The sequence below is a fragment of the Stenotrophomonas sp. K-6 genome (assembly GCF_056861555.1).
In genome coordinates, this window is sequence record NZ_JBSPUC010000001.1 from 854,026 (window position 1) to 911,696 (window position 57,671).

The following is a 57,671-nucleotide window of genomic DNA, read 5'->3' on the forward strand; positions in this document are numbered from 1 at the left end:
TGCTGCAACTGAACCCGACCGCATTGAAAATCCTGCAGGCGCTGATGGAAGCCTCGCCGGCCGTCGTTACCCGCCAGGAACTGGAAACCCGCGTCTGGGGCGAAGAGCTGCCGGACTCGGATTCCCTGCGCGTGCATATCCACGGTCTGCGCGCCGTGGTCGACAAGCCTTTCGAGGTCCCGATGATCCAGACCCGCCATGGCATCGGATACCGCATCGCCGCGCCGGAAGCCTGATCCGGTGACGGGGAAGGGGGAGCGCCGCCGCGCGCCATACCGGCGCCGGCTGCGCAGCCGCATCATCGTCTCGTTCGTGCTGTTGGGTTTCTGCCTGACCACGTTGTTTGCGTTCGCCACCAACTGGACCCGCGCCCGCGTGGAAAACCAGCTGGTCGAAGATGTGATGAATCGCAACATCGACGAGTACGCCAAGCGCTTCGCGGCGGACCCCTCGCGAAGCCCCGACCTGCCCGTGCAGCAGATGTACGCCCGGTTGGTCAGGCCGGACAAGTTTGAAGCCCTGCGCCAGGAACAGCCGGACTGGTACAAGCTGAACGACGGCATCCACGGCGTGAGTGGTGTGGATGAGGGCGGCAAGCCGTTTTCCTACAAGCTCGCGGTGCGCAAAACGCCAGACGTGTGGTTCTTCCTCGCCTACGACATGACCGAGAGCATCCGCGGCGAGAGCCAGCTCAACCGCGCGCTGTTCTTCTCGGTGCTGGTGTTCAGCGTGTTGTCGCTGGTGCTGGGCTGGTGGTCGGCCTCCAAGGTCATGAAGCCGGTGTCCGATCTGGCCGCGCGCCTGCGCGCCTACCGCGGGGGCACCAGTGAGCCGGAGCCGCTGGCGCCGCGCTTCCCGGACGATGAGGTGGGCCAGCTGGCCCAGGCGCTGGATGACTATTCGGCGCGGCTCACCGAAGTAGTGCAGCGCGACCGCGAGTTCAACGCGGATGTCAGCCACGAGCTGCGCACGCCGCTGGCGGTGATCCGCGGCGCCACCGAACTGCTGCTGACCCGCCCGGATCTCGATCCCAAGGTGCTGCAGCGCCTGCAGCGCATCCAGCGGGCCGAGCAGCAATGCACCGATCTGATCGGCGCGCTGCTGCTGCTCTCGCGCAACGAGCGCGGGCAGGGCAGCAGCAATGTCGCCCGGGTCTCGGAGCAGCTGCTGGACTCGCATCGCGCCCAGCTGGGCGGCAAGCCGCTGGAGCTGATCCTGGAAGGCAATCACGACCTGGTGATCGATGCGCCGGAATCGGCGCTGTCGGTCGCGTTGGGCAACCTGATCGGCAACGCGGTGAAATACTCCAAGGAAGGTGCGGTTCGCGTGCGAGTGGGCAACAACGCGGTCGAGGTGATCGACAGTGGCCCCGGCCTGAGCGAGGAAGATGCGGCCAAGCTGTTCCAGCGGGGTTACCGCGGCACGCATGCCGGCCACTCGCAGGGCGGCGGCATCGGCCTGTCCATCGTCAGCCGCCTGTGCGACCTCTACGGCTGGCAGGTCAACGTGCGCCCCGGCGCAGAGCGCGGCGTCATCGCCACGCTGACCTTCTCCCCAGCGTAAGCCGGTAGCGCCGACCGTTGGTCGGCGCCTCCAGATCTACCGCGCCGCCAAATCCCGATACGCCCGATCCAGCCGCTCCACATGCGCCTGCAGATGATCCGGGTGCCCATCATTGACCACCACGTCGTCGGCCAGTGCCAAGCGCGCCTCGCGGCTGGCCTGGGCAGCGATCATGCGATCGGCCAAGGCGGTATCGATGCCATCGCGCTGCATCAGCCGCGCGTGCTGCACGGGCACCGGCACGTCCACCACCAGGATCCGGTCCAGCCACGGGTACTGCTGGCGGCCACCGGCTTCGGTGAGCAGGGGGATCGCGGCGATCGCATACGGCCCGTCGGCCTGTTCGCAGGTCTGGCGCAGCCGCTGGCGGATCGCCGGATGGGTGATCGCCTCCAGCGCGTGGCGATCCTGCACCGAATCGAAGATGCGCGCGCGCAGCGCGGCACGGTCGAGCTGGCCGTCAGCCATCAGGACGTCATGCCCGAAATGCGCGGCAATCCGCGCCAGCCCTTCGCTGCCCGGTGCGACCACCGTGCGGGCAGCCAGATCGGCGTCGGCCACGGTGATGCCCAGCGCTTCGAAGCGACGGCTGACCTCGCTCTTGCCGGCGGCAATGCCGCCGGTCAGCCCGATGACGAAGCGACTCATCGCATCGGCCTCAACGCAGGCCGGCGTAGCTCAGGTAGCCGTTGATCAACGGCTCGCCCCACATGAACACGATCCAGCCGGCGATGGCCAGGTAGGGACCGAACGGGATCGGCGTGGCCCGGTCGCGGCCGCGCGAGTACAGCCAGATCGAGCCGACGATGGCGCCTACGATGGACGACAGCAGGATGATCGGCAGGATGCCCTTGAGCCCGCACCAGGCACCCAGCGCGGCCAGCAGCTTGAAATCGCCGTGGCCCATGCCTTCCTTGCCGGTGAGCTGCTTGAACAGCCACCACACCGACCACAGGGACAGATAACCCGCCAGCGCACCCAGCAAGGCCGGTTTGGCGGGCATGTACAGGTTGTCGCTGGCCGCGATCAGGCCGAGCCACATCAAGGGCAGGGTCAATTGATCCGGTAACAGCTGGGTACGCAGGTCGATCCCGGACAGCGCCACCAGGAAACAGCTCAGCACGATCGCGCCGAAACCCTGCCAGCCGAACCCGAACTGCCACACGCTGGCGAGCACCAGCACGGCGGTCAGCAGCTCCACCAGCGGGTATTGGATCGAGATCGGGGCGTGGCAATGGCGACACTTGCCGCGCAGCGCCAGCCAGCTGAACAGCGGGATGTTCTCGAACCAGGACAGCTTGTGCTTGCAGTGCGGACAGTGCGAGGGCTCCACCACGATCCCGGGCGGTGGCGGCTCGTAGATGTCCGGCTCTTCCAGCACCTCGCGCGCATCGCGCTTCCACTCCCACTCCAGCCGCTTGGGCAGGCGCAGGATGACGACGTTGAGGAAGCTGCCAAGGAGCAGCCCCAGTCCGGCCGCGGCGGGGTAGCCGAGGATGGGGTGCTGGTCGAGAAATGCCATTGATTAGTTATCCAACTACCGCGCCGAGTTTGAAGATGGGCAGGTACATGCCGATCACCATGCCGCCGACGATGGTACCAATGAACACCATGATCATCGGTTCCAGCAGGCTGCTCAGGGCGTCCACGGCATTGTTGACCTCCTGCTCATAGTACTCGGCCACCTTGAACAGCATGGTATCCAGCGCGCCGGCTTCTTCGCCGATGGCGGTCATCTGGACGACCATGTGCGGGAAGATGTTGACCTGCTTCATGGCCATGTTGACCGGGTAGCCGACCGACACGTCGTCGCGCATGCGCAGCACCGCTTCCTCGTAGACCTTGTTACCGGTGGCCCCCGCGACGATACCCAGGGCTTCCACCAGCGGCACGCCGGCCTTGAAGGTCACGGCCGTGGTACGCGCGAAGCGGGCGATGGAGCTGTTGTGCATGATCTGGCCAATCACCGGCACCTTCAGGATCAGCCGATCCATGGTGTGCTGCATCTTCGGGGATCGCTTGTAGGCGTACAGAAAGGCGACAATCGAGCCGAGCACGATCGCGCCCATCAGCCACCAGTACGACAGCATAAACCTAGATGCTGCGACGATGATCTGAGTGAACGCGGGAAGCTCGGCACCAAATCCGTTGAAGACCTCTTCGAATTGAGGAACAACGAACATCAGGAGGATGGCGCTAACAATAATGGCAACAGCAACAACCATTGCTGGATAAAAGAGGGCCTTCTTGATCTTCCCCTTCAGTGCTTCAATGTTCTCCTTATAGGTGGCCACCGTGTCCAGCACCGTTTCCAGCACGCCGGCGCCTTCGCCAGCTCTTACAAGGTTGCGGTAAAGCTCGTCGAATTGAACGGGGTGCCGGCTGATCGCTTCATGAAGCGAAGAGCCCCCCTCAATGTCGGTGCGGACGGTATCGACCAGCTTCTTCATCCGCGGATTCTTGTGCCCGCTGCCGATGATTTCCAGAGCGCTAACGATGGGGACGCCAGACTTCATCATCGTCGCCATCTGGCGACTGAAGAAGGAGATGTCCTTGGCGCCAACGGCCTTGCCGGCAGCCCCAAAAAGCGGCTTCGGCTTCGGCTTTACCACACTGGGCATGATGCCCTGACGCCGCAGCTCAGCACGCAGCAGGTTGGCATTCTTGGCGGGTTGCTCACCCTTCATCTTTACGCCCCGCTTGTCGGTCCCCTCCCAGACAAACGGCTTCATTTCCATGGTGCTACGCGCCACGGGCTCTTTCTTGATCGAACTACGGCTGACAGACATACAGGGCTCCCCAGCCACACCATCCCCAGGCGGGCTATCTCGCCGCATGGTAGCCGGTTCCGGAGTGCGTTGGCAGTCCTGTTGGACGTCCTGCTGAGACACCCTTCCCGGACGAGGCAGGGCAAAAGGTGACGCAGCAGGTCACATTGCAGGATGCGTCGCAAATTGTTGTGAGGGGGGTTCCAATCCTGAAGATTGGTGCCATCATTGCGCCGGGGAATGCTGGGGAGCATTGCTGGCACTGTTGGCACGCAACCTGCTTCGATCCACCCGCACGGGGCGCCCGCCTCGCTCACCCGGTTCGCCGGTCAGGCAATGGCCCAGTGCCCTTTCTATATTTCTACCTCTAGGGGATGTACTCATGAAGAAGCAGCAGGGCTTTACCCTGATCGAATTGATGATTGTTGTGGCGATCATCGCCATCCTGGCTGCCATCGCGCTGCCGGCATATCAGGACTACACCGTTCGCGCTCGGGTGTCTGAGGCCTCGGTCATTGCAGCTGGGGCGAAGGTCACGGTTGCTGAGAACATCGCTAACAATGGTGGGACCGTGCCGGATGATGCCTGCGTTGGAGTTGACACGGCCATTCCTGCCAACAATCCGAACGTGGAATCGATGACCTGCACCGCCGCCACTGGCGCGATCGCTGTGACCATGACCACGGACAAGGGCAAGGGTACCGTTCTGACCTATACGCCCACCGCTCAGTCCGGTGCCGTCGGTACCACTTGGAAGTGTGTCGGTAGCGCCAGTGAGCAGAAGTATTACCCGGCGGAATGCCGTAGCTAATCAGTCCTCATAGGGGACTAAGGTATCTGCCGACGTGAGTTGACAGGTGCTGGAATATCAAAGGGTCCTGCTTTGCAGGGCCCTTTTTCCATGGAGGGACGTATATGTGGATGGGATGGCGGCAGTTTTTAGTTGCTTTTTTCGTCGGAGTTGCAGTTTTCTGTTTCCAGTTGTCAGAGATGTTGCATGCTTTCGGCCAGGGGGGGGCGAATGCCAAGGCAGATGTAATGCAGCAACAGTTGGCTCAAGAACTACTATCCGGTCGCGGCGCGTTACCGGCGGTTCTTGGGTATCTAGCGCTGGGAGTTGTAACGCATCTGGTGCTGACGGTCGGTGCCGTTTTCATCTTTCGGCAATCGGCGTACGTTCTTTGGCCCAAATACAAGGAATCCCTTTGGGGCTGCCTGTGCTTTGTATTTGGCGTGGTTCTCCTGGCTTTCTTTGCAAACCAATACTTTTTCCCTTTATCTAATGCATTTCGTGAATCAGAAGTGTTGATGGTGCAATCGCTATCGCCAGTACTTATCTTTGCGCTACTGGGTTGCGTGCTTGTGGCGACAGTGTGTGCCCTGTATACCATTATCAGGCGATTTCGTAAGATTGCGGGATTCGCGGCTATTTCGGCGCTTCTCATGTTTGCTGTGTGGGGTTCTTTCGACCTCTTTGCTGGAAATGATGCGTCTTTCACTGAAGGGCAGGCGCCAAACGTAATAATTATTGGGGTTGACTCACTGCGGCCGGATTTCCTTCCGGCGTATGGGGTGAGGGTTCAGGGTGTTACGACAAATTTAGATCGGATGATGAGCGATTTCGTAATCGTCTCCGATGCCAAGACTCCCTTGGCAAGGACTTTTGTTTCTTACATGAGTCTTTTTAGTGGAAAGAACCCGATAAAGCATGGCGCAAGATTCAACTTGTACCCACGTGCCGTTTTTGATCGCACGGATACGTTGGCCTGGACGCTTAAGGGGAGTGGATACAGCACAATGCTGGCAATGGACGAATCACGTTTCGCGAATTTTGATTCGTCCTTCGGTTTTGATGAAGTGGTGACGCCGACACCGGGTGCACTGGACTTTGTCGTCGGTGGGACTTTGGACACAGTAGGCACGAATCTGCTAACTTTGGTAATGCCGTCTACCGAGTGGCTGAGCCCAATACAGGGTAACCGCGCTGCTTATCGAAGCTATAGGGCTGCTGATCACACGCAACGTTTGGTTCGATCCATTCGAAATGCGCCGACAGACAAGCCTCTTTTCCTGGTAAGTCACTTCTGCCTCCCGCATTGGCCTTACATGCCTTCTGGGCTCTTCGAGAAGAGCGATTTCTCTGCCATAAAGACTGTTCCTGGCTATGAAGATGCGCCTTCTCAATACCTGCGCGCGCTGCAACATGTAGATCGTCAGGTTGGATCTTTGATTGATGAGCTAAGGAGCCAGGGGCGTCTTCAAAATGCAATCGTCCTGATTATGTCGGATCATGGTGAGGATTTCGCTATGCGGCGTGATGCTGTTGTTTATCGCGATGGGTCGGGGCGCAGTAGTTTGCTTGGTTTTCATGGGCATGGGAGCTTTGCACTCTCTAGTGCGCAAAACAGCATTGTAATGGCCATTCAGCGCTATCGAAACGGTGAGCCTGATTTCCTTCCGAGGACGATGCTTGGCGCCGCATCCATTATTGATGTCGCTCCCACTATCAGTGAGGAGCTTGGGCTTCCTGTTGGTGGCTATGAAGGTATTTCATGGTCGCCGGCTTTGGGTAGTGGCTTAGACATCTCTTCGCAAAGAGTAAGATTCTTTGAGAATGGACTTCGTTCTGCGGGAGTCGAAAGGGCGGATATTGATGAAAGGGCAGTCGCAATGGAGATGTCCTATCTTTATGGCGTTACTTCTGATCTTAGGTTCGAGGTCAAGCCCGAGCTGCTTCCGCTGAAAATCTCGCAGAAGCAGCGCGGGGCTTCCGTTGGTCGCCTAGGCGTCATGACCGACCCTGTCCTAGAAGGAGGCTCAGGTGGCACGGGCTGCTGGAAGGTGATCGACTACGAGTCCAAGGTCTTGAGCTGCACTGAGTACCCGTCAAGTGCTCCAGGGATCGCCGTTCTGCAAGAGGCTGTCTGCGAATACTACGGCGCGGATGGTACATTTAGCCAGCATTGGTGTCGGAGGCAGGAAGCAGGCCGATCAGTAGCCCCGGAAACCCATCAGGTACGACAATGAATACCCAGGTTTTGAATTTAGTCGGCATTACCGGCATCGCTAGGCGCCTGGTACAGGATGGCGCGATTGAAGAGGGGGCAGCGCGCGAGGCAATGATGCAAGCAACAGCAGCGCGGCTGCCGTTGCCGCAGTGGTTTGCGCAGAAAAAACTGGTTACCAGTGCTCAGCTAGCTGCCGCTAATGCACTGGAGTTCGGTATGCCGCTACTGGACGTGTCTGTCTTCGATAACAATCAGAATGCAATGGGTCTCGTCAGCGAAGAACTGCTGCGCAAGCACCACTTGCTGCCGCTCTTCAAGCGTGGCGGCAGACTGTTCGTAGGTACAAGCGACCCTACTCATTCACTGGACGAGATCAAATTCCACACAAATTTGGTAGTGGAGCCCATCTTGGTCGACGAGGACCAGATCCGCCGCACGCTGGAGCAGTGGCAGTCCAAGCAGGACACCTTGGGGTCGGCGCTCGGTGGCGAAGATGACGACATGGGTGACCTCGATGTTTCGGCAGCTGATGAAGAAGGCGGAGTCAGCGATTCCGGCGTCGACGCCAAAGGCGACGACACTCCCGTCGTAAAGTTCGTCAACAAAGTCCTCGTAGACGCCATCCGCAAAGGCGCCTCCGACATCCACTTCGAACCCTACGAAGACGACTATCGTGTGCGCCTGCGCATCGATGGTCTGCTCAAGAACGTGGCCAAAGCCCCGGTCAAGCTCAATCAGCGCATCGCCGCGCGCCTGAAGGTGATGGCGCAACTGGACATCGCCGAGAAGCGCGTGCCGCAGGATGGGCGCATCAAGCTCAACCTCTCCAAGACCAAGCAGATCGATTTCCGCGTCAGCACCCTGCCCACGCTGTTCGGCGAAAAAGTCGTGCTGCGTATCCTGGATGGCAGCGCGGCCAAGCTGGGTATCGACAAGCTCGGTTACGAGCCGGCCCAGCAGAAGCTGTTCCTGGATGCGATCCACAAGCCCTACGGCATGGTGCTGGTCACCGGCCCGACCGGCTCGGGTAAGACGGTTTCGCTGTATACCGCGCTGGGCATCCTCAATGATGAGACGCGCAACATCTCCACCGCCGAAGACCCGGTGGAAATCCGCCTGCCCGGCGTCAACCAGGTACAGCAGAACGTCAAGCGCGGCATGACCTTTGCCGCGGCGCTGCGCTCGTTCCTGCGTCAGGATCCGGACATCATCATGGTCGGCGAAATCCGCGACCTGGAAACGGCCGAGATCGCGATCAAGGCGGCGCAGACCGGTCACATGGTGCTGTCCACGCTGCATACCAACGATGCGCCGCAGACCATCGCACGCCTGATGAACATGGGCATCGCGCCGTACAACATCACCAGCTCGGTGACGTTGGTGATCGCCCAGCGCCTGGCGCGTCGGCTGTGCAACAACTGCAAGCGCCCGGTTGAGCTGCCGGCCAATGCGCTGCTGGCCGAGGGGTTTACCCAAGCCCAGCTGGATGCCGGCATCAAGCTGTTCGAGCCGGTCGGCTGCGATGAGTGCACCGAGGGCTACAAGGGCCGTACCGGCCTGTACCAGGTGATGCCGATGACCGATGAGATTTCAACCATCGTGCTGGCTGGGGGCAATGCGCTGCAGATTGCCGAGGCTGCGCAGCAGGCGGGCGTCAACGACCTGCGCCAGTCGGCGCTGATCAAGGCGGCGGCGGGTGTGACCGGACTTGCCGAGATCAACCGTGTGACCAAGGATTGATCGGCGTCGTATGAGCTTGCGAAAAGGCCCGCGGATGCGGGCCTTTTCATTGCTGGGACGGTGATCCCGGGCAGCCACCCATGGGGTGGCGCTACTCCATGCCCAGCTTTTTCAGCTTGTAGCGCAACGCGCGGAAGGTAATGCCCAGCTGCGCGGCGGTGCGGGTCTTGTTCCAGCGGTTTTCTTCCAGTGCCTTCTGGATCGCGGTGCGCTCCATCTGTTCGATGTAGGAGGGCAGGGCGCCGCTGCCGGTGGGCAGGTCGATCACAGCCTCCTGCTGCGTGGTGGCCGCAGTGCTGGCACCGAAGCGCGGCGCGAGCTGCGGCAGACGCAGGTCGCTGGCACCGATACGGTCTTCCTCGGCCAAGGCCAACGCGCGCTCCAGGATGTTCTCCAGTTCGCGCACGTTGCCGGGGAAGTGGTACTGGGCCAGGGCGTCCAGCGCCGAGGGCGCCAGCAGCGGGGTCGGGCGGCCGTGGGTGCGGGCCAGCCGGGCCAGGATCGAGGCGGCCAGCGCGGGCAGGTCGCTGCGGCGCTCGCGCAGCGGCGGCACGCGCAGTTCGATCACGTTGATGCGGTAGTACAGGTCGTGGCGGAAGCGGCCATCTTCGACCAGCTCGCCCAGGTCCTTGTGGGTGGCCGAAAGGATGCGCACGTCCACCGGTACCTCGGTGGCAGCGCCAACCGGGCGGATGGATTTTTCCTGGATCGCGCGCAGCAGCTTGACCTGCATCTGCAGGGGCAGCTCGGCCACTTCATCCAGGAACAGGGTGCCGCCATGCGCCGCCTGGAACAGGCCGGGCTTGTCGGCGTGGGCACCACTGAAGCTGCCCTTCTTGTGGCCGAAGAACTCGCTCTCCATCAACTCCGACGGGATCGCGCCGCAGTTGACCGGCACGAAGGCGCCGGGCGCGCGGGCGCTCTGGGCGTGGATGGTGCGCGCGACCAGCTCCTTGCCGACGCCGGATTCGCCCAGGATGTAGACCGGGGCCTGGCTGCGCGCGACCTTGGCAATGGTGGCGCGCAGCACGTCCATCGAGGGCGAATCGCCCAGCAGGCGCGCGGCCTGCTCCGGGGCCAGCGGCGCCGGGGCGGCACGCTCGCTGTTGTTGAGTTCCAGCGCGTGTTTGACCAGGCCGCGCAGCACCGAGATGTCGACCGGCTTGCTGACGAAATCGAACGCGCCGGCCTTCAGGGCTTCCACCGCCAGGTCCATGCTGCCGAACGCAGTGATCATCGCCACCGGGGTGCGCGGGTAGTGCTGCGCGATCTCGGTGACCAGTTCGATGCCGTTGCCGTCGGGCAACCGCATGTCGGTGATGCACAGGTCGTAGGGGTTGCTGGCGAGCAGCTCACGGGCTTCGGCGAGATTGGCCGCGGTGCTGATGCGCAGGCCCATCCGGCCCAGGGTCAGTACCAGCAGTTCGCGGATGTCGCGTTCGTCGTCGACGACGAGGGCGCTGCGGGTGTCATTCATAAGGAAGGAAGATAGCCGAGGGCGGTCGTTGGCGACAAATGTTTGACGGTGGCAGGCGGGTGTGTGCGTGGCTCATCCGGACATCATCGTGTGCGGGCCGGCCAGGATCAGCCGGAAGCAGGCGCCGCCGGCCGGCACGGAGACGTACTCCAGCCGGGCCTGGTTGGCGCGGCACAGCTCACGGGCGATATACAGCCCCAGCCCGGTCCCGTGCTCGGAGGTGGTGAAGAAGGGGCGGAACAACTGGCTGGCCACGGTCTCGGGAATGCCCGGGCCACGGTCCATCACATCGATGATGGCGATGCGGTCCTGGCGCGACACGCGCAGCCGCACGCGCGCGGGCTCTTCGGCCACGCGGCCGTACTTGAGCGCGTTGTGGACCAGCACGGTCAGGATCTGGTGCAGGTGGCGCGGGTCCACCAGCGCATGCACGGAGGTCTCGCTGATGATCGGCTCCACGCTGTCGGTTTCCAGCGACAGGCCCTGCTTGTACTCCAGCACGAAGCGGCGCACGAAGGCGGCCAGGTCCACGTTCTCCGGGTTGGCGCGCTCGCGCCGCGCCAGGCCGAGCACGCTTTCCACGATGCCATTGGTGCGCTGGCACTGCTGGCCGATGATCTGCAGCAGGCGGCGGTCGGTGTCGCCGATGTCGGCCGATTCTTCCAGCAGCTGGGCCGCGTAGTTGATCGCCGCCAGCGGGTTGCGGATCTCATGGGCAAGGCTGGCCGAGAAGCGGCCCATCGCCGAGAGGGTGAGCGATTCGGCGCGGCGCGAGACCACCGTGGAATCATCCAGGAACACCAGGGTCAGGTCGCTGCCGGCCAGCAGGCGGGCAAAGCGCGGCTGCACCTCGGGCTGGTCCGGCGAGAGCTGCAGGGGCAGTTCTTCGTTGGTCCAGCCGTTGCGCCAGCGTTGCAGGCGGCGGCTGAGCTCCGGTGAGGCGCTGCCCAGCTCCAGGCGGCCGCTGCCACTGTTGCCGTCGGCATCGCCGAGCAGGGTGGAGGCCGCTTCGTTGGCCAGCGTGATGCGGTTGGCGCCATCGACCACGATCACCCCGGTGCGCATGCGCCGGATGATCAGTTCGTTGATCTGGAAGAGGTTGGCCACTTCATCGCCGCGCTGGTTGGCCAACTGCTGGTTCATGCGGGCGCGGTTGCCGACCTGGTAACTGATGAAGGCGATGGCCAGGTAGCTGGTGACGAACATCGCCAGCTCGGCCAGGGTGCGGGTGGGATCACCGCCTTCGACCAGCTTCCACAGGTATTCGCCGGCCGTGGCGAGGCTGGCCGCGACCGCCAGGCCCAGCCCCATGCTCAGCGGCAGCAGGGTCGCGGCGGCGGCGATGTTGAACAGCAGCGACATCGAGATGCCCGCGCTGGCACCGGGCAGGGCATGCGCCAGCAGGGTCGCGGCGATGATGTCGGCGGCCACGCTCCACACCACGATGGTGCGCAGCCAACGCTCGTTGCGGCCGAACAGCAGCACCAGCAGGGCGACGACCAGGTAGGCAATGACCACGATGGTGGCCAGGCGCGGATGCTCGGCCGAGCCCACCAGGCTGCTGAGCGGGCTGAACAGCAAGGCGGCGATGACCGAGGCCATCAGCAGGCGATACAGCGCGAAGAAATACAGCTCGCGCCGCGGAATCGATTCGATGCGGTCGATCAATGAAGCACTGGGTGACACGCCGGAACTCCCCTTCTGGCACGCGGGCAGTGTAGGGCGTCCGGCCCGCTTTGGGGGCGCAGGCCCGCCGTGGTGGTGTGAAGGCCGGGCCGTGCGCCGGGGCGGGAAGGCTGCGCGGCCCCGCCATGGGCGGCCGGGGGAGTGGTTTGCGGCACCGCCCGCAACTGCCTGAAATTGCGCCGGAAACGGCCCCGGGCGGGTGTCTTGGGACTGACTTCTTTGCGCGCGCGCGCCGGGTCGTCCACAATAGTGGGCCCGCCGCGGTCCTTACCGGCGCCCCCGTGAGGGAGCCTTGGAGATGCGTGCGGTCGTTCCTATTCCCACGGTGACGCATGAATTTCCACGAATACCAGTCAAAACAGCTGCTTGCCGAGTACGGCATTCCCGTTCCGGCCGGCAAGGTCGCGGCGACCCCGGACGAAGCAGTTGACGCTGCCAACGCTCTGGGCCAGGGCCCCTGGATGGTCAAGGCGCAGATCCACGCTGGCGGCCGCGGCAAGGCTGGCGGCGTCAAGTTCTGCAAGACCACCGACGACGTGAAGGCCGCTGCGGCCAAGATGCTCGGCACCAAGATGGCCACCTACCAGACCGCTGGCGTTGAACTGCCGGTCAACCTGGTGCTGGTGACCACCGCCGGTGAGATCGTCAAGGAACTGTACCTGTCGGTGCTGGTTGACCGTGGCACCAAGACCATCACCTACATCGCCTCTTCGGAAGGCGGCGTGGAGATCGAGCAGGTCGCCGCTGAAACCCCGGAGCTGATCCACTCGCTCAACGTTGATTTCGTTGAAGGCGTGCAGGGTTACCACGGCCGTGATTTCGGCTTCAAGCTGGGCCTGACCGCCAAGCAGGCCGGCCAGTTCGCCAGCATCATGGTGAACCTGTACCGCCTGTTCAACGAAAAGGACCTGGCCCTGGTTGAAATCAACCCGCTGGCCATCCTGGACGACGGCAACCTGTACGCGCTGGACGGCAAGTTCGACAGCGACGACAACGCCGCGTTCCGTCAGAAGGCGCTGGTTGCCATGCGCGACAAGACCCAGGAAGACGAAACCGAAGTGACCGCTTCGGAGCTGGACATCAACTACGTCACCATGGACGGCAACATCGGCTGCATGGTCAACGGCGCCGGTCTGGCCATGGCCACCATGGACGTCATCAAGCTCAACGGCGGCGAGCCGGCGAACTTCCTGGACGTGGGCGGCGGTGCGAACAAGCAGCGCGTCATCGAAGCGTTCAAGCTGATCCTGTCCTCGGACAAGGTCGAAGGCATCTTCGTCAACATTTTCGGCGGCATCGTCCGCTGCGACATGATTGCCGAAGGCATCATCGCCGCGGTCAAGGAAGTGGGCGTCAAGGTTCCGGTCGTGGTGCGCCTGGAAGGCACCAACGTGGAAGAAGGCAAGCAGCTGCTGCGTGACAGCGGCATGGCCATCATCCCGGCCGACAACATCAACGACGGTGCCAAGAAGGTCGTCGAAGCTGTCAAGAACGCTGCCTGATCCGACACCGAAGGAAATCCAATGTCCGTTTTGATTAACAAGAACACCAAGGTGATCGTGCAGGGCTTCACCGGCCAGCAGGGCACCTTCCACGCCACTCAGATGATCGAGTACGGCACCCAGGTTGTTGGCGGCGTGACCCCCGGCAAGGGCGGCACCACCCACATCGATCTGCCGGTCTTCAACACCGTTGCCGACGCCGTGCAGAGCACCGGCGCCAACGCGTCGGTCATCTACGTGCCGCCGCCGTACGCGGCTGATGCGATCCTGGAAGCGGCTGCGGCCGGCATCCAGGTCATCGTGTGCATCACCGAAGGCATTCCGGTGCTGGACATGCTGCGCGTCAAGAACGTGCTGACCCGCTCGCATCCGGACACCGTGCTGATCGGGCCGAACTGCCCCGGCGTGATCACCCCGGGCGAGTGCAAGATCGGCATCATGCCCGGCCACATCCACAAGCCGGGCAAGATCGGCATCGTGTCGCGCTCGGGCACCCTGACCTATGAAGCGGTCAAGCAGACCACGGAAGTCGGCCTGGGCCAGTCCACCTGCATCGGCATCGGTGGTGACCCGATCAACGGCCTGAACTTCGTCGACTGCCTGAAGCTGTTCAACGAAGATCCGCAGACCGAAGGCATCATCATGGTCGGCGAAATCGGCGGCGACGCTGAAGAAGCCGGCGCTGAGTACATCAAGAACCACGTGAAGAAGCCGGTCGTCGGCTTCATCGCGGGCGCCTCGGCTCCGGCCGGCAAGCGCATGGGCCACGCCGGTGCGATCGCATCGGGCGGCAAGGGCACCGCCGAAGGCAAGTTCGCCGCCATGGAAGCTGCCGGTGTTGTCACCGTCCGCTCGCCGGGCGACCTGGGCGCTGCCATCGCCAAGCTGGTCAAGTAATCGACCTGCTCGCGTGATGTAAAGAAGGCCGCCTCCGGGCGGCCTTCTGCTTTTCAGGCACTACAATGAGCGTATTGCAACCACAGGCTGGACCCCCATGACGTCGCTCCGCATTGCCCTGGCGCAGTTTGATTTTCCGGTTGGCGCGGTGGCGCAGAACACCGACAACATCATCGCGATGATCGCCGAGGCGCGCGATGAATACGGTGCCGAGCTGGTGGTGTTTCCGGAGCTGGCGATCAGCGGCTATCCGCCGGAGGATCTGCTGCTGCGCCCGGGCTTCCTGTACGACTGCCAGCAGGCGCTGGAGCGCATCGCAGCGGCCACCACCGGCATCGCCGCCGTGGTCGGTTGGCCACAGGCCGCCGGTGCGGTGGTCTACAACGCGGCCAGCGTGCTGCGCGATGGCAAGGTCGAACACACCTACCGCAAGCGCGAGCTGCCCAATTACGCGGTGTTCGATGAGCGCCGTTACTTCGATGTCGATCCGGACGGTGGCAGCTGCGTGTTCGAGATGAAGGGCGTGCCGGTCGGCGTGCTGGTCTGCGAGGACCTGTGGTTCGCCGAGCCGCTGGCCGATACCGTGCGTGCCGGCGCGCAGCTGGTGATCGTGCCCAATGCCTCCCCGTACGAGCGTGGCAAGCATGCCCAGCGCGATGCGCTGTTGGCCGAGCGTACCCGTGAGAGCGGGGCGGCGATCGCCTACCTCAATGTGGTGGGCGGCCAGGACGCATTGGTGTTCGATGGCGCCTCGGTCGTCGCTGACGGCGACGGTACGGTGCATCCGGCCGCGGCGGCCTTCACCGACCAGTGGCTGGTGGTGGATTACGACGCCGATGCGCGCCGCTTCCTGCCGCGCGAGTGGATGGACGACGGCGATGAGAGCATGGATGCGCTGGCCTGGCGCGCGGTGACCCGCGGGATTCAGGATTACTGCCGCAAGAACGGTTTCAAGAAGGTCTGGCTCGGCCTGTCCGGCGGCATCGATTCGGCCCTGGTGCTGGCGATGGCGGTGGATGCGCTGGGCGCAGCCAACGTCACCGCGGTACGGCTGCCGTCGCGCTACACGGCGGACATGTCCAACGATCTGGCGGCCGAGCAGTGCCGCGCGCTGGGCGTGAAGCTGGAGGCGGTCTCGATCGAGCCGGTGTTCGAGGGCCTGATGGCCGCGCTGGGCCCGATGTTCGAGGGGCAGGCGGCCGATGTGACCGAAGAGAACCTGCAGTCGCGCAGCCGGGGCGTGATCCTGATGGCGCTGTCCAACAAGTTCGGCGGGCTGCTGCTGACCACCGGCAACAAGAGCGAGTACGCGGTGGGCTACGCCACCATCTACGGCGACATGTGCGGCGGCTACGCCCCGCTCAAGGACCTGTACAAGACGGAGGTGTTCGGCCTTTCCAAGTGGCGCAATACCGTGGGCGGCGCCCCGGTGATCCCGCCAGCGGTGATTTCCCGCCCGCCCTCGGCCGAACTGCGCGCCAACCAGACCGACCAGGACTCGCTGCCGGCCTACGACGTGCTGGACGGCATCCTGTACCGCTATGTGGACCAGGAGCAGTCGCGCGAGGAGATCGTGGCCGCCGGGTACGCCCCCGAGGTGGTGGACCGTGTGCTGCGCCTGGTGCGCACCAGCGAGTGGAAGCGCCATCAGGCTGCCCCGGGCCCGAAGGTCTCGCGCCGGGCGTTCGGGCGGGAGCGGCGGTACCCGATCAGCAATGGGTACAAGGGGTAGGCGTCGGGCGCTACCGTAATAAAAAAGGCCCCTTTCGGGGCCTTTTTTATTACTTGCGGTTCATCGTGGCGTTGCGTTCACCGGTACTGGCGGACTTCTCGCCGGCAAACGGGTTCAGCTTGCGCACCATCCACGGGTACTTCGGCCACTTGCCCTGCAGCCACGGGTGGTCGGGCTGGTTCAGCTCGAGCACGCGGCGGGCATCGTCGGCCAGGGTCTTGTTGCCCAGGTGGGTGTAGGCCTCGCCCAGGGCGGCCACGGCGTCGTACTGGAACGCGCTCTGCGGGTAGTTCTCCAGCAGGAAGTTGGCGCGGCCAGCGGCCGAGACGTACGCCTCGCGGCGCAGGTAGTACAGGGCGTTGTCCAGCTCGTACTGGGCGAACACGTCGCGCAGGGCGATCATCCGCTGGCGCGCATCGGCGGCGTAGCGGCTGTTGGGGTAGCGCTCGGTGACGATGGTGAAGTCGGCATAGGCCTGGCGCGGGCTGGACAGGTCACGGCGGCTCGGGTCCAGCGACCAGACGCGGCGCAGGAAGACCGTGTCGCGATTGCCATTGGCCAGGCCGCGCAGGTAGTACATGTAGGCGATGTTGCGGTGGGTCGGGTAGGTACGGATGAAGCGGTCCACGCTGGACACCGCGTCATCGTGCTTGCCGGCCTTGTACTGGGCGTAGGCGCTCTCGATCATCGCCTGTTCGGTGTACGGGCCATACGGGTATTGGGCCACCAGACGGCGGAAGCTGGCTTCGGCACCGCTCCAGTTCCCCCCTTCCATGAGCTTGTGGCTCTTCTCATAGAGGCTTTCGACCGGCAGACCTTCATCCGGATTCTTGCCCTTGGTACCGCGGTGGCAACCGGTGGCAACGAAGAGCAGCACCAGCATCAGGGCGGCGAGGCGGACGGGCGCGGACAGCATAACGGAGCGTCGGATCATGGGGTCAGGGCGGGACGCGGCTGGAATACGAAGGGTCGATGATAGCCTAGTGGCCTGTCCCGCGACTGAAACTGGTCGCCCGGACCCCAAAATTGTCCCTATTGCGGTGTGCCCCCATGTCCGATACCCCTGCTGATTCCGATTCCCCCCGCCAGGCCATCGTGCCCGATACCGCCGCCGGCCGGCGTTTTGACGCGGTCCTGGCCGAGCTGTTCCCCGAGTTTTCCCGGTCCAAGCTGACCGAGTGGATCAAGTCCGGCGACGTCCTGCTGGACGGCGACACCGTGCGCGGGCGCGACCCGGTGCGCGGCGGCGAGGTGGCCAGCCTGCATGTCGTGCTCGACACCCAGACCCACGCCGAGCCGGAGGACATCCCGCTGGAGGTCCTGTACGAGGACGAGCATGTATTCGTGATCAACAAGCCGGTCGGCCTGGTGGTCCACCCCGGCGCGGGCAACCCCACCGGCACCCTGGTCAACGCGCTGCTGTTCCGCGATCCGTCGCTGTCGGTGCTGCCGCGTGCGGGCATCGTGCACCGTCTGGACAAGGACACCAGCGGCGTGATGGTCATCGCCCGCACGATCCAGGCGCAGACCGCGCTGGTCGAGCAGTTGTCCGCGCGTGAAGTGCATCGCCAGTACCTGGCCGTGGTGGTCGGTGCGCTGGTCTCCGGCGGCACCGCCACCGCCGGTATCGACCGCCACCCGCGCGACCGCATCCGCATGGCCGTGCGCGAAGACGGCAAGGAGGCGATCACCCATTACCGCCTGCGCGAGCGTTTCCGTGCGCACACCGCGCTGGAATGCCGCCTGGAAACCGGGCGCACCCACCAGATCCGCGTACACATGGCGCACCTGCGGCATCCGATCATCGGCGATCAGCTGTATGGCGGTGCGCTGAAGCTGCCCAAGGGCGCCAGCGAGGAGCTGGTGGCCGAACTGCGCGGCTTCAAGCGCCAGGCGCTGCACGCTGAAACGCTGGAGTTCGTGCACCCGATCACGGGCGAGAAGATCACCAACAGCGCGCCGCCGCCGGCCGACATGCAGGCCCTGCTGCACGCCCTGCGCGAAGACAGCAAGCGCTTCGCCGAGCAGGAACGCAACCGCCGCTGATGGACGCCACCGTGCCCGTGCTGCCCGCCGACTGGCAGGCCCCGAGCGGGGTCCATGCGCTGACCACCCTGCGCTTCGGCGCGGGCGGTTCGGTGGCGCCGTTCGATCAGTTCAACATGGGCAACCGCTACGCCGCCGACGGCGATGACCCGGCGCAGGTGCAGCGCAACCGCGATCTGCTCGTGCCCGGGCTGGGCCTGCCCTCGGCGCCGCATTGGCTGCGCCAGGTGCATGGCACCGGCGTGCGTCGCTTCACCGCGCCGCCGACGGCCATCGGCGTGGACGCTGAACCCACCGCCGATGCGGCGGTGACCTCGGTCCCGGGTGTGGTACTGGCCATCCTCACCGCTGACTGCCTGCCGGTGGTTCTCGCCGCGCGCGATGGCCGTGAGGTCGGCGCCACCCATGCCGGCTGGCGTGGGCTGGCCGACGGCATGCTGGAGGCCACCGTGGCCGCCATGCAGACCCCGGCCGCGCAGCTGCAGGCATGGCTGGGCCCGGCCGCCGGGCCCGCGCTGTATGAGATCGGCGAGGACGTGTTCGAGGCCTTCGTCGAGCGCGACGAGGGCGCCGCCGCAGCCTTCGTGGCGACCCGGCCGGGGCACTGGAAGGTGGACCTGTACGCGCTGGCCCGCCGGCGCCTGCAGTCTGCAGGCCTGGACGCGGCACACATCAGTGGCGGGCAGTACTGCACCCTGGCGGATCCCCAGCGGTTCTACTCGCACCGGCGCGACCGCCGCACCGGGCGCATGGCGACCCTGGCGTGGATCGCGCCCTGACCATAGAACAGGCGGTGAGTGGAGCGGCCGACGCGGTCATCGTCTTCGACGGCGTCTGCGCACTGTGCAGCCGCTGGGTGCGGTTCCTGCTGCGCGTCGACACGCGCGGCCGCTATCGCTTCGCTGCGATGCAGGGCGTGCACGGACGCGCTTTGATGGAGGCGCACGGGCTGGATCCGGAGGATCCGTCCTCGTTCCTGCTGCTCGAGCAGGGGCACGCATGGACGGACACCGATGCGATCCTCCGCGTGCTGACCGGGTTGGGCGGTGCATGGCGTGTAGTCGGCGTGCTGCGCTGGTTGCCCCGCGCGCTGCTTGACCGCGCGTATCGCGCGCTGGCGCGCAACCGGTATCGGTGGTTCGGTCGTCACGACACGTGTTTTCTACCGACTCCAGAGCAGGCGGCTCGGTTCCTGGACTAAGAAGGGACGCGTTGCCGGCCAGCGGCCGGCACTACCCTTCCAGCGCCTGCAGATACGTCCGCCGCCAATGATTGATGTCGTAGGTGCGCAGGTGCTCCATCATCGCCTGCCAGCGCTCCACGCGCTTCTTCAGCGGCATGGTTGCCGCCGTGGCGATCGCATCGGCCACGCCATCCAGGTCATGCGGATTGACCAGCAGCGCCTGCTTCAACTCATCTGCGGCACCGGCCAGCAGTGACAGCACCAGCACGCCCGGATTCTCGGGGTCCTGCGAGGCGACGTATTCCTTGGCGACCAGGTTCATGCCATCGCGCAGCGGCGTCACCAGCCCGACCGCAGCCGCCCGGTAGAAACCGGTCAGGGTGGCGTGGGTGAAGTTCTGATTGACGTAGCGCAACGGGGTCCAGTCGGGTGCAGCATGACCACCGTTGATGTGGCCGGCGATCTGCTCCAGCTGGCTGCGCAGCTGACGGTACTCGGTGACATCCCCGCGCGAGACCGGGGCGATCTGCAGGTAGGTCAACGAGCCGTGCTGGTCCGGATGGCGCTCCAGATAGCGCTCGAACCCCTGGAAGCGTTCGGGCAGGCCCTTGGAGTAGTCCAGCCGGTCCACGCCGATCGCCAGCTGACGATTGCGCAGGCTGCCGCGCAGGTCCTTGACCGCCGGCTTGTTCGCCCCCGCCTTGGCCTGGCGAGCAATGAACTCAGTATCGATGCCGATCGGGAAAGCGGCCGCGCGGAAACGTCGGCCACCGGGTGCTTCCAGCTCGCCATCGGGCAATACGCGGCCGCCACCGAACAGGCGCACGTAGGACTGGAAACGATCCGCATCGCGCTGGGTCTGAAAGCCGACCAGATCGTAGGCGTAGAGGCTGGAGAACAGCCGCAGGTGGTCCGGCAGCGCCTGCAGCAGATCGGCCGAGGGCATCGGCACGTGCAGGAAGAAGCCGATCCGGCAGCCGATGCCGCGCTCGCGCAGCAGCGAGGCCAGCGGGATCAGGTGATAGTCGTGGATCCAGACGATGTCGTCCTCGCGCAGCAGCGGCGCGAGCTTCTCGGCGAACAACGCGTTGACGCGGCGATAGGTTTCGCGCGTGGCGCGGTCGTAGTCGACCAGGTCCAGCCGGAAGTGCAGCAACGGCCACAGCGTGCGGTTGGCGAAGCCGTTGTAGTAGCCATCCACGTCGCGTTTGTTGAGGTCCATGGTGACGTAGCGGATGTCACCGTCCACCTGCTCGTGCAGCGTGCCGCTGTTGTCGCGGGTGGACTTGCCGCTCCAGCCGAACCACAGCCCGCCACGCTCCTTGAGCGCGGCCAGCAGGCCGACCGCCAGGCCGCCGGCGCGGGATTCACCGGGAACGGCGACCCGGTTGGAGACGACGACCAGGCGGCTCATGAGGCCTCCTGCCAGCTGCGCGACAGGCGCATGGCGGCGGTGATCAGGCCCACGTGCGAATAGGTCTGCGGGAAGTTGCCCCATGCTTCGCCGTTGTCGAACGCCAGATCCTCGGAGAGCAGGCCCAGGTGGTTGCGCCGCTCCAGCAGCGTTTCGAACATCTCGCGTGCTTCGTCCAGACGGCCGATCGCGGCAAGTGCATCGATGTACCAGAACGTGCAGATGGTGAAGCTGGTTTCCGGCTCGCCGAAATCATCCGGCGCCACGTAACGGTACAGCGCGTTGCCGTGCTTGAGATCGCGGCCGATCGCCTCGACCGTGGCAACGAAGCGCGCATCCGTGGCTTCGATGAAGCCGATGTCGGCCAGCAGCAGCAACGAGGCGTCCAGGCGGTGCCCGCCGAAGGTGTCGGTGAAGTGGCCGAGTTCTTCGCTCCATGCCTCGCGCATGATGCGGGCATGGATGGTGTCGGCCCGCTCACGCCAGTAGGTGGCGCGGTCATCCAGCTTCAGGCGCACCGCGATCTTGCACAGGCGATCACAGGCTGCCCAGCACATCGCGCTGGTGTAGGTGTGTACCTCCGTGCGGCCGCGGAATTCCCACAGCCCGGCATCGGGTACGTCGTGCAGGGTGAAGGCCTGCTCGCCGAGCGGCTCCAGCCGGGCGAAGGTGTGCGCATCGCCCGGATCCTGCAGACGGCGATCGAAGAACAGCTGGGTGGAGGCGAGCACCACGCTGCCGTACACATCGTGCTGGCGCTGCACCCAGGCCAGGTTGCCGCGGCGCACCGGGCCCATGCCGCGATAGCCGGACAGCGAGGCGACTTCGGTTTCCTCCAGCTTGGCCTCAAAGCTGATGCCATACAGCGGCTGCAGGCTGCCATCAGCGGTGGCCAGGTTGAAGATGTAGCCCAGGAACTGCTCCATCGTGCGGGTCGCGCCGAGGCGGTTGAGCGTGCGCACCACGAAGGCGGCATCGCGCAGCCAGCAGTAGCGGTAGTCCCAGTTGCGGATGCTGCCGGGCGCTTCCGGGATGGAGGTGGTCATCGCGGCGATGATCGCGCCGCTGTCTTCGTACTGGCACAGCTTGAGCGTGATCGCGCTGCGGATCACCGCGTCCTGCCACTCCAGCGGGATGGACAGATAACGCACCCATTCGCGCCAATAGTCGCGCGTGCGCTGGAAGGATTCCTGCACGTAGCCACTGAGTGAGCGGTTGAGCGATTCGTCCACGCCGAGCACCAGATGCACGGGATGATTGAGTACGAACGGCAGGCCATCGCGAACGAAACGCAGCGGCACATCGGTGGTCAGGCGCAGCACGTGGTCCGGCAGCACCCAGCGGATGTGATTGCTGCCCCAGGTGGCATCCGGGACGCGGGCGCCCCAGTCGGCCAGCGGGCGTGCGCGCACGATGATGCGCGGGTTGCCCGACAGTGGACGCACCTGGCGGATCAGGCTGACCGGCCGGTAAAAGCGGTCGTTCTGGCGCCACCGCGGCGCGAAGTCGATGATTTCCAGCGCGCCACCGTGCTTGTCACGCAGCACGGTGCGCAGGATGGCGGTGTTGGTCAGGTAGCTCTGTTCGCTGTCGACCATGTCCTCCAGCTCGATGCCGAAGTCGCCGCCTTCCTGTTGATTGGGGCCGAGCAGGGCGCAGAAGGTCGGGTCACCGTCGAAGGTCGGCAGACAGCTCCAGACAACACGCGCGTGCTTGTCGATCAGCGCGCCGAAGCTGCCATTGCCGACTACGCCCAGATTCAGATCGGGTTCGCTCATGATGCAGAAAGTCTCGTGTCATGCCGCGGCGGCACACCGGTGGGGGAGACCTGCGCGCGGCGTCAGGGGGCCTTGGGGATCAAGGCATCAGTAGGCATTCTCGCGAAGCCACGCGTGCACGCTGCGTATGGTGGGCAGGGCAAACACCGCATCGCTGGGCTCGCGTTCACCGACCAGCACGCTCCAGCCATGCAGATCGTTGGCGGCGCCGAAGCCGAACTCATCGGTAAGGTCATCGCCGACGAACACCGGCATGCGATCGCGGAACGGGGGCTGCAGCATCAACTGCCGCATCGCACGTCCCTTGTCGCTGCCCTCGGGCAGGAATTCGATGACGTGATCGCCGGGCTGCAGCCGGTAGCCGGCGTGGCCGCGGATGTGCCGCTCGGCGAAAGCGCGCACGTCGTCGGCGGCGTGCGGTGCCCCGCGCCAGTGCAGAGCCAGACTGCGGCCTTTGTCCTCGACCAGGACGCCGGGATAGCCATGCGCGAAGCGCATCGCCTGCTGGTGCAGGGCATGCAGCCACTCGCTGGTATCGGCAGACGGATCACTGCTCTGCGCACGCGGCTCGTGGTTGCGCAGCTCATGACCATGCAGGCCGGCGGCGGGCAGGCTCAACGGTGCAAAGAGTTTGTCCAGCTGCGCGAGCGGTCGCCCGCTGATCAGCGCGACAGCACCATCGAGCCGGTCGCTGATACGCCCGATGGCTTCACGCACGTCGGGCAGCAACGCGACCGACTCAGGGTCGTCCGCGAACTCGATAAGGGTGCCATCCACGTCCAGGAACAGCGCACAGGCATCGTCCAGCAGCGGCGGCGGCGGACGTTGGGGGAAGTCGTTGGCCATAGCGGCCAACATGCCAGCGTGGATGTGATTGCCAGGTTAATGACGCCCACATCCACGCCGCGGCCGGCGCTACCGGTCAGAAGGTATATCGCACGCGGCCGTAGTAGTACGCACCATTGCTGCCGATCGGTGACAGCACGTCGTACGGCAGGTTGCCGAAGTAGTAGATGTCATCGTTGGACAGATCCGAGTAGTTGTCGGTCAGGTTCTGACCGCCCACTGCCACGCTCCACTGTGGGGTGATCTTGTACTCGACCTCGGCATCCAGCTGCCATTCCGCCCCATAGGTCTGGCGCGGGATGTAGCCATCGCCGAAGTTGAACACACGGGTGACGCTGCCATAGCGGCTGAGGCGGCTGGTCAACGACCACTGATCATTGGCCCAGCTGGCCGCCAGCGCGGCGCGCGTGCGCGGGGTGGCATCGGTCAGCGTGTTGGTCTCTTCCACGCCGAACAGCACATAGTCCGGGTCCAAGGCGAGCAGGCCCGGCGGCGTGGCAAGCACGTTCTTCAACGTGGTCTTGGTGTAGGCATAGGTGCCGGTCAGCACCAGCTCGCCGTTGCCCAGCGACTGCCGCCAGTTGCTCACCAGTTCGGCACCGCGGGTGCGGGTATCGGCGGCGTTGACGAAGAAGCTGGCGCTCTGCAGGCCGGCCACGCCGAACTGCTGCTGTACATAATCGGTCAGCGCGTCACCGGTGATGCTCTCCGACAGCGCGATGCGGTCATCGATGTCGATCTGGAAGAAGTCCAGCGAGACATCGAAGTGATCGCCGATGCGGCTGGTGAAGCCCAGGCTGGTGTTGAGCGACTTCTCCGGCTTCAGGTCGGTGGCGCCGAGACCGCGCGCGATCGGATTGTTGACCGACAGCACCCGGCCCTGCACCAGCTGGCCGGCCGCGTTGTAGCCGGTGGAGGTTGACTCGTAGCCGATCTGCGCCAGTGAGGGCGCGCGGAAGTTGTTGGAGACCGCACCACGCAGCGCGAAGGCCGGAGTGAATTCGTAGCGCAGGCCGAGCTTGCCGGTGAGCTCACCGCCGAAGTCGTCGCTGTGCTCGTAGCGCGCCGCCAGATCGCTGGAGAAATGTTCGCCGAACTGGCTGGACAGGCTGGCATAGGCGCTGGCCACATCGCGCGACAGCGAGGTCGCATCCTGCGGGGTCAGGCCGCCACCGGCCTGCGAGCCGGTCGGGCGATCCGTGAACGGACCCGCGGCATAGCTGCTCGGGTCACCGGGGCGGGTTTCGTAATGGTCGCGGCGCGCTTCCAGGCCCAGGCCCAGGCTGTGGGTGATGCTGTCGCCCTGCGAGAACACGCGGCCCAGATCGAAGTTGGCCACCGTCAGCTCGTTGCGGTAGTCGCCGGTCTTGAACCGGGTCGGGCTGGTCGGGCCGAGCGAGGCGTTGATCGAATTGCGCAGGCGGTAGGTGAACGTGTTGAGGCCGTAATCCAGGCTGGCATCGTAGTTCCACTCGCCCCACTGGCCCTTCGCACCGGCCACGGCCTGCACGTCGCGGTTCTCGCCTTCGGAGATCGGGCGGTAGCCGTTGGGGTAGACCTGGGCCCAGTTGGCGTCGCTGTCCGGGTAGCGGAAGTAGTTCGCGCCTTCGCTGTCGCGCTGGTTGAAGGTGGCGAAGCTGTAGAACGTGGAGGTTTCACCGAACGGCAGCTGCGCGTTGTACCAGGCGTTCAGATCCTTGGTCTTGCCGTCGCCGAGCACGTAGTTGCGCTTGCCCTGCAGCGCAAGGTTGGTATCGCTCTGGTCCCACGGCGGGATCTGATCGAAGCCGGCGCGGTTGGTACCTTCGTGGTTCTTCAGCTCCAGGCCGACGCGCAGGAAACCGCCGTCTTCGCCCAGTGCGGTGCCGACCTTGGCGCTGGCGTAGCTGGTCTGGCCGTCGGTGATGGTGCGGTCGATCGGCTTGAGATCGGTGTGGTTGGCGCCGAAGCTGGCCTCGAATGCGCCACCTTCCGGGGCGTCATCCAGGATGACGTTGATCACACCGGCCACCGCGTCCGAGCCGTACAGCGCACCGGCGCCATCGCGCAGTACTTCGATGCGCTTGATCGCGCTGACCGGGATCGCGTTGAAATCGACCGGGGTGGTGCCCTTGCCGATCTTGCTGTCGGTGTTGACCAGCGCGCTGCTGTGGCGGCGCTTGCCGTTGACCAGCACCAGCACCTGATCGGGTGAGAGCCCGCGCAGCTGGGCGGCACGGATGTGGTCGGCGCCGCCGGAGTTGGACTGGCGCGGGAAGTTGAACGAGGGCAGCAGCGCCTGCAGCGCGCTGCCCAATTCGCCGTTGACCACGCCGGCCTTGCGGATGTCCTCAGCGGTGAGCACGTCCACCGGCGAGGTGGATTCCAGTACGGTCCGGTCGATGGCGCGGGTGCCGGTCACGATCACGGTGTCCAACGTCTGGGCGGTGTTCGGCGCGTCCTGCGCAAGTACGTCCTGGGCCAACAGGGGGGAGGAGAGGACGAGCGCGATGGCAAGGCCAAGGCGCGACGCGGACGGACGGGACATACGGACTCCAGCAGGACGACGGGGGGGGGAGGGGGAGGAGGAGCGGGCTTGGCGACCAATGGCCGGCACTACCAATCCATCCGGATGAAGCGATATATTATCTTCGCGTGATCGTCCTGTGTGACGCAAGTCCCATCGGGGTGGTTATCAGCAGATAGCCATTGGCGATCTGTACCGGACCCGGATGTCCGGCACGCTCCTTCCCCTGCCTGTCCCTGTGTTCCGGAGAGTTGTCCATGTCGTTCCGCGCCATCCTGTTTGCCCTGGTCCTGGCCACCAGCGGCTGTGCCACCGCCGCCCCGACCGCCAAGCCGACCCCGCCCGCCACCGCCACGGCCACCCTGCAGGGCGATGCGGCGCGCCCGGACGCGGCGGCCGGCTGGGTCCGCAGCGAGCTCTACTTCGGTGTGGGGGAGGAAACCGGCGTGGCCGACCGGCCGCAGACCGAAGGCATCACCGACGCGCAGTGGCGCGCCTTCCTCGACAAGGAAGTCACCCCGCGCTTCCCGGACGGCCTGACCGTGTTCGACGCCTACGGCCAGTGGCTGTTCCGCGGTGCGCCCGAGCCGAACCGCCTGCGCACCAAGGTGCTGGTGGTCCTGCACGAGAACACCCCGCAGCGCCGCGCCGACATCGAAGCGATCCGCCTTGCGTGGAAGCAGGCGACCGGGCACCAGTCGGTGCTGTGGGCACAGCAGGCGGTTGAAGTATCGTTCTGAGCCAGGGCGCCGCGGTGGCGCTGCAAGGAGCGATGATGAAACACAGGGATGCGATGCTGGCTGCGGTGGTGATGGGCCTGGCGGCAACGTGCGCGCACGCGCAGGATGCCGCCCAAGCCCGGCTTCAAGTCGACGTGGCTGCCGGCGTGCAGGTGCAGGCGACGCTGCAGGAAGACGGCGGCATAGCCGTCGTGCTGACCCCCTCGGGCAAGCGCCAGGTGCTGCCGGGGGTGGCCGACGCGGACGGCAACGCGCGTCTGTCTGCCGAGGATGTCGACTTCGACGGGCGGCCGGAGCTGGTCGCGCGCGCCTCGGTGGGCATGGTCAATGAAGCCGTAGCGGTGTATCGCTACGACCCGGCCACGAAGCAGCTGGTGGCATTGGAGCCGATCTCCACCGAAGGCGCGCAATGCGGTGGTCTGATGGGCCTGACCGTGGATGCAACCACGCGCACCCTGAGCAGCAGCTGCCGCGGTGGCCCGATGTGGTACGTGGACCAGTACCGTTACGACGGCGGTCGCCTGTACCTGTACCGCGCAGAACGTCTGTTGATGCTCGACGATGTGCTGGAGCCATACGTGTTCATCAAGCAGACCGCCGACAGCGGTCCCTTGGCGGTCTGGAGCACCTTCGATCCTGCCGGCAAGGTACTTCAGACGGCCATCGGCGATGGGCTGGAAACGCCGCGCGCCGGCGCGCCGCTGATGCCCATATCCGGCCATGTGATGGTGGCGCGGCTGCCCTTGTACAGCCGCCCCGGTGATGCCACGACCAAACGCTACCTGGTGCGCGATGACCGCGTGGAACTGCTGGATGAGCGCGACGGCTGGGTGCAGGTGCGCTATGACAATCCCACGCGCGGCGCGGTGCTGGGCTGGGTGAACACGCAGCCGTGATCGCGCGCTGCCACGGGTAAACCCACATGGGTGTCACTTGCCCGGGACTAGGCTGACGCTTCCCCCTCGTCGTGGAAGCATGTCATGAGCAAGCGCGTTGCCGAGATCGTGGTTGAAACCCTGCAGGCCGCCGGTGTCCGTCACTGTTACGGCATTGTCGGCGATACCCTCAACTACGTCACCGATGCCATCCACCACAGCGGGATCGAGTGGGTGCACATGCGGCATGAGGAAGTGGCCGCGTTTGCTGCCGGTGCCGAGTCGTTGATCAGCGGGCAGCTCACCGCCTGCGCCGGCTCGTGCGGCCCCGGTGGGCTGCACTTCATCAACGGCGTGTTCGAGACCAACCGCAACCGCGCGCCGATGGTGTTGATCGCCAGCCAGGTAGTCACCGCCGAACTGGGCATGGAGTTCCCGCAGGAAGTCGATTTCAAGGCGGTCTACGGCAGCTGCAGCGTGTTCTGCGAACAGGTCCAGAGCGCCGAGCAGGCGCGCCGCGTGGTGACCCTTGCCTGCCAGGCCGCGATCAGCCGCCGCGGGGTGGCGGTGGTGATCCTGCCGGCCGATATCAGCGAAGCCGAAGTCAAGCACGATGTGCCGTTCTCGGTGCACTACACCCAGCCGGTGCTGCGCCCCTCGGACGACGAACTGCAGCGCATCGCCGCGCTGATCGGCGAGGGCAAGCGGATCGGCATCTATGCCGGTGCCGGCTGCGAGCATGCGCACGATGCACTGGTCGCACTCGGTGCCAGGCTCAAGGCACCGATCGCGCATACCTCGCGTGCGAAGGATTTCGTGGAGTACGACAACCCGTACAACATGGGCATGACCGGCATCTTCGGCATCGAATCCGGGTATCACACGCTGATGGCCTGCGACACGCTGCTGCTGCTCGGCGCGGACTTCGCGTGGGGCCAGTACTACCCGGACAAGGCCACGCTGATCCAGGTGGATCGCGATGGCAGCCATCTTGGCCGCCGGCATCCCGTGAACCTTGGCGTGGTGGGTGACATCGGCCCGACCCTGGAGGCGCTGCTGCCGTTGCTGCCCGAGCGCGAGGACCGCAGCTTCCTGGACGAATGCCTGGAGCACCGTGAGAAGGCGCTCGCCACGCGCGCCAAGGAAGAGCAGCCGGGCGAGGGTGAGCTGATTCACCCGCAGCACCTGACCGCGCTGATCGACCGCCACGCCGCCGACGATGCGCTGTTCACCGCTGACGGCGGCTCGCCGATGGTCTGGATCCTGCGCCATATCCGCGTCAACGGCCGCCGCCGCACGCTGACCAGCCTGCTGCACGGCACGATGGCCAACGCGATGCCGCAGGCGCTGGGCCTGCAGAAGGCCTATCCGGGCCGGCAGGTGATCTCGCTGTCCGGTGACGGCGGCCTGGCGATGCTGCTCGGCGACCTGCTCACCGCCGTGCAGGAGAACCTGCCGATCAAGGTGGTGGTCTACAACAACAGCTCGCTGAACTTCGTGGAGCTGGAGCAGAAGGTCGAGGGCCTGCTGGACAATTACACCGACCTGAAGAACCCCGATTTCGGCCGGCTGGCCGAGGTGATCGGCTTCTACGGGCGCACGGTTACCCGCTCGGAAGACCTGGAGCAGGCCGTGCAGGACATCCTGGCCCATCCCGGCCCGGCCCTGCTGGACGTGCACACCAGCCCGACCGAGCTGGTGATGCCCCCGCAGGTGGAGGCCAAGCAGGTGGCCGGCACCGCCCTGTACGCGGCCAAGGCGCTGCTCAGCGGGCGGGTCGGGGATGTGCGGGACCTGCTGGCGAACAATTTCCTCAACAAGCCCTGATCCCCACGCGATCCATCGGCGGGCGTCTGTCGGTGTTCCATTCATGCGCCTGTTACTGGGGGCGGGGAGGCCCTACCATCGGCTACCCCCCCTCCCCACGGCCGCCCTGCGCATGTCCGCCACTGCTCCCGTCCCCTCCGGACGTCCCCGCTGGTTCGTTGCCGGCGATCTCAACGGTTTCTTCGGCCTGGTCGTCGACAATCTGTCGATCCTCGGCTTCATCGCGATGGCGCTGGTCGGCATCTTCCAGTTCCCGGCCGATGTGGTGTTCGGCCGCATGTTCCCGGGTACGGCCTTCGGCGTGCTGGTCGGCAACGTGCTCTACACCGGGATGGCCCGGCGCCTGGCTGCGCGTACCGGGCGTGACGATGTCACCGCGATGCCGCTCGGCCTGGATGCACCGACCAGCATCGGCATGGCGCTGCTGGTGCTCGGCCCGGCCTTCCTGGCTTTCAAGGGGCAGGGACTGGCCCCGCACGATGCCGCCATCGCGACCTGGCAGCTGGGCATGGCCTCGCTGGTGATCATGGGCGTGCTGAAGGTGATCCTCTCGTTCTTCGGCGAGGCGGTCACCCGCGCGCTGCCGCGTGCCTCGCTGCTGGGCTCCATCGCCGGTATCGCGATCGTGCTGATGGGCTTCCTGCCGCTGCTGGAAACGCTGCGCTCGCCGATCGTCGGCTTCGTCACGCTGGGCCTGCTGCTGTACGTGCTGATCGCCAAGCGCAAGTTGCCGATCCGCGCGCCCGGCGTGCTGGTCGCGTTCGTGTTCGGCACGATCCTGTATTACGGCCTCGGGCTTGCCGGGCTGGGCGCACCGGGCTTCAAGGTGCCCGAGTGGGTGCCGCCGCAGGTGGTACTGCCGTGGCCGACGCTGGGCTTCATCGACGGCCTGCCGACCGCGATCACCTACCTGCCGCTGCTGCTGCCGTTCGGCTTGCTGATGGTGGTGGGCGGCATCAACGTCTCCGAGAGCGCGCGCGCGGCCGGTGACGATTACCGCACCCGCGACATCCTGCTGGTGGAAGCCATCGCCACGCTGGTGGCCGGCTTCTGCGGCGGTGTGGCGCAGACCACACCGTACATCGGCCAACCGGCCTACAAGCACATGGGCGCGCGCAGCGGTTACACGCTGCTGACCGGCCTGTTCGTCGGCATCGGCGGTATGCTGGGCGTGATCTCCGGGCTGGTGCAGTGGCTGCCGCTGGCCGTGCTGGCCCCGATCATCGTGTACGTGGCGATCGACATCACCACCCAGGCCTTCCAGGCCACGCCGCGCGAACATGCCGGCGCGATGGTGCTCGGTTTCCTGCCCTCGGTGGCCTACCTGCTGGCGATCAAGGCGCCGGGCTGGATCGCACCGGAGCAGCTGGCAGCGATGACCACCACCCTGGATGGGCATGGCCTGCCGGAGCTGGCGGTGATCTTCACCCTGGGCAACGGCTTCATCATCACCTCGATGCTGTGGATCGCGGCGGTGGTGGCGATGATCGACGGGAAGCTGCTGCGCGCCTCCGGGTTCCTGCTGGTGGCTGCGGCGCTGACGCTGTTCGGCCTGATCCACTCGGTGGACCCGCGCGGTGGCATCTACCTGCCGTGGCAGCTGGAAGGACTGCCGAAGATCATCAGCTGGCAGTTCACCGGCGCGTATGTGGCGCTGGCCGGGTTGCTGGCGCTGCTCTCGCTGCAGAAGCAGCCTGGAGAGCGTACGTAACGCCCCGGTAGTGCCGGCCGTTGGCCGGCTGCTTTTCCCTGCGCTCACGACCAACGGTCGTGAGCTACCGCCGCATGCGTCGCTAACCCCGGCGAGGCATCATTGCTCGCCATCCAGCTCCGGGTAATGCCGGAAGATGCCGTTGATGTTGAAGGGCAGGCGCCGTTCGGAGGCGAGGTAGGCCACGATGTTGGGCCGGGTTTCCACCCGGTCCTTCAATGCACGCAGTTGCGGCAGTGTGGGCCATAGCGCCTGCATGCGGCGCGGGAACATGTAGTCCAGCCCGCTCAGCAGCTGGAACAGCGACAGATCCACATACGAATGCTCGCGCAGCGGATGCCGCCCGCCGTTGTGCTTGAGCACGCTCTCGAAATACGTCAGGAACTTGGGCATGCGCTCGCCGCGCATCGACTCCGCGCGCGCCTTGGCTTCGTGCTTCTGATCCTCGTAGTATTTTGACGCAGCGATGGGGTGATGGGTGTCGTGCACCTCGGCGACCAGATCGGCGATGGCCAATTGCAGCTGGAGTGCCTGCTGCCGCCGTGAGCTCGCGTCGGGCACCAGGCCGAGCGTCGGTCCCAGATGATCCAGGATCGCGCCAACCTGGGCGATGACCTGCTTGCCCGAGCGCAGGAACGGCGGAGCGAACGGCTGCAGACCCTCGACCTTACCGTCCAGGTAGGGCTGCATCACGGCATCGCCGTGCACCCGCGCCATATCGGTGTAGCCAGCGCCGGCATCCTCAAGCGCGAGGCGGACAAACTCGCCGCGCCCCTGGATACCGGTCCAGTAATACAGTTCGTAATGCATGCAGCCACTCCGTGCGTCATCTGCACCCAGCATTGCCCACGCCCGGGGAAGCAGGCGTGAGCGCAGCGTGGTTCCCGTGCTAGGGTCGAGCGGGGCGGTTGATGGGAGTACGCGATGCGGAGGTGGGTACTGGGCATGTGCGTGGCGGCGTTGCCGGCCACGGCAGCGGCCGATCCGGTGGCGCTGCACGATGGGTTCGGCTACAGCGACGCGGTACTGCGTGCGGAGTTGACCACGCTGCGCGACATGAGCCGCGCACCCGGTCCGCGTCGTCACCTGGGCGCGGCGGGGTATCACCGCGTCCGTGGCGAGCTGGCCGCGTCCAACCGTGCAGCACGCCAGTGCCTGGAGGAGACGCGGGATGCACCCCCTGCGCTGCAGGGGCTGGCGTTTCTGTGCGAATCCACCCTCGCCGGCAATGCGCTGATCGAGGGCGATATCGCCGGCTGGGCGAGCCTGATGCTGCGCGTGCGCGAGGACTACCAGCGCACCATCGTGCCAATGCTCAGGGCCGGCGATGAAGTACCCGATGTCACCCGGCCGGCGTTCGCGTCCTTCACCACCTGGCCGCGCAGCGCGGTGCCTGCGCCCGCGCGGGCGCAGGATGTGGCGGTGCCGATCCAGTTCAGCAATGAGCTGCCCTCGGTGACGCTTACCCTGCATGGCACGCGCGACGGCGCGGCGGTCGCCCGGGAGGCGTCCTTCATCGTCGATACCGGCGCCCCGCGCTCGCACATCAGCCGCGCGCTGGCCGAGTCGCTCGGCCTGCCGGTCACGGAGAACTTCGTGGTCTCGCGCATCGTCGCCGGCGACATCCAGCAGGCGGGCCTGGCGGCGCCGATCGACATCGAGCTGGGCGGACAGCGCGTGCGCGATGTGTCGTTCAACAGCGAACCCGCGCGCGAGCTCAACCTGATCGGGCTGGATGTGCTTCGCGCGCTCGGGCGGATCCGCCTCTCACGTGAAACGCTCACCCTGCTGGGGACAGCGTCGCCGGCTGCCTGCACGCGGCGGACGGCGGTGACCTCGTCGCTGTGGGGACCGTTCCAGCAACAGCGGTTTCCCATCCGTGGCCAGGACAACAACCTGATGCTGGTCGATACCGGCTTCAACGGGGCCTTCCAGATGCGCGGCGCGCCACGCGCGTCGGTGCCCGCTGCCGCGATCCAGCGCAAGAACGTCATCACCACCCGCGGGGCGGAGGACATCGAGTACGCCCAGGCCAATACCCCTCTGCAGCTGACCGATACGGTGACCCGCATTCCGGTGGATGTGGCCTTTCAGCCGCCCGACCTGTTTCCCTCGTCCTGGCGGATCGGCTACGGGGTCACCGGCGGCCATGACGTGTTTCTCGACCTGCCCGGTGGCCTCGGCTGCCTGGTGCCGCGGCCGGCCGAGCCTGCGTTGCTGGGCGGGCCCCGACCGCCGGATGAAGCCTGAATCGGCATCTCATCCACCCTTGAAACACGCGCGCGTAACCGCATCTCAGGGACAGTGCTGGCACGGCCAGCCCCGTTTACATCGAGGACAAGATCATGCGGATGGACAAGCTCACCTCGCGTTTCCAGCAGGCGCTGGCCGACGCGCAGTCGCTGGCCGTAGGCCGCGACAACAACATCATCGAACCGGTACACGTGTTCAGCGCGCTGCTGGACCAGCAGGGCGGCAGCACGCGCCCGCTGCTGGCCCAGGCCGGCGTCAACGTGCCGGTGCTGCGCGAACGTTTGAATGAAACCTTGGAGGCCCTGCCCAAGGTCTCCGGGCAGGAAGGCAACCTGTCGATCGGCAACGATCTGAACCGGCTGCTCAACAACACCGACAAGCTGGCCCAGCAGCACGGCGATGCCTTCATCGCCAGTGAGTGGTTCGTGCTGGCCGCGGTGGACGATGGCGGCACCCTGGGCATGGCGCTGCGCGCCGCCGGTGCCGACAGGAAGAAGATCGAGACCGCCATCGACAAGGTGCGCGGCGGCGAGACCGTGCAGTCGGAAAATGCCGAAGACCAGCGCCAGGCACTGGAGAAGTACACCATCGACCTGACCGCGCGTGCCGAGAGCGGCAAGCTGGATCCGGTGATCGGCCGCGATGAGGAAATCCGTCGCACCATCCAGGTCCTGCAGCGCCGCACCAAGAACAATCCGGTGCTGATCGGCGAGCCCGGCGTGGGCAAGACTGCCATCGTGGAAGGCCTGGCCCAGCGCATCATCAACGACGAAGTGCCCGAAGGCCTGCGTGGCAAGCGCGTGCTTTCGCTGGACATGGGCGCGCTGATCGCCGGCGCGAAGTTCCGCGGTGAGTTCGAGGAGCGCCTGAAGGGCGTGCTCAACGACCTGGCCAAGAGCGAGGGGCAGGTGATCCTGTTCATCGACGAGCTGCACACCATGGTTGGTGCGGGCAAGGCCGATGGCGCGATGGACGCGGGCAACATGCTCAAGCCGGCGCTCGCGCGCGGAGAGCTGCACTGCGTCGGCGCGACCACGCTGGACGAGTACCGCAAGTACATCGAGAAGGATGCCGCGCTGGAGCGCCGCTTCCAGAAGGTGCTGGTGGGCGAGCCGAGCGTGGAAGACACCATCGCGATCCTGCGCGGGCTGAAGGAAAAATACGCCGTGCACCATGGCGTGGAAATCACCGACCCGGCGATCGTCGCGGCAGCCACGCTGTCGCACCGTTACATCGCCGACCGCCAGCTGCCCGACAAGGCCATCGACCTGATGGACGAGGCCGCCTCGCGCATCCGTATGGAGATCGACTCCAAGCCGGAAGAACTGGATCGCCTTGAGCGCCGCGTGATCCAGCTCAAAATCCAGCGCGAGATGCTCAAGAAGGAAAAGGACGACGCCTCGCGTCAGCGTCTGGCCGATCTTGAAAACGACATCGATGCGCTGGAGCGTGAGTTCTCCGACCTCAACGAAATCTGGAAGTCGGAGAAGGCCACGCTGCAGGGCGCGACCCGGATCAAGGAGCAGATCGAGCAGGCCAAGCTGGAACTGGAATCGGCCCAGCGCCGCCAGGATTTCGGGCGCATGAGCGAAATCCAGTACGGACAGCTGCCGCAGCTGGAAAAGCAGCTGGCTGCCGCGCAGGAAGTGGAAACCACCGAGTTCAAGCTGGTGCAGGACCGCGTGACCGCCGAGGAGATCGCCGAGGTCGTCTCGCGCTGGACGGGCATTCCGGTCAACCGCATGCTGGAAGGTGAGCGCGACAAGCTGCTGCGCATGGAAGAGGTGCTGCACAACCGCGTGGTCGGCCAGGAAGAGGCGATCAAGGTGGTTTCCGATGCGGTGCGTCGCTCGCGTGCGGGCCTGTCCGACCCGGATCGCCCGAGCGGTTCGTTCCTGTTTCTGGGCCCGACCGGCGTAGGCAAGACCGAGCTGTGCAAATCGCTGGCCGAGTTCCTGTTCGACAGCAGCGACGCGATGATCCGCATCGACATGAGCGAGTTCATGGAGAAGCACAGCGTCGCGCGCCTGATCGGTGCGCCCCCGGGTTATGTGGGCTACGAAGAAGGTGGCTACCTGACCGAAGCGGTGCGTCGCCGCCCGTATTCGCTGATCCTGCTGGACGAGGTGGAGAAGGCGCATCCGGATGTGTTCAACATCCTGCTGCAGGTGCTCGACGACGGCCGCCTGACCGATGGCCAGGGCCGCACGGTGGACTTCCGCAATACCGTCATCGTGATGACCTCCAACCTTGGCTCGCACCAGATCCAGGACATGAGCAGTGATGACAGCCCGGAGGCCTACACGCAGATGAAGGCGGCGGTGATGGGCGTGGTGCAGGCGCACTTCCGCCCGGAATTCATCAACCGCCTGGACGACATCGTCGTGTTCCATCCGCTGGACAAGGTGCAGATCAAGCAGATCGCGCGCATCCAGATGCAGGGCCTGGAAAAGCGCCTGGCCGAACGTGGCCTGCGCATTGAGGTCAGCGATGCGGCGTTCGAGCTGCTTGGCAATGTGGGCTTCGATCCGGTCTACGGCGCCCGTCCGCTCAAGCGTGCGATCCAGTCGCAGCTGGAGAATCCGCTGGCGCAGAAGATCCTGTCCGGCGAGTTCCTCAACGGCGATGTGATCCGGGTCGATGCGGCCGAGGGCAAGCTGGTGTTCGTGAAGGGCTGAGCCCTGCCCACACCGGCGGCCTGATAACCGTTGGGCCTCACCCCATGCATGTTTGGCATGAACCCCCGCTTCGGCGGGGGTTTTTTGTTCGGTATCGTCGGCATTCACCTGGAGACGATGCGATGTCCGAACACGGCAGTCCCGAATCACAGTGGCGCGCGGAGACCATCGCCGTGCATGGTGGCTATCGGCCCGATCCCACCACCCGCGCGGTGGCGGTGCCGATCTACCAGACCGTGGCCTACGCCTTCGATGACACCCAGCACGGTGCGGACCTGTTCGACCTCAAGGTGCCGGGCAACATCTACACCCGCATCATGAACCCGACCACCGATGTGCTGGAGCAGCGCATCGCCGCGCTCGAAGGTGGCATCGGTGCGCTCGCATTGGCTTCGGGCCAGGCCGCGATCACCTACGCGATTCAGACCATCGCCGAGGCCGGCGACAACATCGTCTCGGCCAGCGCCCTGTATGGCGGCACCTACAACCTGTTCGCGCATACGCTGCCGCAGTTCGGGATCGAAACGCGCTTTGCCGACTATCGCGATCCGCAGGCGTTCGGCGCGCTGATCGATGAGCGCACCAAGGCGGTGTTCGTCGAATCCATCGGCAACCCGCGCGGCAACATCACCGACATCGAGGCAGTGGCGAAGATCGCACATGCGCATGGCGTGCCGCTGATCGTGGACAACACGGTGGCGACGCCGTACCTGCAGCGCTCGTTCGACTTCGGTGCGGACATCGTGGTGCACTCGTTGACCAAGTACCTCGGCGGTCACGGCACCAGCCTGGGCGGGGCGATCGTGGACTCCGGGCGCTTCCCCTGGGCGGAGCACAAGCAGCGCTTCCGCCGCTTGAACGAACCGGATGTGAGCTACCACGGCGTGGTCTACACCGACGCACTCGGGCCGGCCGCCTACATCGGCCGCGCGCGGGTAGTGCCGCTACGCAATACCGGCGCGGCGATCTCACCGTTCAACTCCTTCCTGATCCTGCAGGGCATCGAGACGCTGGCGCTGCGGCTGGACCGTATCAACGCCAACACGCTGGCGGTGGCGAAACACCTCCAGGGCCATCCCAAGGTCGCCTGGGTCAACTATGCCGCGCTGCCCGATCACCCTGAACATGCGCTCGTGCAGAAGTACCTGCGCGGCCACGGCTCCGGCGTGCTGACCTTCGGCCTGCCCGGTGGCCGCGCCGCGGGTGCGCGTTTCCTGGACGCGCTGCAGTTGTTCACGCGGCTGGTGAACCTGGGCGATGCCAAATCACTGGCCACACATCCCGCCTCGACCACGCACCGGCAGCTGGATGCGGCCGAGCTGGAGAAGGCCGGCGTCAGCGAAGACACGGTGCGGTTGTCGGTGGGTATTGAACACATCGATGACTTGCTCGCGGACCTGGAGCAGGCGTTGGCCAAGGCGTAGAGGTAGGGCCCACGGCGGTCGGTGCGGGCCGGCCGCCGTGGGGTTTTTTGGCGTGTCTGCGCCGGCAGGGTTAGCATCGGCTGACGTTCCTGCAACTGCGCAAGATCAGCCACGCGGCGGCCTTGGGGAGGACGCACGCTGAGCGTCACCAAGAGAGGGAACCCGCCATGCGCCGCATTGCCCAGGTACGCCAGCGCCACGGTATCGACCGCGTCATCGCCCATTTGCAGACTTGCCTGCGTGCTGGCGATCCCTTGCCCGATCTGGAGGCATTGGCCGCGATCGCGCACCAGTCGCCATTCCACTTCCATCGCCTGTACCGTGCGCTGACCGGCGAGACCCCCGGGCGTACCGTGGCCCGCCTGCGCTTGCTGCAGGCGCTGACCCTGCTGGGCCAGGCCGACAGCCGCGTCACCGAGGTCGCGCTCAACGTCGGCTTCGAAAGTCCGCAGGCACTGGCCCGGGTCTGTCGCCAGGCACTGGATGCCACGCCCACCCGCCTGCGCGAGGATGCCGGGCTGCGCAGCCACTGGCAGCAGCGGCTGTCACTGCCGGCTGGCGATCACGCGGACGGGACGGTGCCGTTGCAGGTCACGGTGACGACGCTGGCGCCTTTCGACGTGGTGGCGCTGCGCAGGGAAGGGGCCTTCGATGATCTGGATCAGGCCTTCGGCGAGATCTTCACCTGGGCGGCGGAGCAGGGCTGGACCGAACAGCTGCAGCAGCTGATCGGCATCGCACGGACGGACCACCGCGACGCGCCGGGGCAGGAATGCGTATTCGATTGCGCAATGGGCTTCGGGCGCCCGCCGCAGGCGCTGCCTGCCCCGCTGCGTGCGCTGACGCTGGGCGGTGGCACGTATGCCGTGCTGCGCCATGTGGGCAGTTACGCGGGCCTGGAAGCGGCCACTGATGCGCTGCTGCGCGACTGGCTGCCCGACAGTGGCTACACCCTGCGCGATGCGGAGCTGTACTACCACTACCTGGATGACCCGGAAGAGGTGCCAGAGGCGATCCTGCGCGCGGATATCTGCGTGCCGGTGGTGTAGCGGCCCTTACACCACCGGGATGCTGTGCTGCTGCCCCATCGTGCGGTACGGCGGGGTGGACATCACCATCTCGGCCAGCGAGTAGGCCAACTCGCGCTCGGCCATCACCGTGCCATCGGCACCGTGGGCGAGAAGGTGCTTCACCTCGGCGTCGCTGTGCGCGCGCGCCAGCAGGGTCAGGCCGGGATTGAGCGCGCGCAGCTTGGCCAGCGTCTCACCGGCTTCCAGCGGCTGCGGGATGGCCAGCACGGCGATCTTGGCGCGCTCGGGATGCGCCTCGGCCAGCACGCGGTCGGAAGCCGCACTGCCACGGATGCCGGGCAGGCCAGCCGCGTGCGCTTCGGCGACGTGTTCCTTGTTGTCGTCGATGATCATCACCGGCACGCCGCGATCGCGCAGCACCTGCGCCAGCGCGCTGCCGACGCGGCCGTAGCCGATCACGATGGCATGGTCGTGCAGATCCAGCGATGGGCCTGGCGGCAATTCCGTCTCCACGGTGGTGGGGGCGGTTTCCTGGTTCTTGAGCAGCCAGCGGTCGAGCAGGCCGAACACCAGCGGGTTGAGCATGATCGAGATCAGCGCACCGGCCAGGACCAGTGCCTGCCCGGTCGGCGGCAGGATCTTCAGGGTCACGCCGAGGCCGGCGATGATGAAGGCGAATTCACCGATCTGCGCCAGGCTGGCCGAAATGGTCAGCGCGGTACCGGTCGGGTGGCCGAAGGCACGCACGATCACGAACGCGGCGGCGGACTTGCCGAACATGATGATCGCCGCCGTCGCCAGCACCTGCCACGGGTGCTCGATCAGGATGGCCGGGTTGAACAGCATGCCGACCGAGACGAAGAACAGCACCGCGAACGCATCGCGCAGCGGCAGCGAATCGTTGGCGGCCTTGTGGCTCAGCTCCGATTCGTTGAGCAGCATGCCGGCGAAGAACGCGCCCAGCGCGAAGGACACACCGAACAGCATCGCCGAGCCGAACGCCACGCCCAGCGCGATGGCCAGCACGGCCAGGGTGAACAGCTCGCGCGACCCGGTGCCGGCGATGCGCTCCAGGATCCACGGAATCACCCGGCGCCCGACCACCAGCATCACCGCCACGAACAGGCCCAGCTGCACGAAGGTCCAGCCGATGCTGGCCAGCACGCTGCCCACGGTATGGGTTTCATTGGCCGCATCCGGGCCGAACACGCCGGCCAGCACCGGCATCATCACCAGGGCCAGGACGCACGCCAGGTCTTCCACGATCAGCCAGCCGATGGCGATCTTGCCGCGCGTGGTTTCCAGCAGGCGCCGTTCTTCCATCGCGCGCAGCAGCACCACGGTACTGGCGGTGGCCAGCGAGAAACCGAACACCACGCCGTAGATCACCGGCCAGCCCATCAGCGCGGCCAGCCCCCAGCCGAGCAGGGTGGCGACCAGGATCTGGCCGATCGCACCCGGGATGGCGATCGCTTTGACCTCCATCAGGTCTTTGAGCGAGAAATGCAGACCGACCCCGAACATCAGCAGCATCACGCCGATTTCGGCCAGCTGGTTGGCCAGCGCCTGGTCGGCAACGAAGCCCGGGGTGAACGGACCTACGCAGATGCCTGCAATCAGATAACCGACGAGCGGAGACAAACGCAGCTTGTTGGCCAGCGCGCCGAGTATGAAGGCGAGCCCCAGGCCAACGGCAACGATGTTGATCAGGTCGGTGTCATGGTGCATCGGGGCTCGCAGAAATAGGGGATGCCCCGATTTTCACCGATGCGGCCGGTCCGGGCAAACATCGGCGACCGCATTGCTGCTATGTCCCCGTGGGCAGGTCATGTGCTGTCCGGGACAGCGCGCGTGTTGATCGGTGAATGCGCGGAATCCGGTTCCTGCCGCCAGAATGCACATGCCCCGGCGAACAGGGGCATGTGCGTTTGTCAGGCAGATTTATTTACCACTTGTAGGTCACGCGTCCGTACACGTACGCGCCATTGAACCCATACGGCGAGTAGTTGCTGTACGGCAGCATGCCCCAGGTGGAGTTCTGCAAGTCCACGGTGCGGTCCGGATACTGATCCAGGAGGTTGTCCGCGCCCAGGGTGAGGGTCCAGTTCTCGCTCGGCTTGTAGCTGGCCGAGGCATCGAGCACCCACGAGGCGTCGTAGGTCTGGTCGCGCAGGGCGGTGGCCGAGTTGCGCACGGTGAACGAACCGTAGCGGGTGGCGGCCAGGTTCAGGTCCCAATGGTCCGTGCGCCAGGTGCCGCTGAGGATGGCCTTGTCACGCGGGTAGCTGTCCTCGATACGGCCGATCTCATCACGCCCGATCAGCGACTGGGTGATGCCCAGCGCGCCGAACACCGCGGGTGAGCCGATGAACTTCTTCACCTCGGTCTCGTTGTAGCTGTAGGCGGCCGTCAGCTCCAGCGAGCTGGCGGCGAAGGGGATCGTGTAACTGGAGACGGCATCCACACCGCGGGTGCGGGTGTCCACGCCGTTGGTGAAGTAGGAGAACGCGGTGACGCCCGGCAGCCCCAGCCCGGACAGCAGCGAATTGGCGGCGGCATTGGTGGTGATGTTGGTCGACAACACGATGCGGTCGTCGATGTCGATCTGGTACGCATCCACGGTCAGGTAGAGGCGATCCACCGGCTGCAGCACCAGGCCCAGGCTGTAGGAGGTCGAGCTTTCGGCCTTCAGCGGGCTGGCACCCAGCGCCTGAGCGGCGGGGCTGGTGGTCGGGAAGGTGCCACGTTCGACGAACACGCCGTTGACGATCGTGCTGGTGACCGCCTGGTAGCTCTGCTGGGCCAGCGACGGGGCGCGGAAGCCGCTCGACGCCGTGGCGCGCAGGGCGACCTTGTCGGTGAAGGCATAGCGCGCGGAGAGCTTGCCGGAGAACTTGTCGCCGAAGTCCGAGTAATCCTCATAGCGGCCGGTCACACCGGCGGAGAACTTGTCGGTGAGGTCGGCTTCCAGGCCGGCATAGACGGCGTAGTTGTCGCGGTCGGCATCCACCGCGTTGAGCGGGGTGAAGCCGCCGAAGCCCTGCGCACCGCTGCCGGTATAGGAGTTCAGTTCACCTGCGGACTGCTCCCACTTTTCCTTGCGGTATTCACCGCCGAAGGACAGCGTGACCGGGTAGGCCAGGCCCCAGTCCAGGGTCTTGGTCACGTCGGCATTGACGATGTTCTGGGTGTACTCCAGCGCACCATCGTAGAACGAGCGCGGGCTGTTCACGCCGAGCGCGTAGTTGATGCTGTTACGGGTGTGGAAATCGATCTTGTTGGCGCCGTAGTTGTAGCTGACGTCCCAGTTCCAGCCGCTGTCCGTATCGCCCTTCACCCCGGCGACCAGCGAGCGATCCTTGGAATACTGATTGATCTCCGGCACGAAGCCGTCCGGGTAGGTCTGCGCCAGCAGCGCGCCCTGGCTGAGGTGGTTGCGCGAGCGGTAGAACGCGAACGAGGTGATGTCGCGGTTGCTGGCGATCGCGGTGGCATAGGCCGAGACGTGGTCGCTGAACTGGAAGCTGGCATTGGCCGAGGCCGCGGTGGCATCCACCTGCGGGTCACCGACCACGAAGGTGGTCTGGCCGATGTTGGGGAAGTTGCTGGTGTTCGGCGTTGTGCCCTGGTAGGGCCCGGCGCGGTTGCTCTCGTCCTGCTGGACGATCTGGCCGGCCACATGCACGCTGCCGCGGCCGTCGGCGAAGCCGATGCCGGTGTCGCCGGAGAGCTGGTACTTGTTGCCGTCACCGGCCGAGTACTGGCCGGCATCCAGCGCCAGGCTGCCGCCGGAGGAGGACCCCTTGAGCACGATGTTGATCACACCGGCGATGGCATCCGAGCCGTACTGCGCCGAGGCGCCGTCGCGCAGCACCTCCACGCGTTCGATGGAGGCGATCGGGATCGCGTTGATGTCCACTGCCGACGAGCCGCGGCCGATGCTGCCGTTGACGTTGATCTGCGCGGAGGTGTGGCGGCGCTTGCCGTTGACCAGCACCAGCACCTGGTCCGGGGAGAGGCCGCGCAGCTGCGCCGGGCGGATGCCGCTGGTGCCGTCGGTCAATGCCGGACGCGGGAAGTTCAACGAGGGCAGGGCGCGGGCCAGTGCGGTGGCCAGCTCGGTGGTGCCGGTGGACTGCAGTGCCTCGGGGGTGATGATGTCGATCGGCGACTGCGACTCGGCCACGGTGCGGTCGGCCACGCGGGTGCCGGTGACGATGATGGTGTCCAGGGTGTTGGCCGCGGTGCGGGCAGGGGCGTCCTGGGCGGTGGCGGCGAAGCTGGACATACCGAGCGCGACAGCTACGGCGGCGGCGAGCGTACTGGTCTTGCGGTTCATCAGGATGTGGCTCCGGTAGTGACGGTGCTGCACCAAAGCGACATGACGACATCGAGGATCGGGTCAGCGAAGGCGGTTGTTGCGGTGCGCAATAGACGAATTAACGGGATATTCATCGCTTGTCAAATTTTCGCCATGTTCGTAAAAAACGTTGCAGCAGCAACCATTTACGTGCGGCGATCGATCCGACAGGAGGGTCCCGGGGAAGCGCAGGCGGGGTCGTGGGAGAGAGGAACGAGTCCCGCCGCGCATCCCGGGGCGCGTCAAGTATTCGTTAACGCTAGAATTACGTCGCAGGAAAGGTGCTCACCAGCACATTCCATTCCGTTATATGGACCCCCAAGATGATCTCCCTTCGTAACTTCGCCTTGCGCCGTGGCGAGCGGCTGCTGTTGTCCAACGTCGACCTGACCCTGCACGCGGGGTACCGCGTCGGCGTGGTCGGCCGCAATGGCGCCGGCAAGTCCAGCCTGTTCGCGGCCGTGAAGGGCGAGCTGGAGGCGGACAAGGGCGACGTCGATCTGCCCGGCAAGATCCGCATCGCCAGCGTGGCCCAGGAAACCCCGTCGCTGCCCGATCCGGCGCTGCAGTTCGTGCTGGAGGGCGACACCGAGGTGGCCGCCGTGATGCGCGAAGAGGCCGCGGCCGCGGCACGTGAAGACTGGGAAGCGGTGGCCACCGCGCATCAGCGGATGGCCGAGATCGGTGCCTATGACGCCGAGGCGCGCGCCGGCAAGCTGCTGCACGGCCTGGGCTTCCCGGCCGAAACCCACTCGCGCGCGGTGTCCTCGTTCTCCGGTGGCTGGCGTGTGCGCCTGAACCTGGCCCGCGCACTGATGATGCCCAGCGACCTGCTGCTGCTCGACGAACCAACCAACCACTTGGATCTGGATGCCGTGTTCTGGCTGGAACAGTGGCTGCTCAAGTACCCGGGCACCCTGCTGCTGATCTCGCATGACCGCGAGTTCCTGGACAACGTGGCCACCCACACCCTGCATCTGCACGGGGGCGGCGCCAAGCTGTACGTCGGCGGCTATACCGATTTCGAGCGCCAGCGCGCCGAACAGCTGCGCCAGCAGCAGCTCGCCCACGAAAAGGAACAGGCCGAGCGCGCGCATCTGCAGAGCTTCATCGATCGCTTCAAGGCGCAGGCCAGCAAGGCCGCGCAGGCGCAGAGCCGCATGAAGCGTCTGGCCAAGCTGGCCGGCACCGAAGCGGTACGCGCCGAGCGCGAGTTCCGCATCGAGTTCGCGCCGCCGGCCAAACTGCCGTTCTCGCTGATCCGCCTGAACCATGTCGAGGCCGGTTACGGCGCCGATGCGGTGATCCTGCACAACGTGGGCTTCGGTCTGGAAGCGGGCCAGCGCATCGGCCTGCTCGGCCCGAACGGTGCCGGTAAAACCACCCTGGTGAAGACCCTGGTGGGCGAGCTGGACCCGATCAGTGGGGAGCGTGCCGCGCACCCGGACCTGCGCATCGGGTACTTCGCCCAGCACACAGTGGAGTCGCTGCACGAAGGGCAGTCACCGATGGAGCACTTCCGCGACCTGGCCCCTGACGCACCGAACCAGTCCTTCCGCGATTTCCTCGGCAAGTGGAACTTCGCCGGCGACCGCGCGTTTGAACCGGTGGATGGCTTCTCCGGTGGCGAGCGCGCGCGCCTGGCCCTGGCGCTGATCGCCTACCAGCAGCCGAACGTGCTGCTGCTCGACGAACCGACCAACCACTTGGACCTGGAAATGCGCGAAGCGCTGGCCGAAGCACTGGCCGACTTCGAAGGCGCGATCGTGATGGTGTCGCATGACCGCCATCTGATCGGGCTGGTCTGCGACACGTTCTGGCGTGTGGCCGATGGCGTGGTTGAACCGTTCGACGGCGATCTGGATGCCTACGCGGCGTGGCTGCGTTCGCGTCCGGCCGCACAGGGCACCAAGCAGAAGATGGCCGCGGCAGCGCCTGAGCCGGCACCGCCGACCCCGCCGCTGCCCGCGCGCAAGCCGGCCAACCCGCACAAGCTGGCCGCCGCCGAAGCCAAGGTGGGCGAACTGGAAGCGCTGCTGGCCGATCTGGACCGCCAGTTGGCCGACCCGAAGAACTACGCCGATGCGACCCGCATGGCCGTGCTCGGCCGTGACCGCGAAGCGACCGCCACCCTGCTCAGCAAGGCCGAGCAGACGTGGATGGAGTTGCTGGACGCCTGATCGCGGCGGGTGATGCGGCACGCTGGTACGTGCCGCATCCCGTGTAGATCCACGCCATGCGTGGGTTTACCGCGCTTCCAACCATTCCCGGAATCGCCGCGCCGCATCGCTCTCGGCGCGCGAGCGCAGCCGCGTCAGCCAATACCTGCCCAGGTCCAGCGTCTGCGCAAAAGGCTGGATCAAGCGCCCCTGGGCCAGATCCTGCTCGAACATCTTCAACGGCAACAGCGCCACGCCCGCACCTGCGGCGGCGGCACTGGCCAGCGTCAGGGATGAATCGAACACCGGCCCACGCGCGTCCAGTTCCGGTACGCCAGCGGCCTGCAGCCAGCGTGGCCATTCGTCGCTGCGGTAGGAGCGCAGCAACGCCACGTTGGCCAGATCGCGCGGCTGCCGCAGCGTACGTGCCAGCGCCGGCGCGCACAGCGGCGCAAACGGTGCATCGAGTACAACGTCGCTGATCTGCCCCTGCCAGTCGCCATCGCCGAACCGGATCGCCAGGTCCAGCCCTTCACCGGCGAGATCGATGCGGTTGTTGTGGGTCTGTAGGCGCAGTTCGATATCCGGATGGCGCGTGCTGAAATCGCCCAGACGTGGCAGCAGCCAGCCGGTGGCGAAGGTGCCGACCACCCCCACGCTCAGCACCTCGCGGAAGTGCCCGCCGACGAACCGGTCCAGGCTGACCGCGATGCGGTCAAAGGCCTCGTTGAGCACCGGATACAGACGGGCCCCTTCATCGGTCAGGGCGACCCCGCGCGGTAACCGGGTGAATAGCGACACGCCCAGCCGGTCCTCCAGTGCCCGGATCTGATGGCTCAGCGCGGCCTGGCTGACGCACAGCTCCAGCGCCGCGCGGGTGAAGTTCTGGTGCCGTGCGGCGGCCTCGAAGGCACGCAGGGCATTGAGCGGCAGCTGGGGGCGGAGCATGGGTCGAGCCGTGAGCAGGGATGATGCATCTTCGCATTCCCCGGCCAGGGGCAGCGCAATGGAGGCCGGGTACGACAGCGTCATCAGGGGTGCTGCGAACGGTGGCAGCCTTGGGTATTAGATGAAGTAATGGCTCCTGCTGAAAAACGTCGCTGGTGGAAGCACGGCCTGGTGCCAATACTCGGGCCTTCGCCAAGGAGAACCTGCATGATCGCTCGACGACAGTTCCTGCAATGGACCGGCGCGGCCGCCGCGTCTGCGCTGGCCGCCACCGCCTTCGCCAAGACGCCGCTGCCCGCGCCGAAACCCGCCGTCGCGGCGAAGGACTTTGCGGCGCTGGAAGCGGCCAGCGGCGGCCGCCTGGGCGTAACGCTGCTCAACACCGGCACCGGCTGGCGCACCGGCAACCGGCAGGACGAACGCTTCCCGATGTGCAGCACGTTCAAGTTCGTGTTGTCCGCTGCGGTGCTGCATCTGGCCGACCAGGGCAGGCTCTCGCTGGATCAGCGCGTGGCCGTGCGCCAGCAGGACATGCTCTCGCATGCGCCGGTGACCACGCGGCACATCGGCAAGGACGTCACCGTGCGCGACCTGTGCCGGGCGACCATGATCACCAGCGACAATCCCGCCGCGAACCTGTTGTTGGGCGTGGCCGGTGGGCCGGCCGGCGTGACCGCGTTCCTGCGTGCCAACGGCGATGCGGTGACCCGTAACGATCGCCTCGAGCCGGAGATGAACCGCTTCGCCCCGGGCGATCCGCGCGACACCACCAGCCCGGCCGCGATGGCCGCCAGCCTGCAGCGCTTCGTGCTCGGTGACGTCCTCAAGCCTGCCTCGAAACAGCAGCTGGCCGACTGGCTGATCGACAACGAAACCGGCGATACACGGCTGCGCGCCGGATTGTCCAAGGCGTGGCGGGTGGGTGACAAGACCGGCAGCAATGGCGAGGACACCACCAATGACATCGCCCTGTTGTGGCCGCTCGCCGGCGGTGCCCCGTGGGTGCTGACCAGCTACCTGCAGGGCGCGACGGTGGATGATGCCGGCCGCAACGACGTGCTGCGGCAGGTGGCGGTGATCGCCGAAGGCATCATGCAGAAAGCCGGGTAACCGGTGCCTGCCGGGGAGTGCCGGCCAGCGGCCGGCACTCCCTTCACAGCGTCAGCCTTCGGCGTGGCTGGTGCGCACCGCGTCCAGGAAATCCCGGCCCCAGCGATCCACGTCGTAATACTCCACGCTGCCAAACAGCTGGCGCATGCGCCCGGTGGCTTCCTCGTCGGGCATCGACAACGCCTGCAGCAGGCCGGCGGTAAGGTCGGCCGGGTCATGCGGATTGGTCAGCACCGCGCCCTTCAGCTCGGCCGCCGCACCGGCAAACTCACTGAGCACCAGCACGCCGTTGCTGCCCTCGATGCCCTGGGTGGCCACGAACTCCTTGGACACCAGGTTCAAGCCATCGCGCAGCGGGGTGATCCACATCACCTGCGCGGCGGCGTAGTGCGCGACCACTTCTTCGAACGGGAGTGCCTGGGCGAAGAAGCGCACCGGGGTCCAGTCCAGTCGCGAGAAGCGCCCGTTGATCCGCCCCACCGCCTGCTCGATCTGGTTCTGCAGCGTGCGGTAGATGGTCATCTCGCGCGCGGCCGGCACGCAGATCATCAGCAGGGTGACCTTGCCCTGGCGATCCGGATGCTGTTCCAGCAGGCGCTCGAACGCCTCCAGCTTGGCCAGCGTGCCCTTGGTGTAATCCAGCCGCTCCACCGACAACACCAGCTTGCGCGCGCCGATCTCCCGGCGCAGCTTGAAGATGTCATTGCGCACGTCGCTGCGTGCGAGCACGTTGTGGATGCGGCGCAGATCGGTGCCGACCGGATGCGCGCCCAGGGCGACTTCGCGGTCGCCCACGCGCAGGCGCGTGGTCATCGTGTCCAGACCCACCGCACACCCGTACGTGAGGAAGCGCGGGGCGCAGCTTTCCCACGCCAGACGCTCGGCCGGCATCGCGCCGCGCACGACGTCCACGAAGTTCTCCACCTGGCGCGGAATGTGGAAGCCGATGTAGTCGCAGCTGAGCAGGCTGCCGATGATTTCGCGGCGCCAGGGCACGACGTTGAACACATCCGCCGACGGGAAGTAGGTGTGGTGGAAGAAGGCGATCTTCAGGTCAGGGCGCAGTTCGCGCAGCGTGGCCGGCACCATCCACAGGTTGTAGTCGTGGATCCACACGGTCGCGCCATGCGCGGCTTCGGCGGCGGTGGCTTCGGCGAACTTGCGGTTGACCTTCAGGAATACCTGCCAGTCTTCTTCGCGGAATTTCGCGCGCTCCCAGAACACGTGCAGCATCGGCCAGAACGCTTCCTTGGAGAAGCGCTTGTAGAAGATGTCCACTTCCTGCTTGCTCAGCGGCACGCGTGCGGCGGTCAGGGTAGGGTAGCGCTCGGCATCCACCGCCAGATGGGTCTGGAACGGACCGCGCTTAGGATCATCGATCCCCCACGCGACCCAGGAGCCTTTCTGGCCGCCTTCGAAGAAGCTCAGCAGCGAGGGAATGATGCCGTTGGGCGAGCGCGGCGGACGCTGCACCAGTACACCGTCTTCCATCACTTCATCGAAGGGCAGCCGGTGATAAACCATCACCAGATCGGCGCCGTCCGCGCGCGCCTGCGCTGGCGGGCGCAGGAAGGGATCGTCGTCGGCAAGCAGACCAAAATGTTCGATCGCTTCGAGAATGCCGCCGCAGCCCGGCGCCTGCGCATGGAAGGTGTGTTTCAGATCGGCCGTGGCGGCGGTCAGTGCCGGCTCGGAATCGCCCACGCACACGCCGCGGAAACCGGAGGTGTACATCGACAGGTCATTGAGCGTGTCACCGGCCACCAGAATGCGGTCGCGCGGCAGTTCCAGCAGGCGCGCAAGCGCAGCCAGGGTGCGGCCCTTGTCGGTATCGGGCGGCAGGATGTCCAGATAGCGTTCGGCCGAGTACAGCACATCGCAGCCCAGCGCCTGTGCGGCGGCCTGGATCTGCGAGCGCAGTGGCGCCAGCGTGTCGGGATCACAGAAGTAGGAGCAGCGGCGTTCCTGCGGCACATCCTGGCGCTGCAGCGCGGTGAACGGACGCATCGCAGCGGCGACCACCTGCTCGCCCGGCCAGTGCGCATCGATCATCGATTGCAGGGGCTGCAGCGGCTGCAGGGTGTGGCCGTCGACGACGGTGGCGCCGACATCGCAGACCACGTAGTCCGGGCGCGGAATGGCCGGATCGGAGAGCAGGGGCATCACCGCTTCCAGGCCGCGGCCGGTGATGAAGATCAGGCGGATGCCGGGGTGCTGGTCGACCAGCCGGTAGAGCCGATGGCGCGCGGCGGCATCGCCGGCGAGGAAGGTGCCATCCAGATCGGTGGCAAGAATCAGTTGCGGTGCCGGCGGGGCCGCCGGTGTACGGGTTGGAGTGAGGGAGGTCGGTGTCGAAACAGTCAATGCACTTCCTTATCGGAGTCAGAGGGGAGGGGAGTTTCGGGATCCGGCGGCGCGGTGTCGGTCTCCGGCATCAGCTCCAGCGCCGACGGCGTGGTGCGCAGCATCAGCCGGAAGCCGACCGGATGCGTGCGCAGGCGCTGGAAGCTGAGCAGGCGCGCAGTGGTGAACAGCGCCAGAACCATCAACACCACCGCGAAGTACAGCGGCAGTGCCGGCGCGCCGAAGCGCTGCATGGCCGCACCGGCCAACGCAGGGCCAAGCGCGGCGCCCACGCCATGCACCAGCAGCAGGCTGGAGCAGCCCGACAGCAGATCTTCGCGCGGCAGGTAGTCAAGCATGTGCGCGACCGCAAACGGATACAGCGCGAAGGCCAGCCCGCCGTAGAAGAAAAACAGGCCGAACACCAGATGCGTCTGCACCTGGATCATCGGCAGCGACGCCACCACGGCGATGCCCGCGGCCGCCAGGCTCAGGGCGACCAGCCCGGTGCGCCGGTCATGCCCATCGCTGATGTGGCCCAGCGGCCACTGCAGCAGTGCACCACCGGCGATGGCGGTGAGCATGAACAGGGCCACGCCGTTGCCGTCCAGGCCGATTTCACCGGCGTACACCGGCAGCAGGCCCCAGAATGCGCCCATCGCCAGGCCGGACAGGCCGGCGGCTACCGTCGCCACCGGTGCCATGGCGTACAGACGAGCCAGTTTCAGACGCGGCACCGAGGGGATCTCGGGTGGGCGCAGACGCGTTGCGGTGACCGGCAATACGGCGGCGCAGACCAGGATCGCGGTGAGCATGAACATCGAGGTCGCGCCGGCATCGCCGAGCATCAGCAGCACCTGGCCGAGCGCCAGCGCGGAGAGATTGACCACCATGTACAGCGAGAAAGCGCGGCTGCGCAGGCGCGGGTCAGGCTCGGCGTTGAGCCAGCTCTCGATCACCGTGTACAGGCCCACCAGCGCGATGCCGGTGAGGATGCGCAGCACGCCCCAGCCCACCGGATTGATCCACAGCGGGTGCACCAGCACCGCGATGGCGGCGAGGGCGGCAAAGAAGGCGAACGCACGAATATGGCCGATGCGGCCGATGAGCGAGGGGGCGAAGAAGGTGCCGATGAAAAACCCGGCGAAATAGCCGGACATCACCAACCCCAACGTACCGGCACCAAAGCCGGCTTCACCACCGCGCACCGCCAGCAATGTGCCGAGCAGGCCGCTGCCTGTCAGCAGCAGTGCCACACCCGCGAGCAGGGCGGTCAACCGCAACATGCGTGCGCCCTTCGTGGGGAAGAAGGCGAACAAATCACGTGATCGACCATAGCACAGGGGGAATGAAGCCCCGGTTGCAGCGGAAGCGACGCGCCCATGAGCGTGTCCGTCGCATCCGGCACGCGGTTTGCGCTGTCCGGTCGTGCCCGTTAGGGTGGGGGGCATGAACGTAGTCAAACTTCTTCCGTTGGCCGCTGCATTGGCGCTCACCGCCTGCAGCGGCTCGAACCACACGGTTGGCCATGAAGTATCGATGGCGCCGTCCGATGCCTTCATGTCGGCCGTCGCCGCGCATTGTGGCAAGGCCTTTGAAGGCCGCATCGCGGTGAATGAGCCCCGCACCGAGGCGCCTGATCCTTTTGAGGGCAAGCGGCTGGTGATGCACGTGCGCGGCTGCGAGGATCCGGCGCATGAACTGCGCATCCCGTTCCATGTCGGTGACGACCACTCGCGCACCTGGGTGCTGACCCGCACCGAGAACGGTCTACGCCTGAAGCATGATCACCGCCACGAAGATGGCAGCCCCGATGCGGTCACGATGTACGGTGGCGACAGCAAGCCGCCGGGCACCGCGCAGCGCCAGTCGTTCCCCGTGGATTCGGACTCGGTGGCGATGTTCCGCAAGGCCGACATGCTCGCTTCGGTGCAGAACACCTGGGCGATGGACGTGGAGCCGGACCAGCGCTTCGTCTATGAGTTGACCCGCCCGGGCGGGCGCCACTTCCAGGTGGTGTTCGACCTGAGCAAGCCGGTGGCATTGCCGCCGGCACCGTGGGGCAGTGAAACACCTGTGCCGTAACGCTGCGCGGTAATGCCGGCCGCGGGCCGGCGTCACCGCGAGCGTGCCGACCAACGGTCGGCACCTACCGCCAACGGGAGGCCTCAGCGCGCCCCGAACCGGGCACGGCAACCGCCGCTGACCCACAGGCTGCCGTTGCTGTAGCCCCAGCTCCGGCCTTCCACGCAGGCCGTTCCCGACAGCTGCTGTACCAGTGCAGGGCGACCCTGGCGGTCGTCCCAGGCGCAGGTCTGCTGCCGCTTGTCGTTGCTGCTGCAGGTCACGCTGTAGTTGCTGTTGCCGCCGGGACCGCCCCAGTTGCCGCCGCTGTTGCCACGCGCTTCGGCGAATTCGCCACGGCAGCCACGGTTGACCCACACCGCGCCATTGCGCACGCCCCAGGTCTGGCCTTCTACGCACGCCGAGCCCGAGATCTGGCGGACCAGGGTGGCATTGCGCCAGCCGGTGTTGCAGGTGCGCTCGCGGTTGTCCTGGCTCTCGCAGCGGATGGTGGCCCCGGTGCCGCCACTGCCGCCCCAGTTGCCGCCATTGCCGCGGCCTTCGACGAATTCGGCCCGGCAGCCGCCGCTGACCCAGACGGTGCCGTTGCGCGAACCCCAGTTGCGGCCCTCGGTACAGGGGGTTCCGGAAATCTGGCGCGACAGCTGCGCGCTGCGCCAGCCGGTGTTGCAGACCCGCTCGCGGTTGTCCTGGCTTTCACAGCGGACCGTGCCGTTGTTGCCCGGGCCGTTGCCGCCACCATTCCAGTTGCCGCCGCCGTTGCCGCGCAGCGAGGTGGCGATGTCCTGCTTGATGCGGGAGAAGCTCCAGCCCGAGTTGACCTGGGCCAGATAGAAGCGCAGCTGGTCATCCGGGATCCGGCGGCCATTGGACTGGTCGGCGTATTCCTGGGTGATGACCCGGCTGCGGTCGGAGGAGGACAGCTGCGACAGATTTTCCGGGGCGTAGGCCCGGGTACTCATCTGGGCGTGCAGGGCCGGGGCCGTACAGGCCAGGGCAAGGGTGAGGCAGACGGTGCTCAGACGGCGTTGCATGGCGACATCCCCGTGCGGTCGTTGGTGCGCGGACTATAGGAATCCCCCCGGTTCACAGCGCGTGATGCCGGGCCGTGGCGCCCGGATTTGCCCCGCCGGGCTGGCGGCCGCAGAATAACGGGCTTTCCGGCGCAGCTTGGCGTCGGCACTCTCCTGCGGAGCTTTACCCCCATGCGTACCCACTTCTGTGGCCTGGTCGACGAGACCCTGATTGGCCAAACCGTAACCCTCGCCGGCTGGACCGACGTTGCCCGCAACCAGGGTGGCGTGGTTTTCATTGATCTGCGCGATCATGAAGGCATCGTGCAGGTGACGGTGGAAGTCGACAACGCGGCCGTGTTCGCCGTGGCCGCCAGCCTGGGCTACGAGGACGTGCTGCAGGTGGAAGGCGTGGTGCGCGCGCGCCATGCGGCCAACGACAAGCTCCGCACCGGCAGCGTGGAAGTGATCGCCACGGCCATCACCATCCTCAACAAGGCTGAGCCGCTGCCGTTCCACGCGCACGAGAACCCGGGCGAAGAAACCCGCCTGAAGTACCGTTACCTGGACCTGCGCCGCCCGGAAATGCAGCGCATGCAGCGCACCCGCATCAAGCTGGTGCAGGCCCTGCGCCGCCATCTGGACGCCACCGGCTTCCAGGACATCGAAACCCCGATCCTGACCAAGGCCACCCCGGAAGGCGCCCGCGACTTCCTGGTGCCGGCGCGCATGCACCCGGGCGAGTTCTACGCGCTGCCGCAGAGCCCGCAGCTGTTCAAGCAGATCCTGATGGTGGCCGGCTTCGACCGCTACTACCAGATCGCGCGCTGCTTCCGCGATGAGGCCCTGCGTGCCGACCGCCAGCTGGAATTCACCCAGCTGGACATGGAGTTCGCCTTCGTGCGCGAGCGCGACGTGCAGGACTTCGTGGAAACCATGATCCGCGCCATCTTCAAGGAAGTGGTGGACGTGGAACTGGCCGCCAGCTTCCCGCGCATGACCTGGGCCGAGGCGATGCGTCGCTATGGCTCGGACAAGCCGGACCTGCGCATCGCGCTGGAGCTGGTGGACGTGGCCGAGCTGGTCAGGACCAGCGAGTTCCCGGTGTTCACCGCCGCGGCCAACGATGCCGATGGCCGCGTGGCCGCGCTGCGCATCCCGGGCGGTGCCAGCCTGTCGCGCAAGCAGATCGACGACTACGCCGCGCATGCCGCCAAGTACGGCGCCAAGGGCCTGGCCTACATCAAGATCAGCGAGAGCGGCGAAGTCAGCTCGCCGATCGCCAAGTTCTTCAGCGACGAGGCCTTCGCCGCGCTGGTCGCCCATGTCGGCGCCGGTAACGGGGACATCGTGTTCTTTGGCGCCGGTGGCTACAACAAGGTCTCCGACTTCATGGGCGCCCTGCGCCTGAAGGCCGGCAAGGACTTCAACCTGGTTGCCGACGGCTGGGCGCCGCTGTGGGTCACTGATTTTCCGATGTTCGAGTACGACGACGAAGCCCAGCGCTACGTCGCCCTGCATCACCCCTTCACCGCCCCGGCGGTGGACGACATCGCCGACCTGCGCGCCAATGCCAAGACGGCGGTGTCGCGCGGCTATGACATGGTGCTCAACGGCAACGAGATCGGGGGTGGTTCGATCCGTATCCACCGCTCGGACATGCAGAGCGCGGTGTTCGAGCTGCTGGGCATCGGTGCCGAAGAGGCCGAGGGCAAGTTCGGCTTCCTGCTCGATGCGCTGCGTTTCGGCGCGCCGCCGCACGGTGGCATCGCCTTCGGCATCGATCGTATCGCCGCGCTGATGGCCGGTACCGAGTCGATCCGCGACGTCATCCCGTTCCCGAAGACCACCGGCGCGCAGTGCCTGATGACCGGCGCCCCGTCGCCGATCCCGGACGAGCAGCTGGCGGAAGTGCACGTTCAGGTCCGCCCGCGCGCCATCAAGGAATAAGCCGGGAAGCGCCGACCATCGGTCGGTGCGGAGGGGAGGGCGGCGCCGACAGGAGTCGGTGCTCGCCCGATGATGGCGCCCGTGGTGATCGAAAACGTCGATAGTCACGGAGGCGCCATCGTCGCCGCGTTCAGGTAAATTGGCGCTTCTCGCCGATGCCGATGCTCCCGCCGTGACCCCAGGCCGCTACACCATCCGCCGCGCCACCCCGGACGATGCCCAGACCCTGTCGGTGCTGGCCGCCCGTACCTTCGTGGAAACCTTCGGCCACCTGTATCCGCCGGAAGACCTGCAGGCCTTCCTCGACGAGGCGTACCCGGCGGAGCGCCAGCGCATCATTCTTGAACACCCCGATTACGCGGTCTGGCTGCTGGAGCTGGACGGCGTTGCCGTGGGCCATGCCGCCGCCGGCCCTTGTGGGCTGCCGCATGCCGAGGTGCAGCCTGGCGATGGCGAGCTCAAGCGCCTGTACCTGATCAAGGACCAGCAGAGCTGTGGCTGGGGCAGCCGTCTGTTCGAAACGGCGCTTGCCTGGCTGGAGCGGGAAGGGCCGCGCACGCTGTGGCTCGGTGTCTGGTCGGAGAACTTCGGCGCGCAGCGTTTCTATGCCCGCTATGGCTTCAGCAAGGTCGGCACCTACGAGTTCCCGGTCGGCAACGTGCGCGACCTGGAGTTCATCCTGCGCCGCCCGCCCACCGCCGCCTGAGCGCCGCTCCCTGCAGGGCCATGATGGCTTCACCTGCCGTTGTCCGGTCCATTCGTCTAATGACGCTGTTTCCTTCTGCAGGCGCCCCGCCCAACGGGCTAGGCTGACACCATGACTCCCCCTGTTTTACTGCTGCATGGCATCTGGAACGCACGCGCCTGGGTCGGCCCTCTGGCCTGGCGCCTGCGCGCGCGTGGGTTTTCAGTGGATACCTTTGGCTACGCCAGCGTGTTCGGGGGGCCGGAGGTGGCGGTGCCGCAACTGCTGGAGCGGCTCAGGGACAGCGGCCCGGTCTCGCTGGTCGGGCACAGCCTGGGTGGGTTGGTGGCACTGGAGGCCCTGCGGCGTGCGCCGGAGCTGCCGGTGTCGCGCGTGGTCTGCCTGGGCTCGCCGCTGCGCGGCAGCGTGACCGCCCGTTCCCTGAGCGATCACGGCTGGTCGCTGGCGCTGGGGCGCAGCTCGGAGCTGCTGCTGGATGGCCTGCCGGCCTGGGAGGGCAGGGCGCAGGTCGGCCTGATCGCCGGCTCGGTCCCGCATGGGCTGGGCAGTCTGCTGGGTGCCTGCGGCGATGCCTCCGATGGCACCGTGGCACTGGATGAGACCCAGTTGCCGGGCCTGGCCGACCACTGCGTGATCCCGGCCAGCCACAGCGGGCTGGTATTTTCGCCCGATGCGGCGCGCCAGACCGCTGCGTTCCTGCGCGATGGCCGTTTCCGGCGCGACAATGCGGCCCACGCTGCCTGAGCAGGTTGGGGACTGACACGGGCGGGCCGGCGGATCAGGTAGAATTCGCGCCCTGTTCCTGACAGAAGCACGAGAGTCACCCCATGGGTAGAGGCCCCTCCATCGAGAACCGCAAAAACGCGTCTGACGCGAAGCGCGGCAAGATTTTCACCAAGATCATCCGCGAGATCGGCGTTGCCGCGCGCGGCGGTGGAGGCGACCCCAACAACAACCCGCGCCTGCGGGTGGCCATGGACAAGGGTCTGGCCTCGAACATGTCCAAGGACGTGATCGAGCGCGCCATCAAGAAGGCGACCGGTGAGCTGGAAGGCGTCGAGTACGAAGAGATCCGCTACGAGGGCTATGCCCCCGGTGGCGTGGCGGTGATCGTGGACTGCCTGACCGACAACCGCGTGCGCACCGTGGCCGATGTCCGTCATGCGTTCAGCAAGTGCGGCGGCAACATGGGCACCGAAGGCTCGGTGTCGTTCATGTTCAAGCGCCTGGGCGTGCTGCACTTTGCTGCCGGCGCGGACGAAGAAGCCGTCACTGAAGCCGCAATCGAGGCCGGTGCGGACGATATTGTGGTCTACCCGGAAGACGGGGCGATCGATGTGGTCACCGCGGCCGACAGCTACCACGCCGTCAAGGATGCGATGCAGGCTGCCGGGTTCACCCCGGACCACGCCGAAATCACCTACCGCGCCGACAACGACATCAAGGTCGAAGGCGACACCGCCTTGCAGGTCAAGAAGCTGCTGGACATGCTCGAAGACCTGGACGACGTGCAGGACGTGTTCTCCAACGCCGACCTCGGCGCGGACGCCTACGCCTGAGCAGGCGCTTCACCGGTCGCTTTGCGCGACCGGTGAGCGGACAATGCGGACCATGATGACTCCAGCCGTTCCCTGTTATCCCCGCCGCATGTGTCCCTCCCGGGCCGCGGGCCGCCGTGTGCGTGCCGCATGACCCGCATTCTCGGCATCGACCCCGGTTCGCAGCGCACCGGGGTGGGCATCATTGATGTGGATGCCACCGGCAAGGTGGTGCACGTGCATCACCTGCCGCTGGTGCTGCTGGGCGCGGACGACTTCCCGCAGCGGATGAAGCTGCTGGTGGTCGGTCTGACCGCCCTGGTCGAGGAATACCGCCCCGACGAAGTGGCCATCGAAAAGGTGTTCATGGCGCGCAACCCGGATTCGGCCCTGAAGCTGGGCCAGGCGCGCGGTGCGGCGATCTCGGCCGTGGTCATGCGCGACCTGCCGGTCAGCGAATATGCCGCCACGGAGATCAAGCTGGCCGTGGTCGGCCGCGGCGGTGCGGAAAAACAACAGGTCCAACACATGGTCGGGCTCATGCTCAACCTGAAAACCAAGCTGCAGGCCGACGCTGCCGATGCGTTGGCCGTGGCGATCACCCACGCCCATGTCCGGGCCACGGCGCTGCGCCTGGGCGTCAATGCGCGCCAGGCCTGGAGCCGGAAATGAGGAACACTGCATGATTGGTCGTCTGCGCGGGATCGTGGCTTACAAGGCGCCGCCGTGGCTCATGGTCGACGTCAATGGCGTCGGTTACGAGCTGGAGGCGCC

45 protein-coding genes (2 of these 45 only partly in view) are annotated in these 57,671 nt (G+C 66.0%); 28 read left to right on the plus strand and 17 right to left on the minus strand.

Translation table 11 applies throughout. The features are described from left to right. Positions 1-236, plus strand: the 3' end of a protein-coding gene (locus AC13F7_RS03840; RefSeq protein ID WP_019183933.1) for a response regulator transcription factor. 442 nt of this gene lie to the left of the window's left edge; the window shows 236 of its 678 coding nt (coding positions 443-678); its start codon lies beyond the left edge, outside the window; its stop codon occupies positions 234-236. Continuing rightward, positions 199-1,563 (plus strand): sensor histidine kinase, encoded by a 1,365-nt coding sequence (locus AC13F7_RS03845; protein WP_482999303.1) that lies wholly within the window; start codon positions 199-201, stop codon positions 1,561-1,563. The genes AC13F7_RS03840 and AC13F7_RS03845 overlap by 38 nt, the downstream gene beginning before the upstream one ends. A gap of 36 nt (positions 1,564-1,599) precedes the next feature. Here the strand turns inward: AC13F7_RS03845 and coaE are convergent, their stop codons facing one another. The 3 genes from coaE to AC13F7_RS03860 are packed head-to-tail and all read right to left on the minus strand — an operon-like array spanning position 1,600 to position 4,352. Then, positions 1,600-2,211, minus strand: a complete 612-nt coding sequence (gene coaE / locus AC13F7_RS03850; protein WP_482999304.1) for a dephospho-CoA kinase — start codon at positions 2,209-2,211, stop codon at positions 1,600-1,602. A gap of 10 nt (positions 2,212-2,221) precedes the next feature. Continuing rightward, positions 2,222-3,085: a prepilin peptidase gene (locus AC13F7_RS03855; protein ID WP_482999305.1), complete on the minus strand. Its 864-nt coding sequence runs from the start codon at positions 3,083-3,085 to the stop codon at positions 2,222-2,224. A 7-nt stretch (positions 3,086-3,092) separates the two neighbouring features. Then, complete coding sequence (locus AC13F7_RS03860) at positions 3,093-4,352, minus strand: type II secretion system F family protein (protein ID WP_482999306.1); 1,260 nt, start codon at positions 4,350-4,352, stop codon at positions 3,093-3,095. 361 nt (positions 4,353-4,713) lie between these two features. On the opposite strand from AC13F7_RS03860, the gene AC13F7_RS03865 reads away from it, so the two are divergent. The 3 genes from AC13F7_RS03865 to pilB all read left to right on the plus strand — a co-directional run bounded on the left by AC13F7_RS03865 (position 4,714) and on the right by pilB (position 9,079). Next, positions 4,714-5,142: a pilin gene (locus tag AC13F7_RS03865; protein WP_346472524.1), complete on the plus strand. Its 429-nt coding sequence runs from the start codon at positions 4,714-4,716 to the stop codon at positions 5,140-5,142. 104 nt (positions 5,143-5,246) lie between these two features. Then, positions 5,247-7,358 carry a sulfatase-like hydrolase/transferase gene (locus AC13F7_RS03870; RefSeq protein WP_482999307.1) on the plus strand — a complete coding sequence of 704 codons (2,112 nt, stop codon included), beginning with the start codon at positions 5,247-5,249 and terminating at the stop codon, positions 7,356-7,358. Beyond that, on the plus strand, positions 7,355-9,079 hold the full coding sequence (pilB, locus tag AC13F7_RS03875; RefSeq protein ID WP_482999491.1) for a type IV-A pilus assembly ATPase PilB: 1,725 nt from the start codon (positions 7,355-7,357) through the stop codon (positions 9,077-9,079). The genes AC13F7_RS03870 and pilB overlap by 4 nt, the downstream gene beginning before the upstream one ends. Positions 9,080-9,170: 91 nt before the next feature. Here pilB and AC13F7_RS03880 read toward each other — a convergent pair whose 3' ends face one another. Together AC13F7_RS03880 and AC13F7_RS03885 are read right to left on the minus strand one after the other, a co-directional pair. Further along, on the minus strand, positions 9,171-10,556 hold the full coding sequence (locus AC13F7_RS03880; RefSeq protein WP_482999308.1) for a sigma-54-dependent transcriptional regulator: 1,386 nt from the start codon (positions 10,554-10,556) through the stop codon (positions 9,171-9,173). A 72-nt stretch (positions 10,557-10,628) separates the two neighbouring features. Further along, positions 10,629-12,242 carry a sensor histidine kinase gene (locus AC13F7_RS03885; protein ID WP_482999309.1) on the minus strand — a complete coding sequence of 538 codons (1,614 nt, stop codon included), beginning with the start codon at positions 12,240-12,242 and terminating at the stop codon, positions 10,629-10,631. Positions 12,243-12,574: 332 nt separating this feature from the next. Here AC13F7_RS03885 and sucC point away from each other — a divergent pair, with 332 nt between their 5' ends. The 3 genes from sucC to AC13F7_RS03900 all read left to right on the plus strand — a co-directional run bounded on the left by sucC (position 12,575) and on the right by AC13F7_RS03900 (position 16,373). Beyond that, a complete protein-coding gene (gene sucC / locus AC13F7_RS03890) occupies positions 12,575-13,744 on the plus strand; it encodes an ADP-forming succinate--CoA ligase subunit beta (RefSeq protein WP_166923844.1) in 1,170 nt (389 codons plus the stop codon). A gap of 21 nt (positions 13,745-13,765) precedes the next feature. After that, entirely contained in the window at positions 13,766-14,641 is an 876-nt protein-coding gene (sucD, locus tag AC13F7_RS03895) for a succinate--CoA ligase subunit alpha (RefSeq protein ID WP_176988385.1), read from the plus strand. Between the two features lie 97 nt (positions 14,642-14,738). Beyond that, positions 14,739-16,373 carry an NAD+ synthase gene (locus AC13F7_RS03900; protein ID WP_482999310.1) on the plus strand — a complete coding sequence of 545 codons (1,635 nt, stop codon included), beginning with the start codon at positions 14,739-14,741 and terminating at the stop codon, positions 16,371-16,373. Between the two features lie 49 nt (positions 16,374-16,422). Here the strand turns inward: AC13F7_RS03900 and AC13F7_RS03905 are convergent, their stop codons facing one another. Continuing rightward, positions 16,423-17,307 (minus strand): outer membrane protein assembly factor BamD, encoded by an 885-nt coding sequence (locus tag AC13F7_RS03905; RefSeq protein ID WP_259259374.1) that lies wholly within the window; start codon positions 17,305-17,307, stop codon positions 16,423-16,425. Positions 17,308-17,423: 116 nt separating this feature from the next. Here AC13F7_RS03905 and rluD point away from each other — a divergent pair, with 116 nt between their 5' ends. Genes rluD through AC13F7_RS03920 form a run of 3 tightly spaced genes read left to right on the plus strand, consistent with a single transcriptional unit; the run spans position 17,424 to position 19,620 of the window. Next, a complete protein-coding gene (gene rluD, locus AC13F7_RS03910) occupies positions 17,424-18,419 on the plus strand; it encodes a 23S rRNA pseudouridine(1911/1915/1917) synthase RluD (RefSeq protein ID WP_123730367.1) in 996 nt (331 codons plus the stop codon). Next, positions 18,419-19,198, plus strand: a complete 780-nt coding sequence (pgeF, locus tag AC13F7_RS03915; RefSeq protein ID WP_482999311.1) for a peptidoglycan editing factor PgeF — start codon at positions 18,419-18,421, stop codon at positions 19,196-19,198. Before rluD ends, pgeF begins: the two co-directional genes overlap by 1 nt. Then, on the plus strand, positions 19,183-19,620 hold the full coding sequence (locus AC13F7_RS03920) for a thiol-disulfide oxidoreductase DCC family protein (RefSeq protein ID WP_482999312.1): 438 nt from the start codon (positions 19,183-19,185) through the stop codon (positions 19,618-19,620). The genes pgeF and AC13F7_RS03920 overlap by 16 nt, the downstream gene beginning before the upstream one ends. 31 nt (positions 19,621-19,651) lie before the next feature. Here the strand turns inward: AC13F7_RS03920 and otsA are convergent, their stop codons facing one another. From otsA to AC13F7_RS03940, 4 genes are all read right to left on the minus strand, one after another. Then, the gene (gene otsA / locus AC13F7_RS03925) at positions 19,652-21,016 is read right to left on the minus strand and encodes an alpha,alpha-trehalose-phosphate synthase (UDP-forming) (protein ID WP_313213011.1); all 1,365 of its coding nucleotides are present in this window, start codon (positions 21,014-21,016) and stop codon (positions 19,652-19,654) included. Then, complete coding sequence (locus AC13F7_RS03930) at positions 21,013-22,794, minus strand: glycoside hydrolase family 15 protein (RefSeq protein ID WP_353087280.1); 1,782 nt, start codon at positions 22,792-22,794, stop codon at positions 21,013-21,015. The genes otsA and AC13F7_RS03930 overlap by 4 nt, the downstream gene beginning before the upstream one ends. A gap of 87 nt (positions 22,795-22,881) precedes the next feature. After that, positions 22,882-23,640, minus strand: a complete 759-nt coding sequence (gene otsB, locus AC13F7_RS03935; RefSeq protein ID WP_482999313.1) for a trehalose-phosphatase — start codon at positions 23,638-23,640, stop codon at positions 22,882-22,884. Between the two features lie 76 nt (positions 23,641-23,716). Next, positions 23,717-26,167: a TonB-dependent receptor plug domain-containing protein gene (locus AC13F7_RS03940; protein ID WP_482999314.1), complete on the minus strand. Its 2,451-nt coding sequence runs from the start codon at positions 26,165-26,167 to the stop codon at positions 23,717-23,719. A 236-nt stretch (positions 26,168-26,403) separates the two neighbouring features. Between AC13F7_RS03940 and AC13F7_RS03945 the strand changes: the two genes are divergently transcribed. The 4 genes from AC13F7_RS03945 (at position 26,404) to AC13F7_RS03960 (ending at position 31,299) form a co-directional block, all read left to right on the plus strand. Beyond that, the gene (locus AC13F7_RS03945; RefSeq protein ID WP_481469917.1) at positions 26,404-26,886 is read left to right on the plus strand and encodes a DUF3574 domain-containing protein; all 483 of its coding nucleotides are present in this window, start codon (positions 26,404-26,406) and stop codon (positions 26,884-26,886) included. A 35-nt stretch (positions 26,887-26,921) separates the two neighbouring features. Then, positions 26,922-27,782 (plus strand): XAC2610-related protein, encoded by an 861-nt coding sequence (locus tag AC13F7_RS03950; protein ID WP_482999315.1) that lies wholly within the window; start codon positions 26,922-26,924, stop codon positions 27,780-27,782. Between the two features lie 84 nt (positions 27,783-27,866). Continuing rightward, a complete protein-coding gene (locus AC13F7_RS03955) occupies positions 27,867-29,588 on the plus strand; it encodes a thiamine pyrophosphate-dependent enzyme (RefSeq protein WP_482999316.1) in 1,722 nt (573 codons plus the stop codon). A gap of 112 nt (positions 29,589-29,700) precedes the next feature. After that, positions 29,701-31,299 carry a SulP family inorganic anion transporter gene (locus AC13F7_RS03960; RefSeq protein ID WP_482999317.1) on the plus strand — a complete coding sequence of 533 codons (1,599 nt, stop codon included), beginning with the start codon at positions 29,701-29,703 and terminating at the stop codon, positions 31,297-31,299. Positions 31,300-31,398: 99 nt separating this feature from the next. On the opposite strand, the gene AC13F7_RS03965 is transcribed toward AC13F7_RS03960, so the two are convergent. Then, on the minus strand, positions 31,399-32,109 hold the full coding sequence (locus AC13F7_RS03965) for a glutathione S-transferase (protein ID WP_482999318.1): 711 nt from the start codon (positions 32,107-32,109) through the stop codon (positions 31,399-31,401). A 114-nt stretch (positions 32,110-32,223) separates the two neighbouring features. Between AC13F7_RS03965 and AC13F7_RS03970 the strand changes: the two genes are divergently transcribed. The 4 genes from AC13F7_RS03970 to AC13F7_RS03985 all read left to right on the plus strand — a co-directional run bounded on the left by AC13F7_RS03970 (position 32,224) and on the right by AC13F7_RS03985 (position 38,703). Beyond that, positions 32,224-33,549, plus strand: a complete 1,326-nt coding sequence (locus AC13F7_RS03970) for a retropepsin-like aspartic protease (RefSeq protein ID WP_482999319.1) — start codon at positions 32,224-32,226, stop codon at positions 33,547-33,549. A 95-nt stretch (positions 33,550-33,644) separates the two neighbouring features. Beyond that, positions 33,645-36,230, plus strand: coding sequence for an ATP-dependent chaperone ClpB (gene clpB / locus AC13F7_RS03975; protein ID WP_482999320.1), 2,586 nt, complete (start codon positions 33,645-33,647; stop codon positions 36,228-36,230). A 122-nt stretch (positions 36,231-36,352) separates the two neighbouring features. Further along, a complete protein-coding gene (locus AC13F7_RS03980) occupies positions 36,353-37,654 on the plus strand; it encodes an O-acetylhomoserine aminocarboxypropyltransferase/cysteine synthase family protein (protein WP_346472540.1) in 1,302 nt (433 codons plus the stop codon). Positions 37,655-37,821: 167 nt separating this feature from the next. Further along, the gene (locus tag AC13F7_RS03985) at positions 37,822-38,703 is read left to right on the plus strand and encodes an AraC family transcriptional regulator (RefSeq protein ID WP_482999321.1); all 882 of its coding nucleotides are present in this window, start codon (positions 37,822-37,824) and stop codon (positions 38,701-38,703) included. A gap of 6 nt (positions 38,704-38,709) precedes the next feature. On the opposite strand, the gene ybaL is transcribed toward AC13F7_RS03985, so the two are convergent. Together ybaL and AC13F7_RS03995 are read right to left on the minus strand one after the other, a co-directional pair. Next, entirely contained in the window at positions 38,710-40,413 is a 1,704-nt protein-coding gene (gene ybaL / locus AC13F7_RS03990; RefSeq protein ID WP_123730382.1) for a YbaL family putative K(+) efflux transporter, read from the minus strand. A gap of 217 nt (positions 40,414-40,630) precedes the next feature. Beyond that, entirely contained in the window at positions 40,631-43,024 is a 2,394-nt protein-coding gene (locus AC13F7_RS03995; RefSeq protein ID WP_482999322.1) for a TonB-dependent receptor plug domain-containing protein, read from the minus strand. 344 nt (positions 43,025-43,368) lie between these two features. On the opposite strand from AC13F7_RS03995, the gene AC13F7_RS04000 reads away from it, so the two are divergent. Then, a complete protein-coding gene (locus tag AC13F7_RS04000) occupies positions 43,369-45,225 on the plus strand; it encodes an ABC-F family ATP-binding cassette domain-containing protein (RefSeq protein ID WP_481469933.1) in 1,857 nt (618 codons plus the stop codon). 66 nt (positions 45,226-45,291) lie between these two features. Here AC13F7_RS04000 and AC13F7_RS04005 read toward each other — a convergent pair whose 3' ends face one another. Continuing rightward, positions 45,292-46,152 carry a LysR family transcriptional regulator gene (locus tag AC13F7_RS04005; RefSeq protein WP_482999323.1) on the minus strand — a complete coding sequence of 287 codons (861 nt, stop codon included), beginning with the start codon at positions 46,150-46,152 and terminating at the stop codon, positions 45,292-45,294. A 207-nt stretch (positions 46,153-46,359) separates the two neighbouring features. On the opposite strand from AC13F7_RS04005, the gene blaL2 reads away from it, so the two are divergent. Further along, positions 46,360-47,262, plus strand: coding sequence for a L2 family extended-spectrum class A beta-lactamase (blaL2, locus tag AC13F7_RS04010; protein WP_482999324.1), 903 nt, complete (start codon positions 46,360-46,362; stop codon positions 47,260-47,262). A 51-nt stretch (positions 47,263-47,313) separates the two neighbouring features. Here blaL2 and ggpS read toward each other — a convergent pair whose 3' ends face one another. Together ggpS and AC13F7_RS04020 are read right to left on the minus strand one after the other, a co-directional pair. Beyond that, positions 47,314-49,560 carry a glucosylglycerol-phosphate synthase gene (gene ggpS / locus AC13F7_RS04015; protein ID WP_482999492.1) on the minus strand — a complete coding sequence of 749 codons (2,247 nt, stop codon included), beginning with the start codon at positions 49,558-49,560 and terminating at the stop codon, positions 47,314-47,316. Positions 49,561-49,622: 62 nt separating this feature from the next. Beyond that, positions 49,623-50,891, minus strand: a complete 1,269-nt coding sequence (locus AC13F7_RS04020) for an MFS transporter (RefSeq protein WP_481469939.1) — start codon at positions 50,889-50,891, stop codon at positions 49,623-49,625. A gap of 163 nt (positions 50,892-51,054) precedes the next feature. Between AC13F7_RS04020 and AC13F7_RS04025 the strand changes: the two genes are divergently transcribed. Beyond that, on the plus strand, positions 51,055-51,690 hold the full coding sequence (locus tag AC13F7_RS04025) for a hypothetical protein (RefSeq protein WP_482999325.1): 636 nt from the start codon (positions 51,055-51,057) through the stop codon (positions 51,688-51,690). Between the two features lie 83 nt (positions 51,691-51,773). Here AC13F7_RS04025 and AC13F7_RS04030 read toward each other — a convergent pair whose 3' ends face one another. Then, entirely contained in the window at positions 51,774-52,724 is a 951-nt protein-coding gene (locus AC13F7_RS04030; RefSeq protein WP_482999326.1) for a DUF3011 domain-containing protein, read from the minus strand. Between the two features lie 171 nt (positions 52,725-52,895). Here AC13F7_RS04030 and aspS point away from each other — a divergent pair, with 171 nt between their 5' ends. The 6 genes from aspS to ruvA form a co-directional block, all read left to right on the plus strand. Beyond that, positions 52,896-54,653, plus strand: coding sequence for an aspartate--tRNA ligase (gene aspS / locus AC13F7_RS04035; protein ID WP_482999327.1), 1,758 nt, complete (start codon positions 52,896-52,898; stop codon positions 54,651-54,653). A 172-nt stretch (positions 54,654-54,825) separates the two neighbouring features. After that, on the plus strand, positions 54,826-55,359 hold the full coding sequence (locus tag AC13F7_RS04040; RefSeq protein ID WP_353087512.1) for a GNAT family N-acetyltransferase: 534 nt from the start codon (positions 54,826-54,828) through the stop codon (positions 55,357-55,359). A gap of 111 nt (positions 55,360-55,470) precedes the next feature. Next, the gene (locus AC13F7_RS04045) at positions 55,471-56,103 is read left to right on the plus strand and encodes an esterase/lipase family protein (protein ID WP_481469949.1); all 633 of its coding nucleotides are present in this window, start codon (positions 55,471-55,473) and stop codon (positions 56,101-56,103) included. A gap of 83 nt (positions 56,104-56,186) precedes the next feature. Continuing rightward, positions 56,187-56,918: a YebC/PmpR family DNA-binding transcriptional regulator gene (locus AC13F7_RS04050; protein ID WP_482999328.1), complete on the plus strand. Its 732-nt coding sequence runs from the start codon at positions 56,187-56,189 to the stop codon at positions 56,916-56,918. A gap of 129 nt (positions 56,919-57,047) precedes the next feature. Next, complete coding sequence (gene ruvC, locus AC13F7_RS04055) at positions 57,048-57,569, plus strand: crossover junction endodeoxyribonuclease RuvC (RefSeq protein ID WP_346472553.1); 522 nt, start codon at positions 57,048-57,050, stop codon at positions 57,567-57,569. Positions 57,570-57,579: 10 nt separating this feature from the next. After that, positions 57,580-57,671: the 5' end (the start) of a Holliday junction branch migration protein RuvA gene (ruvA, locus tag AC13F7_RS04060; protein WP_346472554.1), read on the plus strand. 499 nt of this gene lie beyond the right edge of the window; 92 of the gene's 591 nt are visible here — the first part of the coding sequence; it begins with the start codon at positions 57,580-57,582; its stop codon lies off the right edge, out of view.

Coding starts and splice junctions, on each gene's coding strand:
- AC13F7_RS03845 (WP_482999303.1), top strand. CDS start 199: ATGGCATCGGATACCGCATCGCCGCGCCGGAAGCCTGATCCGGTGACG.
- coaE (WP_482999304.1), bottom strand. CDS start 2,211: ATGAGTCGCTTCGTCATCGGGCTGACCGGCGGCATTGCCGCCGGCAAG.
- AC13F7_RS03855 (WP_482999305.1), bottom strand. CDS start 3,085: ATGGCATTTCTCGACCAGCACCCCATCCTCGGCTACCCCGCCGCGGCC.
- AC13F7_RS03860 (WP_482999306.1), bottom strand. CDS start 4,352: ATGTCTGTCAGCCGTAGTTCGATCAAGAAAGAGCCCGTGGCGCGTAGC.
- AC13F7_RS03865 (WP_346472524.1), top strand. CDS start 4,714: ATGAAGAAGCAGCAGGGCTTTACCCTGATCGAATTGATGATTGTTGTG.
- AC13F7_RS03870 (WP_482999307.1), top strand. CDS start 5,247: ATGTGGATGGGATGGCGGCAGTTTTTAGTTGCTTTTTTCGTCGGAGTT.
- pilB (WP_482999491.1), top strand. CDS start 7,355: ATGAATACCCAGGTTTTGAATTTAGTCGGCATTACCGGCATCGCTAGG.
- AC13F7_RS03880 (WP_482999308.1), bottom strand. CDS start 10,556: ATGAATGACACCCGCAGCGCCCTCGTCGTCGACGACGAACGCGACATC.
- sucC (WP_166923844.1), top strand. CDS start 12,575: ATGAATTTCCACGAATACCAGTCAAAACAGCTGCTTGCCGAGTACGGC.
- sucD (WP_176988385.1), top strand. CDS start 13,766: ATGTCCGTTTTGATTAACAAGAACACCAAGGTGATCGTGCAGGGCTTC.
- AC13F7_RS03900 (WP_482999310.1), top strand. CDS start 14,739: ATGACGTCGCTCCGCATTGCCCTGGCGCAGTTTGATTTTCCGGTTGGC.
- AC13F7_RS03905 (WP_259259374.1), bottom strand. CDS start 17,307: ATGATCCGACGCTCCGTTATGCTGTCCGCGCCCGTCCGCCTCGCCGCC.
- rluD (WP_123730367.1), top strand. CDS start 17,424: ATGTCCGATACCCCTGCTGATTCCGATTCCCCCCGCCAGGCCATCGTG.
- pgeF (WP_482999311.1), top strand. CDS start 18,419: ATGGACGCCACCGTGCCCGTGCTGCCCGCCGACTGGCAGGCCCCGAGC.
- otsA (WP_313213011.1), bottom strand. CDS start 21,016: ATGAGCCGCCTGGTCGTCGTCTCCAACCGGGTCGCCGTTCCCGGTGAA.
- AC13F7_RS03930 (WP_353087280.1), bottom strand. CDS start 22,794: ATGAGCGAACCCGATCTGAATCTGGGCGTAGTCGGCAATGGCAGCTTC.
- otsB (WP_482999313.1), bottom strand. CDS start 23,640: ATGGCCAACGACTTCCCCCAACGTCCGCCGCCGCCGCTGCTGGACGAT.
- AC13F7_RS03940 (WP_482999314.1), bottom strand. CDS start 26,167: ATGTCCCGTCCGTCCGCGTCGCGCCTTGGCCTTGCCATCGCGCTCGTC.
- AC13F7_RS03945 (WP_481469917.1), top strand. CDS start 26,404: ATGTCGTTCCGCGCCATCCTGTTTGCCCTGGTCCTGGCCACCAGCGGC.
- AC13F7_RS03950 (WP_482999315.1), top strand. CDS start 26,922: ATGAAACACAGGGATGCGATGCTGGCTGCGGTGGTGATGGGCCTGGCG.
- AC13F7_RS03955 (WP_482999316.1), top strand. CDS start 27,867: ATGAGCAAGCGCGTTGCCGAGATCGTGGTTGAAACCCTGCAGGCCGCC.
- AC13F7_RS03960 (WP_482999317.1), top strand. CDS start 29,701: ATGTCCGCCACTGCTCCCGTCCCCTCCGGACGTCCCCGCTGGTTCGTT.
- AC13F7_RS03965 (WP_482999318.1), bottom strand. CDS start 32,109: ATGCATTACGAACTGTATTACTGGACCGGTATCCAGGGGCGCGGCGAG.
- AC13F7_RS03970 (WP_482999319.1), top strand. CDS start 32,224: ATGCGGAGGTGGGTACTGGGCATGTGCGTGGCGGCGTTGCCGGCCACG.
- clpB (WP_482999320.1), top strand. CDS start 33,645: ATGCGGATGGACAAGCTCACCTCGCGTTTCCAGCAGGCGCTGGCCGAC.
- AC13F7_RS03980 (WP_346472540.1), top strand. CDS start 36,353: ATGTCCGAACACGGCAGTCCCGAATCACAGTGGCGCGCGGAGACCATC.
- AC13F7_RS03985 (WP_482999321.1), top strand. CDS start 37,822: ATGCGCCGCATTGCCCAGGTACGCCAGCGCCACGGTATCGACCGCGTC.
- ybaL (WP_123730382.1), bottom strand. CDS start 40,413: ATGCACCATGACACCGACCTGATCAACATCGTTGCCGTTGGCCTGGGG.
- AC13F7_RS03995 (WP_482999322.1), bottom strand. CDS start 43,024: ATGAACCGCAAGACCAGTACGCTCGCCGCCGCCGTAGCTGTCGCGCTC.
- AC13F7_RS04000 (WP_481469933.1), top strand. CDS start 43,369: ATGATCTCCCTTCGTAACTTCGCCTTGCGCCGTGGCGAGCGGCTGCTG.
- AC13F7_RS04005 (WP_482999323.1), bottom strand. CDS start 46,152: ATGCTCCGCCCCCAGCTGCCGCTCAATGCCCTGCGTGCCTTCGAGGCC.
- blaL2 (WP_482999324.1), top strand. CDS start 46,360: ATGATCGCTCGACGACAGTTCCTGCAATGGACCGGCGCGGCCGCCGCG.
- AC13F7_RS04020 (WP_481469939.1), bottom strand. CDS start 50,891: ATGTTGCGGTTGACCGCCCTGCTCGCGGGTGTGGCACTGCTGCTGACA.
- AC13F7_RS04025 (WP_482999325.1), top strand. CDS start 51,055: ATGAACGTAGTCAAACTTCTTCCGTTGGCCGCTGCATTGGCGCTCACC.
- AC13F7_RS04030 (WP_482999326.1), bottom strand. CDS start 52,724: ATGCAACGCCGTCTGAGCACCGTCTGCCTCACCCTTGCCCTGGCCTGT.
- aspS (WP_482999327.1), top strand. CDS start 52,896: ATGCGTACCCACTTCTGTGGCCTGGTCGACGAGACCCTGATTGGCCAA.
- AC13F7_RS04045 (WP_481469949.1), top strand. CDS start 55,471: ATGACTCCCCCTGTTTTACTGCTGCATGGCATCTGGAACGCACGCGCC.
- AC13F7_RS04050 (WP_482999328.1), top strand. CDS start 56,187: ATGGGTAGAGGCCCCTCCATCGAGAACCGCAAAAACGCGTCTGACGCG.
- ruvC (WP_346472553.1), top strand. CDS start 57,048: ATGACCCGCATTCTCGGCATCGACCCCGGTTCGCAGCGCACCGGGGTG.